This window comes from Rahnella perminowiae (assembly GCF_019049695.1).
GTDB classification, from domain to species: Bacteria; Pseudomonadota; Gammaproteobacteria; order Enterobacterales; family Enterobacteriaceae; genus Rahnella; species Rahnella perminowiae.
Genome location: NZ_JAFMOT010000156.1, coordinates 1 through 56697, shown reverse-complemented (window position 1 = coordinate 56697; position 56697 = coordinate 1). Strand labels below are relative to the sequence as shown.

The following is a 56697-nucleotide window of genomic DNA, read 5'->3' as shown; positions in this document are numbered from 1 at the left end:
CGCAACCGGCGGAAAGGTCTGCCCCATGGCCACCAGCGTTTCCACCAGAGAGCGGAATTCTTTGCCTGCCGGACGCGTCACACCGACGCCCGCCGCCACGCCAATCACCACCGCGATCAGACTGGAAATCCCCACCAGTAACAGATGCGCCTGTACCAGCGCGGCGAAACTTTCCTGCTGATACACCGGCCTGCTGAGTGCCGGGAACATCCAGTGGAACAGGCCGCCGAGCGACGTCATGCCGAAAATCAGCGCCAGTAACAGCGCGAAAAGCCAGAGTAAAGGATCGGTGATAATCCGCACTACTGTCTGTTTCATGCGCCGCTCCTGGGTGCCGTCAGATCTGCAAAATGCAGCACGCCCAGCGGCTGCCCCTGCTCATCAACCACCGGCAATTGCTGAACCTGCTGTGCGACAAAGGCTGACAGCGCCTGACTCAGGTTCATATTTTCGGTCAGCGGAGGCTGGCTGCCGGAATACGGCTCGCCGCGTCGCGTCAGTGAGCCAACTTCGCACAGCGACAACAAACGGATCCCCATGTCGCTGCCACCGAAGAAATCGCGCACAAATGACGTCGCCGGTTGCGTCAGCAGTTCCAGCGGCGTGCCCTGCTGCACCACCTGCCCGTCATTGAGCAGTACGATGCGGTCACCCAGCGCCAGCGCTTCATCGATATCGTGTGTCACCAGCACGATGGTGCGGTGAGTGATTTTATGGATACGAGCCACTTCTTCCTGCAACGTAGCACGGGTCACCGGATCGAGCGCGCCGAAGGGTTCATCCATCAGCAACACTTCCGGGTCAGACGCCAGCGCCCGCGCCACACCAACGCGCTGCTGCTGGCCGCCGGAAAGCTGGTGCGGATACCGCTGACGGAACTGTTTCGGGTCAAGACTGAGCAGTTCGAGCAGTTCGGTCACACGGTCACGGATTTTCGCTTTCGGCCATTTCAGCAACTGCGGCACAGTGGCGATGTTTTCTTCCACCGTCCAGTGCGGAAACAGCCCGATGGACTGGATGGCGTACCCCATCCGGCGGCGTAAATCCTGCGCCCGGAATTTTTCTATCGGTTCTCCGGCAAACAAAATCTCCCCGCGATCATGCTCCACCAGCCGGTTGATCATTTTGAGTGTGGTGGATTTCCCGGAACCGGAGGTGCCGATCAGCACGGTGAATTCGCCTTTGGCCATTTCCAGCGTGAGATCGCGCACGACCGCTTTTCCGGCAAAGTGTTTGCTAACCTGCTTGAAATGGATCATCTGCGTGTGGTTTCCAGAATTGAAACTGCGAATTTAAATATGCTGTCGACGACCACGGCCATCAGTACCGCCGGGATCACCCCGAGTAATACCAGATCCAGTGCGCTGCTGAGCAACCCCTGGAACATGATGGCACCCAGTCCGCCCGCGCCGATCAGCGCCGCAACCATTGCCATACCCACGGTTTGCACTGCCACAATGCGGATACCGGTCAGGATCACCGGCAAGGCGATCGGCATCTGCACACGAAGAAAGACCTGTGCGCGGTTCATGCCCATGCCGCGCGCGGATTCAGTCACCGCTTCCGGCACTGACTCAAGACCGGCAATCACACCACGTACCAGCGGCAACAACGAATACAGCACCAGCGCGATAATCGCCGGTGCCAGCCCGATACCGCTGATACCGTGCTCCGCCAGCCACGGCAGCGCTTTTGCCAGCCCCGCCAGCGGCGCGAGCAGCAAACCAAACAGTGCAATCGATGGCACGGTCTGAATAATGTTCAGTACCGACAATACCGGCCCGCGCCAGCGGGGCTGGCGGTGACAGAGCAAACCGACCGGCAATCCAATCAACACAGCAGGCACCAGCGTGCCAGTCAAAATGCCCAGATGCTGCCACAGTGCGTCGTTAAACACATCGGAGCGGTTATCGTATTCTTTGAGCAACGAAAGCTCAGCAAGCTGGCCGTACGCCAGCAGCAAAATCACGGGCACAATCATCTGCACATTGAGCAAAATGCGCAGGCTGTGATTACGGGTAAAACGGGAAATAGCATCGGACGCGATCAGCAGACAAAGCGCTGCGCCGGCCCAGAAACCGCCGCCCAGCGAAGTGCGTGCGATACTGTCTTCATTGCCGCCAGACAGTTGTAATGCGCTGTGCCCTGCCAGCCAGACCAGGGCGGTCAGCAGAATTTCTGCCAGCATCATCACCAGTAAATGATGACGGCCATACAGTGTGAGAAAGGCACAAATCAGCAGCAACGCGGCAGGCAGCAGAAGTAACGCAGAATAGCCCTGCAACAGGCTCGCCAGCGAAATGCCTTTACCGGACACCAGCCGGTTAGGTGCATGGCTGACGAAAGCCAGGCCGAAACCGGCCAGCAACAGCAGCAAAACCAACGTCAGCAGGACGCGGTTTTTGACGGGTGAGTGATAAGTCAAAGCATTACCTGATATCAAAGAGCACGATCCGAAGATCGTGCTCAGGGCGTCACTGCCCGGTTATTTTTTAACGAAACCTTTTTCCTGCAAATACTTCGCAGCCACTTTTTTCGCATCCTGTCCGTCAACGGCGATTTTCGCGTTCAGGCCCTGCAACGTTTTAGTATCAAGGGAGGCAAAAACGGGTTTGAGCAAATCAGGAATATTCGGATGCGCTTTCAGCGCCGCCTCGCGGATGACAGGCGCTGGTGCGTAAATCGGTTGCACACCTTTTGGATCTTCCAGCGTTTGCAGGCCAAGTGCCGCCACCGGGCCATCCGTACCATAGGCCATCGCCGCATTCACACCGGAGGTTTGTTCCGCCGCCGCTTTGATGGTCACCGCCGTATCGCCACCCGCCAGGGAGAGCAACTGTGCCTGACTGAGTTTGAAACCGTAGGCATTTTCAAAGGCCGGTAAGGCATCCGGACGCTCAATAAATTCTGCCGAGGCCGCCAGTTTAAAATCGCCGCCGCTGCTGATGTATTTGCCTAAATCACCGAGAGATTTCAGGTTGTGCGCACTCGCCACATCCTGACGCACAGCGATAGTCCAGGTGTTATTGGCCGGAGACGGGCTCAGCCAGACAATTTTGTTTTGATCGTAATCCAGCTTTTTAACCTTATCGAAACCAGCCTGCGCATTTTTCCACGCGGGGTCTTTATCATCAGAGAAGAAGAACGCGCCGTTACCGGTGTATTCAGGATAGATATCGATTTCACCGGCGGTGATAGCGCCGCGCACCACTTTCGTCGTTCCCAGTTGCAATTTGTTGGTGGTGTGGATGCCGTTCGCTTCCAGCACCTGGATAATTATGTTACCGAGCAGCGAACCTTCGGTATCAATTTTTGAACCGACACGCACGGCATCATCAGCGGCCTGTGCGCTGAAACTTAATGCAGATACCAGCGCCAGTGCTGCCACTGAAAATCCCCGTACTCGCCCAGTTGTTACAGTCATGTTCTATCCTCTTATCGGGTTATGTTGGTTTTGTCGCCCGGCGACTGCTCCGTCATTCAATCTGCTTTCATCGGTGAAAACTTTCGTTCGTGAAAACAAGCTGCTAACAAGAATAGTCCAATTTTGCGCAGGGGAATGGATGGTGATCTATAAAAGCAGGCGGTGATAGCCGGGTAAAATGCCGAAATGTACGAAGCTTATCCGTGAAATCGCTGAGGCGACGTGCCGGCGGGTCTGACCGGTGGCGGTAACGTGACCAGCACGATTTTATACTGGCTGACATACGCTTAGATCATTGGGTTTTAAGTTATAGCCATTTGTTTTCATGCAATGCTTAATCAGGACTTGTGACCGGTATCACCTCGCCTCTATGCTGGCTTTTTTGTCAAAAAGCGTAAACACAACAATGTCTGACTTAATTGCGGCCTCACAGACCGCCTCTTCAGGGGATTACAGCGCAGCCGACACGGCGACTGACCAGCCGGTGGTGATTCGTTCCGCTGCCGATATTACTCAGTTAGTGAACCGCGGCGCAGCGAAAATCAGCGACGCGCGCATCGTGATTGCTATCGCACTGGGCGGCGTTTTCCTCGACGCTTACGACCTCGGTGCGCTGGCCTTCGGGATGAAAGATATCACCCGCCAGTTCGGCCTGACACCTTCCGGCGCAGGCTTTGTGGCCTCGGCGATTACTTTCGGGGCGATTGTGGGCGCACTCTTCGGCGGCTATCTGACCGACAAAATTGGCCGTTACCGCGTCTTTATGGCCGATATGTTCTTCTTCGTCATTGCCGCTCTGGCCTGTGCCTTTGCACCCAATGAGTGGGTTCTCGGCGGATCACGCTTTGTGATGGGTCTCGGGGTCGGCATCGATTTACCGGTGGCGATGGCATTTCTGGCGGAGTTTTCAAAACTGCAGGGCCGCGGCAATAAAGCCTCGCGCGTGGCAATGTGGTGTCCGACGTGGTACGCGGCGATCAGCGTCTCCTATCTGCTGGTGCTGCTGCTTTACGCGGTGCTGCCCGCGACGCACACCGACTGGTTGTGGCGTCTGATCCTCGGTTTCGGCGCGGTGCCTGCGATTCTGATTATCGCTATCCGTCACCGCTATATGAATGAATCGCCGGTCTGGGCTGCCAATCAGGGTGACCTGCAAAGCGCTGCGGCAATCCTGCGTAAGTCTTACAACATTCACGCAGTCGTGGCTGAAGATGCGGACAAAACACCGCAGGTGAAAGTGCGCAAAGCCGCATGGCGTAACTACGGTACGCTGTTGCAGGGTATTTATCTGCGCCGCACTGTGCTGGCGACCGTGACGGCAGTGGCTTCATCCTTTGCCTATAATGCGGTGGCTTTCGGGCTACCGGTTATCTTATCCAGCTTCCTGCAACAATCGATGATCAGCACTATCCTGTTCTCGCTCGGCCTGAACCTCTGCTTCGCCTTCGTCGGCGGCCTGATTGCGGTGCGGTATGTCTCGAAATTTGGTGCATGGAAAATGACCTATGCCGGTTACGCCTGTCAGTTGGTCGCGATGATCGGCCTGGCACTGGTCGGTCGCCCGGCAGATGGCGGTGAAGCAGCAATTTCCATCGCCATGCTGGCACTGTTCCTGTTCGGTCAGGGCTTCGGCCCGGGATCGCACACCATGACCTTTGCGTCACTGAGCTACCCGACATCACTGCGCGGCATGGGTGTCGGCTTCAACCAGACGCTGATGCGCGGCAGCTCGACGGTCTCGCTGTTCCTGTTCCCGGTACTTTCCGCAGCACTCGGCACCGGCGTGTTCTGGGTGATCGCGTTAGCGCCACTGGCGGGCTTAATCGTGCTGACAGCGGTACGCTGGGAACCGTCGGGATATGATGTGGATGCTGAGGATTTTCAGCAGGAAGTTAAACCAGTTTAGGTTTTTGCCTTGTTCCTCCCCCCGCGAAGGAAAGGATTTTCTTGCTTCTCCCCCTGCGAAGGGGGAGGGCGCAGATCGGTATTCTTACTCCTCTCGGTTAGAAAACTGAGAGAGTGTCATCAAACCACCGCGCTTCTCGGCGCAAACACATACCCGATATCGTTTTCGATCATCGCGGACACCAGCTCAAAACCGCCATTCGGTTTGGCCTGTGCAAACGCCAGTTCACTGGTGAACACCGGGCTGACCCAAAACTGATTCACCGGATCACCATAAATTTCCGGCAGGCGCATTTTGTCTGCCGGACCGCATAACGCCGAGGAAATGACGTGTCCTTCAAAACCGAGCGGTGCCATCGGTGACATCAGGGTGTGACCTTCACCCAGCCAGCTGAGCGTCGTCCAGGGGATCTGCGCATAACCGGATAAGGCACTGGCCATCTGCACGGCATTTTCTTCTGTCACATATTCTTTGCCGACCGAAAAAGCCAGCTCAATACGGCGGTGTTTTTCAGCCTCATCATTGAAAATAATATCGACTTGCGGCATCGGACGGATACTCATGCCAACCGTGAAGAAGTAATAATTTTCTTCATCTTCATGCTGGGAAATCGCCATCGGTGGCCAGTGCCCCTGGTTAATCAGATAATATTTCAGTGAAGGGCCAAAGCGGGCTTCGTAGGATTCCAGCAGCTTGCGCTGGATTTTCGGCCACGGATTGCTGAATTCATTTTGCCAGTCGCGCCAGAACAGACGGGTTTTTTCCGCCAGCTCACATTGCGTATTGGTCGAGGCTGAACCCAGCGGGAAGGTCAGCGGATTCTGTTTAATGCAACCGGCGGAATAACACACCGAATGATCGATATACAAACTCCAGCCGGGGATCACTGCCAGCAACAATCCCTGATACCACAATGCCGCGCCGTCATCGCTTTCATTCCACAGGATCTGGATTTGGGCCGGATCCAGCGGTGCTTCGCCTTCCAGATTGCGGCAATATTGCGCCGCCAGCATCGGGGCAATCCCCTGCTCCATCGCGTCGGTATCATCGTTCGCCGGTGCGGGCACCAGATTGCGAACCCAGCAGGCGCGCATTTTCGGAAAGCGGTCACGCAAATCTTCGCGGGCGAAAATATAGAAATACACCACGCGGTTGTCCTGCTCGACCAGCGCGGTCAGGGTTTGTTTGTCGTTACTGACTTCAGCAACAATGTCGGACTGGCGCATATGACCTCAACAATATAGGAAGTTTATTATTTCCTGTGAGGGTCAGTGTAAAGCGGATAAGCCAGCCCGATAACGGGCAATATTCCCAAAAAAGCCCGATAAATCATTAAAACAGGTGCTTTATTGTCAAAATACCGACATCAGCGGCAATACATCCGAAACAGATGCGCCAGGTGCGCGGCCATCGGTGTGAGTGTGGTATCACGTCGCTGAATAAGATAGAACGTGGCTTTCGGCAGTGACAGATCGAGATCCAGCGCGATCAGGCTCTGACCGATCACCGGATCATTAATCGCATCAACGGACAATATGCTGAGAAAATCGGTTTTGGCGATCAGGCTGGTGCACGACATAAAGGTTTCACAAATCACGCTGATATTGGGTTCGGTATCCATTTCGCTGAACATTTCGCTGAGCAATTTATAATAACTTCCGCGTGGCGTCGGCATCGTCCAGTCGCAATGTAAAAGCGCCTGCATCGAGCGGGCGTTCTGCATCGGATGGCCGCGTCTTGCGACCACCCGATACTCTTTATCCATAAGTTTTTCATATAACAGTTCGTTATCAAAAGGGCCGTGATAATAGGTATTCACGGTAAAATCCAGCTCGCCCTGTCGCAGCTCCGGGATCATCGACACCAGTTGTCCCTCGGCTATCCGTACCTTCACATCGGGAAATTCGCGGTGAAAACGCTCAATCACTTCCGGCATGATGGTGCGGGCAATACTGGCACCCACGCCGATATTTACCCTGCCGCTGGTGCCGCCGAGACGCTGCGTGATGTCTTCCTGCGCCACCCTCAGCTCTTCCAGAATCAGGCTGGCGTGTTTAAAAAACGCGTCACCACAATCAGTTAGCGTCACACCCTGACGGCGGCGGACAAATAATTTCGTCCCCAGATTTTCTTCCAGCTCTTTAATCGATTTAGTCAGCGCGGGCTGCGAAAGATTCAGCACCCGGCTGGCGGCACGAATGCTGCCCTGACGCGCGACCGCAACAAACGCCCGCAACTGATGCATTTTTATTTGTGATGGCATGAGACTCTTTGATAACCACTGATTATCACTAAAAAGATTTTGGCATCTTATATGCCCTGAACGCTTTATGTACATTAAAAATCTTATAAGGCCGCCTTTCGCCGCTTTCTGCGTGCGGGTCTGCACTTCCCAACGCTTTGATTTCCTCCTTTCTGCCGCTGCGCGGAAAGCCTGCATGTCTGTGTCAACAAGAGAGTCCGTGATGGTTAATGAGATTTCTGAACGTGTAGAAAAGCTGTTTCCTTCCCTGCAAAAGCAACGCCGTGACCTGCATAAATACGCCGAATCCGGCTGGCTGGAATTTCGTACCTCCACGCTGGTGGCCGATCGGCTGGAGAAACTGGGTTATTCACTGCAACTGGGCAAAGAAGTCATTGACGCGGATTCGCGTATGGGGCTGCCTTCCGCCGCTGTGCTGGCCGAACAAGAGCGGCGTGCTCTGGAACAAGGGGCGATTGCCCGCTGGATGCCACATTTCTCCGGCGGTTTCACCGGTATTGTCGCGACGCTGGAAACCGGTCGTCCCGGCCCGGTGATGGGTTTTCGTGTGGATATGGACGCGCTGGATTTATGCGAAGTCCTGGACGAGGCACACCGCCCGTTCCGGGAAGGATTTGCTTCGGCCAATAACGGCATGATGCACGCCTGCGGTCACGATGGCCACACTACCATTGGCCTCGGGCTGGCAGAAGTGCTGATGCAGGTGCGCGATCAGTTATGCGGCACCATCAAGCTGATTTTCCAGCCTGCCGAAGAAGGCACGCGCGGCGCAAAATCCATGGTTGAGGCGGGGGTGGTGGACGATGTGCAATATTTTACCGCTGTACATATCGGCACCGGCGTACCGGCTAATCACATTGTGTGCGGTAACGATACTTTCATGGCGACAACCAAGCTCGATGTGCACTTTACCGGCGTGGCTTCGCATGCAGGCGGCAAACCGGAAGACGGGCGCAACGCCCTGCTGGCGGCGGCACAGGCCACGCTGGGGTTGCATGCTATCCCACGCCACAGCGGCGGCAGCTCGCGGGTGAATGTCGGCGTGTTGCAGGCGGGCACCGGGCGCAATGTGGTGCCGTCCACCGCCATGATGAAAGTCGAGACACGCGGTTCCACCAATGAAGTAAATGATTTTATTTATCAGCAGGCGCTGAAAGTTATCTCCGGCGCAGCCGAAATGCATCAGGTGAAATTCGACATCAAACTGATGGGTGCGGCGCAAAGCAGCACACCAACGCCTGCCTGGGTAAATTACATTCACCGTCAGGCAGAAAAACTCGGCGAGTTCGAACAGATTATTGACCATCAGGAAGGGGCTGCCGGTTCAGAAGATGCCACTTACATGATGGAGCGCGTCAAAGCCCGTGGCGGTGAAGCCTCTTATGTCATTTTTGGCACGGATCTGAGCGCTGGTCATCACAATGAGCTGTTTGATTTCGATGAGAAAGTGATATCTCAGGGCATCAAAACGCTGGCGGCCCTGGCACTGAATATCGCTGAATTCAAAGGGGATATTTAATGGCGACACAACAAAATATCGTCAATTTTATCAACGACTTTATTGATAACCAGCAACCTGCCCTGGCAGAAATCAGTGATGCAATCTGGGACCATCCGGAGACCCGTTTCGCGGAATCGTTCTCCTCAGCATTGCTGGCCGACAAACTGGAAGCCAGCGGCTTTAGCGTGGAACGCGGTGCCGGCGGCATGGAAACCGCATTCATCGCCAGTTCCGGCCAGGGCAAACCCGTGATCGCCCTGCTTGGCGAATTCGACGCACTGGCCGGTTTAAGCCAGAAAGCCGGTTGCGATGTGGCGCAGCCACAGGTGGAAAACGGTAACGGCCACGGCTGTGGTCATAACCTGCTCGGCACGGCGGCACTCGGTGGTGTGCTGGCAGTGAAAGCCTGGATGGAACGTGAAAAAATTCCGGGTACGGTACGTTTTTACGGTTGTCCGGGCGAAGAAGGCGGCTCCGGTAAAACGTTTATGGCCCGCGAAGGGCTGTTTGATGATGTCGATGCCGCACTGACCTGGCATCCGGAAACCTACAGCGGCATGTTCAGCAATCAGACGCTGGCCAATATTCAGGCGTCGTTCAGCTTTAAAGGCGTGTCCTCACACGCCGCTGCCGCGCCACACCTTGGCCGCAGCGCGCTGGATGCCCTGACGCTGATGAACACCGGTTCGAATTTCCTGCGCGAGCACATTATTCAGGAAGCACGCCTGCATTACGCCATCACCAACGCGGGGGGAATTTCGCCAAACGTGGTGCAGGCCGATGCCGAAGTGTTGTATCTGGTGCGCGCACCGCAAATGGATCAGGCGCAGGCAATTTTTGACCGCGTAGTGGATATCGCCAAAGGCGCAGCGCTGATGACCGGCACGCAGATGTCGATGCGCTTTGATAAAGCCTGTTCCAACTACGTGCCCAACCGCACACTGGAAAGCGCGATGTATCAGTACGTGCAGGCGTTTGGCACACCGCATTACACCGCCGGAGAGCGGGCGTTTGCGGCGTCAATTCATGCCACGCTGAGCGAACAGGATATCGATAACAATTTGCTGAATATCTCCCGCACCAGCGGCGCGGAAGGCGTGGAATTCGCCGACACCCTGCGCCATTCCCCGCTGACTGACCGCGTTGCCCCGTATGCCCCGAACGACAATATCCTCTACGGCTCAACGGATGTCGGCGATGTCAGCTGGCTGGTGCCGACGGCGCAATGCTTCAGCCCGTGTTTTGCTGTGGGATCGCCGCTGCACACCTGGCAAATCGTGTCACAGGGGCGAACATCCATTGCCCATAAAGGCATGTGTCTGGCGGCAAAAGTCATGTCATCAACTGCGATAGACCTGTTCTCCCGGCCGGATTTACTGGCGGCCTGTCAGAAAGAGCGTGATGCACAACGTGCACGACGTCCCTATCAGTGCCCGATCCCGGCTGGCGTGAAACCGTCGCCGTTGAAATAAATCCCGAATGAGTACACCGCGTATTCGCGCCCCGTTCCGGCGCAAATACGCGGCATAAATATAAAAAAGACAAACATGACAGAGGGTTAACAGATGAGTATTCAGGCGCAAGATTCCGGCCGGAGTCCGGGAGGATTTCTTCATTGGGTGGAACGTGTCGGGAATAAAATTCCCAACCCGTTTTTGTTATTTGTTTATCTGATCGCCGTGCTGATGGTCGCCAGTGCGGTAATTTCATGGCTGAATATTACGGCGGTGAACCCGACTAACGGTGATGTCATCCACGTAAAAAACCTGCTGAGTGTGACAGGCATTCAGTGGATTTTGCCGAACGTCATTAAAAACTTCAGCGGATTTACCCCGCTCGGCTCGATTCTGGCGCTGGTTATTGGTGCCGGACTGGCGGAGCGCGTCGGGCTGCTGCAAAGCCTGATGTACAAAATGGCGTCCAAAGTCAATGCCCGTTACGCCAGTTATATGGTGATTTTTATCGCCTTCTTCAGCCATATTTCGTCTGATGCCGCACTGGTGGTGATGCCGCCGCTGGGCGCGTTAATTTTCCTCGCGGTCGGGCGTCATCCGGTGGCCGGTTTACTGGCGGCTATCGCCGGCGTCGGCTGCGGTTTCACGGCTAATCTGCTGATTGTGACTACCGATGTGTTGCTGTCGGGGCTCAGTACCGAGGCCGCGAAGGCGATTAATCCGGCGGTTCAGGTGAGCGTCATCGATAACTGGTACTTTATGGCTGCCTCCGTCATTGTGCTGACAATTGTGGGTGCCATTCTCACCGATAAATTCGTTGAACCGCGCCTGCCGGTGTATCACGGCGAGCGTAACGAAGAGATGAAAAAACTGACACCGGAACAGAATCGCGGCCTGATGGCGAGCGGTATTGCAGCATTGGTGTTTATCGCACTGGTGGCATTGCTGGTGATGCCGGAAGCCGCACCGCTGCGCGGTCCTAAAACCGGCGGTATCATCCCTTCGCCGTTTATTCAGGGCATCGTACCGCTGATTATTTTGTTCTTCTTCGTGATTTCTGTGCCTTACGGCATGGTAACAAAACAGATCCGCAGTGCCAGTGATGTGCCGGATTTGCTGGTGGATCCGATGAAATCCATGGCAGGTTTTATCGTGATGGTGTTCCCGCTCTCCCAGTTTGTGGCATTTTTCAACTGGAGCAATATGGGGAAATTTATGGCGATCGGGCTGACCGATGTGCTGGAAAACTTAGGCATGACCGGTATCCCGGCGTTCCTCGGCCTGATTTTCCTGTCGGCGTTGCTGTGTATGTTTATCGCCAGCGGCTCAGCAATCTGGTCGATTCTCGCACCGATTTTCGTGCCGATGTTTATGCTGCTCGGTTTTCATCCGGCGTTTGCGCAAATCGTATTCCGCGTTGCGGATTCGTCGGTGATCCCGCTCGCGCCCATGTCACCGTTTGTACCGCTGTTCCTCGGGTTTCTCCAGCGGTACAACAAAGAGGCGAAACTGGGTACCTATTATTCACTGGTGCTGCCGTATCCGGTTGTGTTTTTCGTCGTGTGGCTGCTGATGCTGGTGGGGTGGTATTTGCTGGGTCTGCCCATTGGTCCGGGCGTTTATCCGCATCTTTAACGGTCAGGTCAGACGTCCCATACGGCGCATGGCCCGGTGCCATGAGCCGTTTCTCACCGCCCAGCGCAGTACACCGGCAATACGGCGGGTGGCGAAACGAATCCTTCGGCGCTTTGGCGGGGAAAGGGAAATCCCCAGTTGCGTCGCCGCCCATTCGGGCAATAACTCAATGCCAGCCTGGATCATCAGGCTGCCCACCGGTTTCGCCAGACGGCTCGGAGCCGGTGCATTCTGCAATAATTTCACCACTTCAAGCGTGCGTTCATCGCAGCGTAATTGCGGACGCATCGCCTGCAGATAATGTTCTACCGCATCGACACTCTGCGGCACATCTGCCGCACCCAGGCTTTTCGCCACACGGGAAAACTCCCGATAATAAAGGTTCTGCCCGGCCAGACTGAGCGAAGGGTTGCGATACCGCAAATGTGATTGCAGAAAGCTGTACGCTTCAGCCACGTGCACCCAGACCAGTAATTCCGGATCGCTGGCCGCATAAGGCGTGCCGTAAGCATCAGTACCCGTGACCCGCAAATGAATGGATTTTACTTTTTCGATTAATGCATTGGCATCATCCAGAGGCGCAAAAGTCGTACCCGAGATAAACTGACTGGTGCGACGAAGCCGCCCAAGCATATCTTCACGAAATGAGGAATGATCCCAGACACCGGCAAGCGCCAGCGGATGAAGCATCTGCAGCAGCAAGGCACTGACGCCGCCGCAAAGCATGGACGAGAAATCTCCGTGAATTCGCCAGGTGATGCTTTCAGGGCCAAACAGCCCCGGGTCACCCGGCGGATCCTCAAAGTCTATGCCGCCTAACGCCAGGCCCGAAATACTCAGTACCTGACGTTCTATTCTCTTTCTCAACAATTATCTTAACTCAGTGGTTAATGTTCGGCCTGACTGACTGCCGTCGCTTTGGTCAGTTCCGGCCACAGGTTCATAACCACATCAATCAGGCGGTTCAGTTCATCCGCACTCGCGCCATCACGGGCCTGTACAGAGAAGCCCTGAATGGTGCAGGCCAGGTATTTCGCCAGCAGGGCGCTGTCGCTTGCTGCTGTCAGATCACCACTGTGTTTTTTCTTCTCGAAATATTCAAACAGAGTGCGTTCCTGCGAAAGATGGCGCGCACGCAGCATTTCGGCAATATCCGCCGATGACGAAGACATGCCGGATGATGCGCTGATCATAAAGCAGCCACTTGGCGTGTCACAATCGGTAAACAGTTCAACGATGGCACGCAAATAGCGCCCGACCGTATCCTCAACGGACAAATCTGTTCTGCTCAGTAAACACGAGCTCTTTTCGTAAAAGTTTTTCAGATAATGTTCAACGGCTGCGCGGAAAAGCCCTTCTTTGTTACCAAATTCAGCATACAAAGTTGGCGCTTTTGCACCGGTTGCTTCGACCAAATCGGCTAATGAAGTGGCCTCGTAACCATGGCGCCAGAATAAATTCAGGGCCTTGCTCAGAGCAGTTCCACGATCGAACTGTTTTGGGCGCCCGCGACTTTTCCGGACCAAAGCCGTCTGTTCAGTGCTCATACACCCTCCTTCCATCACCATTGTGATTATGGTTATTAAATTTTTATAGAAATAACTTAACGATCATTATTAAAAATAGTTGCGCACAAGTCCAGCGGAGTTTATTATTTAATTATCGAGCGATAAGAAAATCGCTCAAACCCGCAAAACTGCGCAGCTAAAAACGCTTTTTAAGCATACTATCCAGGACGTAACATCATGAGTAACTTCAAAATCCTTCTTGCAGTTCTGGCATTAACCGCTGTGCCGGTTGCCAATGTTGCCGCACAGCAGGTTATCATGATGCCTTTACAGAGTCAGGAAGTGAGGATGGTCAATGTGACCGGTGACAGTAACTTCTGTAACCCGGGAACCTGTACGAATAAAAACATCGAACAGGGCCGTATTCCTACTTCTCCTACTCAGCCACCTGCACCCTCGATCCCAAGCCATCGGCCCGCTTCTATTTACTACTAACGAACGCGGTGCCTGACGACAAAGAGTCAGGGCAGGAATAATGATAAGGCGGCTAATGTCGCCTTATCTTTTTATCAGCCGCCCCTGTTTTATCACCCTATCCGGTCAGAACCAACCATTAACTTAGCGATCATTAAAGATTCATTCAGCAAAATTATGCATAAAGGATTTCCCATCCTTCGCATCAATCATTTTAAAAACAATAAATTAACAAAATAAAAACAATGCAGGCATTTAATGTGATATTCATCACAGCACGATTAGTTAACGATCATTAAAAAAACATCTTGCACAAACTCCCAACACTCCCTATCATTTACTTATCGAACGTTAACTAATAAATAACGTTGACCCAAAACTGAGGTTCCTGAAGAAGGCACCCCAAATAAAAACTGAAGAACAGGAATTAACACCATGAAAAATATCGCTATGACAATCGCTGCACTGACACTGGCTACTGCTTCTTTCTCTACCTTAGCGGCAACTGAAGTTCAGTCTGCACCTGCAGGTGAGCAAACTATCGGTACTGTCAGCGCCTCTTCAAACGGTAACCTGAGTACATTGCAGTCCAAACTGAATGCAAAAGCTACTGAAGCTGGCGCAACCTCATACCGTATCATCGGGGCTTCTGGTGAAAACCATCTGTACGGTACTGCTGAGCTGTACAAATAAGTTCTGAAGGTGCTGTTAGCAGATTGTTCCGCACAATAAGTTAACGATTAATAAATAAATGAGTTGCACAGAATGTGATCCCGGTCTAACATTTACTTATCAACTGTTAATAAATAACAGTCGGACCGAATAATCACCTGCTGATAAACAGATAAAAAGGAAAACTACCATGAAAAATATCGCCATGACTTTAGCCGCAATCGCACTTGCTACTGCTTCTTTCTCGACTCTGGCTGCGTCTGAAGTTCAGTCTGCACCAGAAGGTCAGCAAGCAATTGGTGTGGTAAGTGCTTCTTCAAGCAATGATTTATCAAGCCTGCAGAATAAACTGAATGCCAAAGCCAATGAAGCGGGTGCAAGCTCATACCGCATCATCGGGGCTTCAGGTGATAACCACCTGTACGGTACTGCTGAACTGTATAAATAAGCATAAAGTACCTGCCATTTTAGGGTAAAACGGCATTTAGTTAACGATTAATAAGCTAGATGTTGTATCGGACAGACGAGAGCTTTGCACATTAAATGAACGTTGATGACAACGCCTGGCAAAGCTTAAAAATACGAAATGAGGAAAATATCATGAAAAACTTAACAATGACCCTTGCAGCTATCGCACTGGCAACCGCTTCATTCTCCACTCTGGCTGCAACAGAAGTTCAGTCAGCGCCGGCAGGTCAGCAACCGATTGGTGTTGTCAGTGCAACATCCGGTAACAGCCTGAGCAGCCTGCAAAACAAACTGAATGCTAAAGCCAGCGAAGCCGGTGCAAGCTCTTACCGTATCATCGGTGCTTCAGGCGATAACCACCTGTACGGCACAGCTGAACTGTATAAATAAGCTGTGATAAGCAATAAAAAGCAGTAAGCAGAAGAGGCGGCGTTTGCCGCCTTTTTCGTGTCTGTGTTACTGAAAATTTCCCGGAAGCTTCCCCGCCCGCCTGACCTTGTGCTACATTTTCCTCTTCTTTTGCCTTCAGGTTCTGCTTCCCAATGTAACGAATTCTCATCACTAACATTTTTTCTTCTCCCGTTGCCTGCGTGCAAGGCGGGGTTTGTGTTATTTCTGATGAGAATCTTTCAAATGAATTCGTTATTGATTGCGCTCGTACGCGCACTTCGCAGCCATTGCTGGCTGCGGTTGCTGGGTTGTGCCTTTATTTTATCCTCTCTGGGCAATGGCCTGACGCAGGTCATGGTATTTGGCCAATTGCTGCGCTGGAATGCCTCCCCCGGCACGCTGACTTTCGCTTATATGCTGGCAACCTTGCCCGGCTTTATCGGAAGTGTTTGGGGCGAACGTTTGTGCAGAAAGATGTCGCCGCTGCGAATTTTGATCCTGACTGAAGTATTTGGCATGGTGGCACTGGTATTTCCACTGTACGGTCTGCTGTCACATCATATTCCCGCACTGCTGGTCATTCAGTCTGCTGAAGCGTTATTCAGCGGGATGAGTTATCCGGCGCTCACCTTGCTATTCAAACGCGGGCTAAGCGCTGAGGAGTTACCGGCGGCGACGGCAATGGAAACGCTGATTTTTTCTGCGCAGGTTTTGCTTGGCACCGGCGCCGGGGTTTTGCTGTTCAATGTTGTTTCGCCGCTGTGCATTTTACTGCTCGATGCGCTGAGTTTTGCCGCATCTGCTATTTTGCTTCTGACCACCCGGAAAAAATTTCGGGTCAGGGACGCTCAAACAATGGCGGCTGATTTTCCTGCACACCTGCCATTGCATTGGAAACATTACTCTCCGCTGCAAAAACGAAGCATCTTGCTGTTACCGGCGCTCGCTGCTGTCGGTTCTCCCGCGATGGCATTATTACCCGCACTCGTGCAGCAAATTCGCCCTGAGGAAACCACCGGTCTGGCACTCCCTTTGCTGTTTGCCCGCAGCCTCGGGCAACTATTCGGCCCGCTGCTGCTCAGTGCTGACAAACTCCGGCAGTTCAGCACCAGTAACAGACGAATATTGTTATGCCTGGTGTTATTTCTGGGGGGATACTTTCTGCTTTCCCCCCTGTCAGCCTGGCCGGCAGTCAGTCTGGCGTTAATTTTTAGTGCTCACCTGGCCTCAAATGTGGTGTTCGCATTAGGCACTTTCGGCGTGCTGCAAAATTTTACGGGCAGACAAGTCGCCACAGCCAGCGCGCTGGCCTGGCGCGGACAAGTTATGGTGGCGGGTTTAGCCACCGGCGCCGCCGGTTTACTGGCAGAAAGTATCGGCGCAACCGGCGCGCTTTATAGCATTTCTCTTGCCAGTCTGACCGGCGTTGTTATCTTACTCTGGCGCTACAGGACGTAATCAGAAAACACAAAAGGCAGGGATTTCCTCCCTGCCTTCTTCGTATTGCCTTAAACCAGCCGGTCAGTTAGCCGAGCTTTTCAACTGATTATTCTGCTGATGTTGCTCCATCGCCAGCGCGATCAGGCGCGTGATCAGATCACGGTAACCTAAACCACTGGCGGCCCAGAGTTTGGGATACATACTGATATTGGTGAAGCCCGGCAAGGTATTAATTTCATTGATGACGACTTCATCCTGTTCTGTCAGGAAAACGTCCACACGTGCCATGCCGCGACACTCCAGCACCTGAAATGCCTGCAAGGCGATGGCGCGGATACGATCATGGGTTTCCTGCGGTAAATCAGCCGGAACAGCGATGGACGCGCCAGTTTCGTTGATGTATTTGGTATCGTAGGAATAAAATCCGTCATGCAGGATCACTTCGCCGCACACGCTGGCCTGCGGGTGATCATTACCTAATACAGCGCATTCAATTTCACGACCTTTGATAGCCGACTCCACCAGCACTTTGTGGTCGAAGCTGAATGCTTCATCCAGAGCACGCTGATAGCTCTCTTCATCGCTGACTTTACTGACGCCCACCGATGAGCCCTGATTTGCCGGTTTGATAAACAGCGGCAGGCCGAGTTGTTGCGAAACACTGGCAAAGGTATTTTTCTGACGATTCACTCGCGTGAGGCACACGAAAGGAGCAACGGCCAGACCGGCATCACGCAGCAAACGCTTGGTGACATCTTTATCCATACTGACGGCGGAGCCCAGTACGCCGGAGCCGACGAAGGCTATATTTGCCATACGCAGCAGCCCCTGCAGGGAACCATCTTCCCCCAGCGTTCCATGCACAATCGGGAAGATGACATCCACCTGCGACAATGCGCTGGCGCTGTGGGTTTCGATTAGCTGATTCTCGGTCTGGCCCGGGATCAGCGCAACCTGGTTATTCGAGCGATTCAGGGCAATCAGCGACGGATTTTCAGCATTGATCAGGTAATTACTGGCGTCATTAATGTGCCACTCCCCTTTCTTATCAATACCCAGTAATGTCACATCAAAGCGTTCTTTATCAATCGCATCCACGATATTTTTTGCCGACTGCAGTGACACTTCATGCTCTGCCGATTTACCACCAAAAATAATACCAACCCGTAATTTACTCACCTGCTGCTCCTTGCCGTCTGCCTCAGCAGACGGCGAATGTTTCTATAAACAACCACGCAATAAACCAACACGACTAATCAACAACAAACAGTTTCGCGCCAACCGGTGTAGATGAACGGTGTGCTTCGGCATTGTCCGCTACCTGATAACTCATGCCCGGCGATAAGGTGAACGTACGTCCATCTTCAAGGCGTGTATGAAGCTCCCCTTCAAGGCAGAACAAAACATGGCCTTTACTACACCAGTGATCAGCCACATAGCCTGCTGAATATTCAACGATACGCACACGGATATCGCCAAATTTTTGCGTACGCCACAGCGCCATGCCGGTTTCACCAGGATGTTGCGTTGGCGTGACATCACTCCAGTCAGTCGTGCAAAACGGAATCGCATCAAGCTTCATGAATTTCTCAGTGTCGGGAAAGGGAAGGAAAGTCAGCATAAAAGTGAGCGGTAAATTTATCAATCGCTTGCTGAAAACAATTCATTTACTGCCAGTCGCAAAGTTACGTAAAGGCGATTGTTCTTAGAGACAGTCGACAGCAGGCGTATGGCAAGGCCAGTGAGAAAAAGGACAGAACGCGTCATACCGTTGTGTTGCATGAGATGTCTGTGGGACAGGGGTCACATTTTTTCGACTATGCTTAATGTTCTGTTGAGAACGCAAAAGGCGTACGCACCTCAATTCCAACGTGCCGTTGTTTTCGACGACACGCCACAAAACAAGGAGCAACACATGCCATATCAGACAATAAATCCGTTCAACAATAAGCTCATCAAAGAATATCCAACACATAACGATCAGCAGGTTGAAGAGGCGCTCTCTGCAGCCCATGCTTTATATAAATCTGACTGGGGTCAGGGCGATATTAAGCAACGCGTTAAAGTACTGCATAAATTATCCGAACTGATGGCTTCCCGCGTTGATGAACTGGCGGAAGTGATCAGTGTAGAAATGGGCAAACTTATCGGTCAGAGTCGTGGCGAAGTGCAGATTTGCGCGGATATTGCGAAATTCTATGCCGAAAATGCACAAGAGTTCCTCAAACCTGTGCCGTATAAATCCGATCTCGGCGAAGCCTGGGTCGAGCATCACCCGATTGGGGTGATCCTGGCCGTCGAGCCGTGGAATTTTCCGTTCTACCAGTTAATGCGCGTACTGGCACCGAATCTGGCCTCCGGTAACAGCGTGGTGGTCAAACACGCCAGCATCGTTCCCCATTGTGCGGAAACCTTTGAGAAACTGGTTACCGAAGCGGGTGCGCCAAAAGGCGCTTATACCAACCTGTTTATTTCTCAGGATCAGGTCAGTGCCATCATTGATGATGACCGCGTTCAGGGTGTCGCGCTGACCGGTTCGGAAAAAGCCGGTGCGGTCGTGGCTTCACGGGCGGCCTCTAAGCTGAAGAAATCAACGCTGGAACTCGGCGGTAATGACGTGTTTGCCGTACTCGATGATGCCGATATCGATAAAGCCGCCAAAGCCGGTGCGCAGGCTCGTGTTTCCAACGCCGGGCAGGTGTGTACGGCGGCCAAACGTTTCATTATTCATGAAAAAGTTGCCGATGAATTCCTTCAAAAATTCACCGGACACTTTAAGGCACTGAAGACCGGCGACCCGCTGGATACATCCACCACGCTGGGGCCGCTGTCCTCTGCAGAAGCGGTGAAAACGCTGAGTGAACAAGTGGATAATGCTGTGAAACACGGGGCGAAACTGCACTTTGGCGGCAAAAAAGTGGCAGACAATCCGGGCAACTTCTTTGAGCCAACGATTCTGACGCACATTACCCGCGATAATCCGGCCTATTTTGAGGAATTCTTTGGCCCGGTCGCACAGGTGTATGTAGTGAAAAATGATGAGGAACTGGTGAAACTGGCCAACGACTCACATTACGGCCTTGGCGGTTCACTGTTCACCTCCGATTTGTCTCGCGCCCGTAAGCTGGCCAGCCAGATTGAAACCGGTATGGTATACGTCAACTCACCTACAGATACCGCAGCGGAACTGCCGTTCGGCGGCGTGAAACGCTCCGGATTCGGCCGCGAACTCTCCGATCTTGGTATCAAAGAATTTGTGAACCAGAAACTGGTCGTGCTGGCCGCGAAGTCATAAATATTTCAACCAGAGTTCTATACCCAAAATAATTCGGGCTGCAGGACAAAAACTTCAGCTTTTGCGCAGCGCTTGTGCTGGCCCTAATAGGGCAAGGCTTGCCGGGTAACGCGGCAAGTGAAGGGATCCCGATGAGCTTATTCAGGTAAGTGATTCGGGTCACTGAACGTAGCCAACGCATCTGCGGTTCGAATTATGATGGGTAGCCTTGACCCACAACAAAGCGCGGTAACTTGTACCCTCTCTATAATCAGGCCCGTTTGTCTTCCCACTGGTAAATCACATGGCTTATGAACTCAATCTGAACTGGCCGGAATTTCTCGAAAAATACTGGCAAAAAAAACCTGTTGTTATTAAAAAAGCCTTCCCGAATTTTGTCGATCCGATAAGTCCGGATGAACTTGCTGGCCTGGCGATGGAACCGGAAGTGGACAGCCGCCTGGTGAGCCATAAGAACGGTGAATGGCAGGCAAGCAATGGTCCTTTTGAAGATTTCGACGGTCTGGGCGAAACCGGCTGGTCATTGCTGGCACAGGCCGTAAACCACTGGCATTTGCCTGCGGCTGAACTGGTAAAACCTTTTCGCGTATTGCCGGACTGGCGTTTAGACGATCTGATGATTTCATATTCTGTGCCCGGCGGCGGCGTCGGCCCGCACATCGATCAGTATGACGTCTTTATCATTCAGGGCATGGGCAGCCGTCGGTGGCGTGTGGGTGATGCCTTGCCGATGCGTCAGTTCTGCCCGCATCCGGCGTTACTGCATGTAGATCCGTTCACGCCAATCATTGATGAAGATCTTGAGCCGGGCGATATTCTGTATATCCCGCCGGGCTTTCCGCACGACGGCTTTACCCATGAAACCGCCCTCAACTATTCCGTCGGTTTCCGTGGCCCTAACAGCCGTGATTTCATCAGCAGCTTTGCTGACTACGCGCTGGAAAACGATCTGGGCGGCAGTCATTACAGCGATCCGGATTTAACGCTGCGTGACCACGTCGGTAAAGTGGAAGAGTATGAGCTGGAACGCGTACGCCAGATGATGGTTGAGCTGTTAAACCAGCCGGAAGATTTCAAACAATGGTTTGGCCGTTTTGCCACCACGCCGCGCCATGAACTGGATATCGCGCCAGCCGAACCGCCATACGAATCACATGAAATTGTCGATGCACTGATGCAGGGTGAAAACCTGGTGCGCCTGAGTGGCCTGCGAGTCCTCAACGTCGGCGAACGTTTCTTTGTCAACGGCGAACCGCTGGAAACGTCCCGGTATGCCGCCGCTGATGCGCTGTGCCGCTATACGCTGATCGGTAAAGCAGAACTGGGGGCTGCCCTGCAGGATCCTGAATTTGTCGCTCTGTTAACAGATCTGGTGAATCAGGGCTACTGGTACTTCGACGCGTAACCTGCCCGGAGTTCAGTCACGATAAAAGGCGGCGTCCCTGAAGACGCCGCCTGTTTAGTGCCCTTAACCTACGGGCGGTAAAGTTCGACCGGCGGCTTCATTTTTCGCTCTTCCGGTGCGAACAAATCAATTTCTTCACCCAGAATGTATTTGGCGCGCAGCATGGCGGAAATTTTGTCCATGATCATCACGATCACTACCAGTATCAGGGTGATAAACATCACCACATCCCAGTTCCACAGACGCATATTTTCCGCATACACCAGACCGATCCCACCCGCGCCGACAAAGCCCAGAACGGCGGCTGAGCGGGTATTAGATTCAATCTGATACAGCGACAACGCAAGGAATGTCGGGAAGGATTGGGTGAAAATCCCGAAGCGGTGTGTTTGTAACGGGGAAGCTCCCAGCGCCCGCAAACCGCGGCTCGGCGAACGATCAACGGCTTCATGCCCTTCGGCATAAAGTTTACCGAGCAAGCCTAAATCCTGCATCACAATCGCCAGCACACCTGCCAGCGGTCCCATGCCGACAGCACGAACGAAAATCAGCCCCCAGATCGCCATATCCAGCCCGCGTAAAACATCCAGAAGACGGCGGATAATCATGGAAACAGGTCTGAGAACCGGCGTAGACATCACATTACGCGCCGCGAGGAATGAAAGCGGTAACGCGAGGAAAGATGCGGTGATGGTGCCGGAAAATACAATCGCCAGTGTGATAGCTATTTGCGAAAAATAATACATAAACGGCCATTCGGAAACGTCATGCCAGACAAACATTCGCAGGAAATAACGCCCGATTTCACGGCTGCCGCGCACCACTTCACTCCAGGGAATGCCGAAGTAACTGAAGAAATAGACATAGTACAGCGTAATAACAACAGCCAGTATCGCAAGGTAACGCAGATAGCGGCGTTGCGCGGCAAACAAATGCCCGTGCTGCTGCTTCATGCTGCTGACGACATGAGGTTCGAGCGCATCAGTTAACATCAGAAAGTGCCCTCCACAACGCGTTTGCGTAATTTACCTGAAAGAAAATCCATCACCGACACAACCAGAATAATCAGCAGTAAGGTCATGCTGACCTGATCATAACGATCAAGTTTGATTGACGTCATCAGCTCCTGCCCGATACCGCCCGCCCCGACCAGCCCGAGGATGGTCGACTGGCGGAAATTAATTTCGAGGCGCATAAAGCTGTAGGATAAAAAGATGGGTTTCACCTGCGGCCACATGGCGAAACGCATACGCTGCAAACGGCCCGCGCCGCATGCTCTGAGACCACGCACCGGTTTGTCCGATGCGGTTTCAATGGATTCGTAGAACAATTTGGTCAGGCTGCCGACGGTATGTAACGTCAGTGCGATAAAGCCAGGAATGGCACCCACCCCAAATGCCATCACACACATCACCGCCCAGGCCAGTTCCGGCATTGTGCGCAGAAAAGCGACAAAGGTACGGATGCTGAATTTCACCCATTTAGGCGAATCTGTATTACCGGCGGCGAGAAAAGCCAACACAATAGCCAGCGCCGTCGACAATATCGTCGAGGACAACGCCAGCTGGATAGTTTCCCAAATCAGCGGCAGCTGAATATTGAGACGATATCCCCAATACGCCAGTGACCCTTCAGTATGGCCGTCAGCAAACAATAATGACCAGTGTAATACCGGTACAGTCTGTCCAATATAATCAAAGAAGCTGGGTGCGGAGAAAAAAATAGTTTTTAAATTAAGCTCGGAAACATTGCCTGACCACAGATATAACAACAGCATCAACCCTGACCAGATCAGTGCCTCCCGCTTTTGTTTACCGCGTATCTGCTGGTAATAACGATTGAAATCTTTGTTCAAAATAATATTTCCGGTTTGCAGATAATCTTAAAATCTAAACCCTAAATATTTCATGGTGCAGCAAGGCGGCAACCGAAAGAATCCCCGGGAGCTTACTTAAGTAAGTGACCGGGGTGATTGAGGGAAGCCAACGCCGCTGCAACGTGAAAGATGACGGGTTAGCGACCGCCTTTAGTCAGCTCACGCTTCATATCAATAATCTGCTGATATTCTGCCAGAGACGTCTCGCCGATATGCTGTTTGCCTCCCACTGCTTTCACGAAACAAGCGTGGTCATCTTTATCCAGTTTCTTAATGGCGGAAACCAGCTTAGCTTTAAATGCCGGTGGCAAATCACTACGCACTAAAATCGGGCCATTTGGGATCAGCGGAGATTCCCAAATAATACGAATTTTCTTCATCAGATCCGGATGGTCCATGCGGATCATTCGGTTGAACGCACCGGAGGTATAACCGGTTTCACGGTCGCCGATCATTGAAGCCCAGGTGACGGCACCTTCAAACTGACCGTTCAGCACACCAAGAATATCCTGCTCATGGCCACCGGAGAAGGTGACACTGGAGAAGAAATTGTTATATTTATTATCCGTGGTGCCGCCAAATTCTTTCTTAAATGTCTGGTTCGGGATCAGGTAACCGGAAGTGGAATCCGGGTCAGCGAAACCGAATGATTTGCCTTTCAGGTCAGATAATTTCTGATACGGGCTGTCGGCTTTAACAATAACAACGGAGTGATAACCACGAGATTTGTCGGTATCGTCAATCACGATGCCCACCAGATCCACCGCTTTCGGATTATTAATATAAACCGAAGCAAAAGATGAAGGTGACATGCTTAATACCATGTCGACTTTCTTACCTAACAACCCCTGAATAACACCTGAATAATCGGATGAATTACGCAGTTTGGTATCCACATTTAATTCTTTATCGAAGAAATCTTTTACACACTGATTATCACCGATTTGCTGAGTGGCATTCTGCCCGCCCAAAATACCTAAGTTTAATTCTTTAGGAGCATCTTCTGCCATGCTGTGCATCGCGGTAAAAGAACCTGCTACGAAGACTGCCAGACGTAATAACTTCTTCATGAAATAATGACCTTGTGTAGATTGAGTGAAAGTAGAAATAAGCACTGCAAAAAAATAAATAACATTATTATTTAACTGTTTATAGCGTCGTGCTCTTCACCGTATAACTGATGCAAAATATCATCAGTTAACTGATCCGGATGTCCGTCGAAAATAATCTGCCCTTTCGCGATGCCGATAACGCGGGTGCAATAATCTTTCACCAGTTCAACCGAATGCAGATTGACCATCACGGCAATATTCTCTTCGCTGACTTTTTTCAGCGCATTCATGATGCGCAGGGTATTTTTCGGATCCAGTGACGCCACCGGTTCATCAGCCAGCAGAATTTTTGGGTTCTGCATCAGCGCACGACAAATCGCTACCCGCTGCATCTGGCCACCGGAAAGGTTTTCGGCACGCTGCAACGCATGCGGCAACATGTGCAGCCATTCAAGCAAAGAGATGGCACGGGCACGGTCTTCGTCGTCGAACTGATTAAAAAATGATTTGAACGTTGAGGTGTGACTGAGACGCCCCAGTAACACATTTGTCAGAACATCAAGACGAGGTACCAGACAGAAATCCTGGAAAATCATGCCACAACACGAGCGCCAGCGACGCAACGCTTTGCCGGTCAGCCCTGCCAGTTCCTGCTGTTCGCCATTTTCGTAATGGCATACCACACTGCCTTCTGTGAGCGGGATAGTCCCGTTGAGAACATGCAGCAGAGTGGATTTACCTGCGCCGGAACGGCCAATTACCGCCACGAATTCACCGGCATGGAGATCAAAATTGATGTCATTCAGGACACGCTGACCTGATTTGTAGGATTTCACGAGACCCTTGACGTCCAGAACCTTGTTCAGATGCTGTGGCCCGGTCTGAGGATATTCAGCCTGTGCCAGCTTAAGTTGAGCTTGAGCCATGATGCTGTCTCTCGGTTGCTTTCGTTATCTGGCGTTCATTAAGCGCGAGTTTTATGACACATCAATGACGATTTAATGGACAGCGCATGACAAAAATGCAACAGATTAAGTGAAATTACCTAACCCATATCCCGAATGACGTTTAACTTAATAAGTATCATTTAAACCTATGATTAGATGGCATCACATTAAAAAAGGAAGATGAAATGGATAATCAGTCACTCATCGCCGCGCTGAAAGAGATTGCAGGCAGCCGCCACGTGTTGACCGGCGACAGCAATACCGAACGCTATCGTAAAGGGTTCCGCTCCGGTGGCGGCAAAGCGCTGGCGGTGGTTTTTCCGCAAACGCTGCTGCAACAGTGGCAACTGCTCAAGGCCTGTATCGCCGCCGATAAGATTGTCATTATGCAGGCCGCCAATACCGGCCTGACCGAAGGCTCGACGCCCAGCGGCGACGACTATGACCGCGACATTGTTATTTTCAGCACACTGAAACTGGACCAGATCCAGTTACTCGACGGTGGCCATCAGGTGATCGGTTTTCCCGGCAGCACGCTCTACAAACTGGAAAAGATCCTCAAACCCTACAACCGCGAACCGCACTCGGTGATTGGCTCGTCCTGCATTGGCGCGTCGGTGGTCGGCGGGATTTGTAATAATTCCGGCGGATCGCTGGTGAAACGCGGACCGGCATATACCGAAATGGCGTTGTATGCGCAGATCGATGTGCAGGGTGAATTGCAACTGATTAACCATCTGGGAATTAACCTTGGCGAAACGCCGGAAGAAATCCTCACACGTCTCGAAAGAGGCGATTACCGTGAAACCGATATCACGCATGATCAGCGCCTGGCCTCGGATCATGATTATGCTTCTCGTGTCCGCGAAGTTGATGCGGATACACCATCGCGTTTCAACGCGGATGAACGACGTTTATTTGAAGCATCCGGTTGTGCGGGTAAACTGGCCGTTTTCGCCGTACGGCTGGATACCTTTCCGGCAGAAACACAACAGCAGGTTTTTTACATCGGCACCAATGACACTGCGGTGTTGACAGAATTACGTCGTCAGATCCTGCGTGATTTCGTTAATCTTCCGGTGGCCGGGGAATATATGCATCGGGATATTTTCGATATCACCGAAGTCTACGGTAAAGATACATTTATGATGATCGACAAGCTTGGCACCGACAAAATGCCGGACATGTTTACTGCCAAAGGGAAGTTCGATGCGCACGCCAGTAAGGTTCCATTCCTGCCCAAAAATTTCAGTGACCGTGTGATGCAATGCCTGAGCAAAGCTTTACCTAATCACCTTCCCCCCCGCATGAAACAGTACCGTGACCGGTTTGAACATCACTTACTGCTGAAAATGTCCGGCCCCGGCATTGACGAGGCCCGAACCTTTCTGACACGTTTCTTTACTGAGGGTCAGGGGGATTTCTTTATCTGTTCTGCCGACGAAGGCAAAAAAGCTTTCCTGCACCGCTTCGCCGCCGCTGGTGCCGCCGTGCGCTATCACGCAGTACATGAAAAAGAAGTGGAAGATATTCTGGCGCTGGACATCGCGCTGCGTCGTAACGACCGCGACTGGTTTGAAACACTGCCGGAAGATATCAACAGTCAACTGGTGGCAAAATTGTATTATGGCCATTTCATGTGCCATGTGTTCCATCAGGATTACATCGTCAAAAAAGGCGCAAACAGCAAGGCGCTGAAACACAAAATGTTAGCGCTGCTCGACGCTAAAGGTGCGGAATATCCCGCTGAACATAACGTCGGCCATTTGTATATTGCGAAACCCCATCTGAAAGAATTCTACCGACAGGCCGACCCGACCAACAGTTTTAACCCGGGCATCGGGAAAACCAGTAAGCTAAAAAACTGGCAGGATTGATACTTTCATCTCTTCCCCTGCGAAAGGGGTTAATACCTCCCTCCCCTTCGCAGGGGAGGGAGCAATGCAACCTCATCTCATCAATACTCAGAATAGTTGCGTTCCATAGCCCCACATGATCACCGTCAGAGCCAAAAGTAGTTCTAAAACCAGAACACCCATTGCCAGCGTTGAACTGGAGAACAGAAAACCTTCGCGCCGGTCGATATTGAGAAAGTTAGGGATGCCGAGATATAACAGATATCCGCTGTAACACAGGCCAATGAGTCCGACAAACAGACATAACCAGACCATCGGGTAAAGGGCTACGATCCCGCTGAGGAACATCGGGGTAGCAACATAGCCGGCGAAGACGATACAGCTGTTGAGTGTCGGCCGGCTATCATAACGACGCGCCATTCCATAGATAATCCGTCCCATAAGGGCAACGGCAGCAAGCATCAGAACATAGAAAACGACTGCGATATAAGACGCCGTGAACAGGGAAACCCTCAGCGTCTCGCCGTCACCGAAGTTCCAGCCCAGTTGTGTTGTTCCGATGAAAGAGCAGACTACCGGGATCAGCGCCATTAACAGAACATGATGTGAATACACATGTGAAACGGTTTCCCGCTCACGCTGGATTTGTTGCAGTTCGGGACCTGGATTGGATATCAGCCCCCAGACATGATTAGCCATGAAACACCCCCTTGTACGCCGAAAGCCGCCAGCAGCGTGCTGTGATAAACCTTCGGCAATGCCGTTCAGACAAGGGCATAAGGAAGGTGGCGGCCTGTCTATATTATAGTCGTTATTGCCAGTTTTGCTGGCACGGCCAATACAGTGTAATGGGTGATTAACCGCATCAGATCGCCTTTAGTGGATATAGCGTGCCGCCGTAAACGTCACGCCAACCAGTACAAGCATCATGCCAATAATCCATCGGGTCTGTGTAATCATGAGTTCATAAAACATTGTCTGCATTGCACTCATTGAAGCTTCAATCTTCACAAAACGTTGATCTATTTTGTCAAAGCGCTCATCCACTCGTTCAAACTGTTTATCCACTCGTTCAAACTGTTTATCCACTCGCTCAAACTGTTTATCCACCTGTTCAAACTGTTTATCTATCCGCACCAGATGGTCGTCAATTCTCAGCAGGTGCCCGTCGATACGTGCGATGCTCTGTTCGGTTTTTCCGACACGCTCACCGATATCGGTCACGACATCGGTGAGCGTGACCATCTGGTATTCCAGTTTTCCGACACGGAGATTCGTTTCTGTAACCACTACGGTCAGCTGGCTGACCTGCTGTTCCACCTTCCCCACACGCAGATTCAGCCCGGCGATTTCCTCACCATTTTTGATTCCCTGTTTTTCAATATTGTTGATCTGGTTTTGCATGAGCTTTTCCATGAATGATTTTCCTTTGTATTCTTCCGGCCACACAGGGGCGCCAGGAAAATAGAGCGTCGGATTGACGGGCGATAGCGTCCGTGTGCTGAGCTGATACATCGTTGTTGTCCCTTACATGAGCGTTCCCTGTTTAGAAATCCTTAATCTGCGTGAAGTGTGCACTGGATAAATAACCACCTCAAATCAATTTCCTTCTCGATAAATACGTCATTACTTATGTATCTATATATGGCTGAGTTGCATTGCCTGGCTGAATAAATACCAATTAAAATAGCCAGTTATGCTTTCCGTTAACAGGCCAAACTTAAAGGGACAACAGGCGGGTGCGGATGACGAAAATCATCACCCGTCCAGAGGGAACCCGGCATTTCCTGCCCGCATTAACGGATGAATATTTACTGGCAAAAACATCTGCGGCGCGGCTAAAAAATCATTAACGTAGAGGCAGACACTCATCAGGAGAAGGGTATGCGCATTACCTGCTTACACACAGCGGACAGCAATATTGCGGTATTTGAAAATACAGCGCGGGCGCTGGGGTTGGATCAGCATCAGTTCCGGCATGTTTCGCGGCCCGATTTACTGGCCGCAGCCGAAAAGGCGGGCGGGCTGACGGCGGAAATTCTTCAGCAGACGGCGGATGTACTGCTGGCATTGAGTGAAAATACCGATCGCGTTTTACTGACCTGTTCAACGCTGGGGCCTGCTGCGACACTTGCCAGTAAAAGCGCCGCCGTGCCGGTTTTACGTGTTGATCGGGCGCTGGCGGAACAGGCCATGAAAACGGCAGGCAATGTGGTCGCACTGTGCGCGGTCGAAACGACCCTGGAGCCAACGCGGCAGTTATTCGCGCAGGTAGAAAGACATCCGCAGGCACGGCTTAAAACCCGTCTGGTGGCAGGCGCATGGGAAAAGTTTAAACAGGGCGATCTGGCCGGATATTTACAGGCCATCGCGGTGGCGGCAGATGCAGAATATAGGCAAGGCGCGGCCTGCGTGGTGCTGGCTCAGGCTTCAATGACCGGTGCAGCGCAACTGACCCAAACCGGCAAACCACTCACCAGCCCGGAATGTGGTTTACGCGCGGCGCTGATCTGAAAACGGCATACAGAAAGCAAAAATACCGCCAGACGCTATACTGATAAGGAATATCATTGGCTTAGCAGGATAGCCGATGACGACTGAAGATTATGTTAAGGAAAAAATATGAAAATTATTCTTTGGATCATCGCCATCATCTTTATCGTCGGCTTACTGACCCTGACAGGGGTGTTTAAACTGATTTTCTGATCATCACATTCCGTTCCTGCAAACCAAAAGTCCGGCACATGACCGGACTTTTTCAGTTTCATTAATAGCCTAAATAATTCGAGTCGCAGAAAGGCGGCAAGTCAGGGAGTCCCGATGAGCTGACATCAAGTCAGTAATTCGGGCGCCTGAGCGCAGCCAACGTATCTGCGGCTTGAAGTATGACGGGTATTTCAATCATCTGCCTCTTCGACCGAAGGCTGGGTTTTTTGCTGCTCTTTCTGCTTACGGTAGTTCCTGGCAATCTGCGGAACAGGCACTGCTTTGCCGGTTTCCATCCAGGTGCGCAGACGGTTAGCATCCGCAAAAGCCGTAAATTTACCGAAGGCATCCATCACGACCAGCGTCACGGGCTTGCCGTTAATGGTGGTACGCATCGCCAGACAATGCCCCGCTTCATCGGTATAACCGGTTTTGGTCAGCTGGATATTCCACGACGGATTCGTGATCAGATGGTTAGTATTACGAAACGGCAATGCATACGCCGGATGGCTGAAAACAGCCGTTTTTTCAGCAGTGGTACTCAGCTGACCGATCAGCGGATAGCGCTGGGAAGCCAGCAGCAGTCGCGTTAAATCACGCGCCGTGGAAACATTGCGTGGTGACAAACCTGTCGGTTCAACGTAATGCGTATGGGTCATGCCCAGCGATTTCGCTTTCGCATTCATGGCATTAATGAATGCAGAATAACCCCCGGGATAATGCGCTGCGAGGCTGGCTGCAGCACGGTTTTCCGAGGACATCAGCGCCAGCTGAATCATCTGACGACGGGTAATTTCACTGTTCAGTTTCACGCGGGAGAACACACCGCGCATTTCCGGCGTATTGCTGATATCGATATTGATCACTTCATCAAGTGGCAGATTCGCATCCAGCGTAACCATCGCGGTCATCAGTTTGGTCAGGGAGGCAATCGGCCTCACCTCATCCGGATTTCGGGAATAAATCACTTCGTGGCTTTTCAGATCCACCACCATGGCACTGCCGGAAGCGATTTGAACAATCGGGGCGACGGCCGGTTCATGCTTTGCAGCAATGGCGGCCGGGGCAGACAACATGCCTGTATTTAAGGCTAATAAGCTCAGAACCAAAAGACGGATTTTCACATGCATTGCTCTGTATTTAGAAAGTTGTCATTAAGATATGTCGTAACAGCGGGCGGAATTATAAGTGAGGCGAATAGTCTTAGCACCCGCAATTTTCAATTCTATTTGTCACAAAGTCTGTCACCAGCACCCGCAGACTCTGTAATGGCGAGTAAGTGAACACTTGCGTAAGGCGGCACTGAAAAAAATAAAGGGACACTCAGAAAGCGTCCCTTCGGGATACACAGGGGGATATTATTGATTGTCGATCAGATAACTTATTTCCTGCCCGTATGAAAGTTCAAGCGTATTGCCATCCGGATCATCCAGAAAAGCCCAGTATCCCACCGGCGCGCCGGAATCTGTGGGCTCCTTACGTAAAACGCCTGCGGCACGGGCTTCTGCAAGTTTGGCGTCCATGGCTTCTTTCGTCGCGCAGGCGACGCCGAGATGGCCGAAAGGGCCAAGTCTGGTGTCGGTATTGTCCGGGTCTTCAGCCAGTACGATAGCAAAATGGCGGGTCATGTCGCTCAGCCATGCGACGGGTCTGGCGTTGCTGCCCTTTTCCCCGCGCCGGTGGATCACTTTCATGTCAGCAAACTGCTGGTAGAACGCGATGCTGGCATCCAGGTCTTTGACGGCAAAAGCGATGTGGGTCAGGCCAATGTCTTTATTTTCCATGATACTTCTCCCTTTATAAGCGTTGCCGCGTGGAGAAGTCATGGCAGGGATCACCGGTTAATGCGTCCGGCAATTTCCTTTGACGTCTTCAGCACGCGCACTTCAGTAAATAACTCTGTCGCCTCTTCGTACTCTTTACGTAAATAACTCAGCCACTGTTTGATGCGCGCAACGTGATACAAACCGGTATCGCCCTGCTTTTCCAGACGGGTATATTTCTGTAACAGCGTCATGACGTCCGGCCACGGCATGCGCGGTTCGTTGTACTTCACCACACGACTGAGGTTAGGAATATTCAGCGCACCGCGTCCGAGCATCACCGCATCACACCCCGTGGTTTGCAGGCAGGCCTGAGCGCTTTCGTAATCCCAGATTTCACCGTTAGCGATCACAGGAATACTCAGACGCTGACGGATTTCGCCAATCGCAGCCCAGTTAATACGCTCCGGTTTGTAGCCGTCTTCCTTGGTACGTCCGTGCACCGTCAGTTCCGTTGCACCGGCCTGCTGCACGGCATCCGCAATTTCAACGCTGCGCTCCAGCGAATCCCAGCCGAGACGCACTTTCACAGTGACCGGCAGATGTGCGGGAACGGCTGCACGCATGGCTTTGGCACCCTGGTAAATCAGCTCAGGATCTTTGAGTAATGTCGCACCGCCGCCGCTGCCGTTAACCAGTTTGGACGGGCAACCGCAGTTGAGATCGACACCATAAGAGCCCAGTTCCACCGCACGGGCAGCGTTTTCGGCCAGCCATTGCGGATATTGGCCCAGTAACTGTACGCGCACTAATGTGCCCGAAGGCGTGCGGCTGGCGTGATGTAGTTCAGGGCACAGGCGATAGAAGGATTTGGCGGGAAGCAGCTGATCTACCACGCGCAAAAACTCGGTGATGCACAAATCGTAGTCGTTCACTTCAGTAAGAAGTTCACGGACCAGAGGATCAAGCACACCTTCCATCGGAGCCAGTAATACGCGCATCGCAGTTCACCCCTTAAAAATGACGCGCAAGATTACCGCAAGGCCCGTCGCCGGGCAATTACCCCTGAGATAAATCGCTGCTTAATGACGGTTTTGCCCCGCCCTGCAAGCGTCTGACCCTGACGGAGCGCCAGGCAATCCACACCGCCACAAGCGCAGGCACCGCAAACAGCAGGAACATCCAGAATGCCGCGCTGGCTGCACCATTATCCCCCTTATCAACACCTGCAAAGTTAGCCACCGTTCCGGCTAACGCCGCACCGAGCGCCGCCGCGAAAGATTGCACGACGGTTATCGACGCCCCGGCTTTTTCGCGATCATCTTCCGGTGCCTGTTGCAGTACGCGGGTCAGCAGATGCGGCCAGCCGAGGCCAATCCCAAAACCGGCCAGCGTCAGCCCGAGCACCACGCCACTGATATTCAACCACGGCAGCCCAAACGCGACCGGCACGGTGAACAGCAGTAAAAGCAGACCGGCAGCCAGAATCAATGGCCCGCAGATAATCGCGCCGTCCGCACGTCGTCCGGTCCAGCCGGAACTCGCCACTTCACTTAATGTCCAGCCTGCGGCTGCGGCGGCAGTAATGTATCCGGCTGCCAGCGGGGTCTGACCGTGTAAATGTTGCAACAGATACGGCACAAACAGTTCGCAGCCGAGGCCGATAATCAGCAATGTCATCACCAGATACAGACCATAGAGCGGTGAGGAACGACGTAAAGCGTTACGCGGCAGCAGCCTGACATCCGCCGTAAATTCGCGGTGGCGTAAGACGAGAATCATCACCACGGCAACCACAAAACCGAGCAGGTTAATCAGGCCGGAGGACGACAAACTGCCCGCCGACACCACTAACACGGCACCGGTCAGTAATGCCAGTTGCATCAATGGCAACGGCTCTTCCGGCTGCCTGTCGCGCTGGGATTTCGGTAAAATCCGCCATACCCACAGCCCGAACAGTGACGTGACTGGCAACAGCAAACCAAATGCCCAGCGCCAGGCGTGCAGTTCAGCAAAAATACCGCCTACTGCCGGACCGACCAGCGTCGCAATGCCCCACATCGCCGAAATCAGTGCCATCGCACGCGGCCAGAGAGATTCTTTAAACAAAAGATTGATCATCGCGTAGGACAGTGCGAATAAGAATCCGCCACCGAGGCCCTGCAGTGCCCGTCCAAGCAGTAATACCGGCATATTCGGCGCGGCCGTGCAAATAGCAGCACCGGCAATAAAAATACCTGTCGCCATCAGATAGCTGCCCCGGGGTCCGGCGGTCCGCATCAGCCGTGCTGACAGCGCCGAGCCCAAAATGGAACACACAACATACAATGTGGTATTCCATGCATACCACGCCAGCCCGCCGATATCCTGCACGACTGAAGGGAGGATCGTGATAACGATGTAACTGTTAGTCGCATAAAGCGCGACGCCTGCGCTCAGGGTGATGGCGCTGCCCCGGTTTTCTGCACTAAATAAATCCGCCCATCCGTTCTGACTTCCCGACATTTTCTCTGCATCCCTTTAGTTTGTGCTTTCCACGCATTGAAGCATGTGGTGGTTATGATATGATTAAACCAAGAAAATACTTGGAATATGTTTTACGTAATCTAGAACCCGTCGAGGCTATATGTCAAGCAATGGCTTGGAAAATAAAAATGACGTCCGGCAAAGCGTCGCAGAGCGATTACTGACGCTGCTGAAAACCCGCGGAGAACTTCAGGCCAGCGATGCCGGATATCTGCTCGGCACTACCGGCGAAGCCATGCGCCAACAGTTTGTGAAGCTGGCAAAGGAAGGACTGGTGGAAGCCAGAGCCGTTTCGCAAGGTGTCGGCCGCCCGGCACAGTTCTGGCAACTGACCGCCGCCGGCCATGCGCGATTCCCCGATGCCCACGCGGATCTTACCGTACAACTTTTGCAACTGATCCGCACTTCACTGGGCGATTCAGCATTGGATCAGTTGATCACGTCGCGCGAAAACCAGACGCTGGAAAATTACCGGCAGGCAATGAATGGCGCGAATTCTTTGGAAGAAAAGCTACAACGGCTGACGGCTATCCGCACGCGGGAAGGTTACATGGCGGACTGGAAAATGCAGGAGGACGGCAGTTATCTGTTTGTCGAAAATCACTGCCCGATTTGTGCTGCCGCAACCACCTGTCAGGGATTTTGCCGGGCGGAACGTGATGTCTTCAGCGATGTGCTGAACGCCAGCGTCGAGCGTACCGAACATATTTTGCAAGGTGCGCGGCGTTGTGCTTATGTCATCAGGTAGATTACAGACGAAAAAAAACCGCCGGTGAAGGCGGTTTGATTGCAGGGCAGCCGGAAACTTATTTGTTGCCGCTGCCCGCATTGCCGGTGCGACGCTGGCCTGCATGCGCAGGACGCGAACGTGCCGGACGGTTTTCAGCAGAACCACGGTTTTCTGAACTACGATTTTCAGAGGTGCCGCTGCGCTGGCCGTTGCCGCCCTGACGCGGAGCGCCTGAACGGGGTGCACCGGAACGTGGTGCGCCCGGACGCTGCCCCTGACGAGGCGCGCCACGACCGCCGCCACCGTTGCCCTGACGGCCATTGATGATCGGCTCAGCTTTAATGCTCGGATCTGGCTCGTAGCCTTCCAGCGCAATGCGCGGAATTTCACGTTTCAGCAGGCGTTCGATATCACGCAGCAATTTGTGTTCGTCTACGCATACCAGAGAAATCGCCTCACCGGTGGCTTCCGCACGGCCGGTACGGCCAATACGGTGAACGTAATCTTCCGGTACGTTTGGCAGTTCATAGTTGACCACGTGCGGCAGCATATCAATATCCAGACCCCGCGCAGCGATGTCTGTTGCCACCAGAACACGAATAGAACCGGCTTTAAAATCAGCCAGTGCACGGGTACGTGCGCCCTGACTTTTATTACCATGAATAGCCGCAGCCGTGATGCCATCTTTATTGAGTTGCTCAGCCAAATGGTTTGCACCATGTTTGGTACGGTTGAATACCAGCACCTGTTTCCAGTCGCCTTCACCGATCATCTGAGACAGCAATTCTCTTTTACGTTTCTTATCAACAAAATGAACGCTTTGTTCAATTTGCGCAGAAGCGGTGTTGCGACGTGCAACTTCGACAGAAGCCGGGTTGGTCAGCAACTTGCTCGCCAGACCTTTAATCTCATCAGAGAAGGTAGCCGAGAACAGCAGGTTCTGGCGCCTGGCAGGCAGTTTCGCCAGCACGCGACGGATGTCGTGAATAAAGCCCATGTCCAGCATGCGGTCGGCTTCGTCCAGCACCAGAATTTCAACCTGAGATAAATCAACAGCACGCTGATGTTCCAGATCCAGCAAACGACCCGGCGTTGCAATCAGCACATCTACACCACCGCGCAGTTTCATCATCTGCGGGTTGATGCTCACCCCCCCAAATACCACCAGCGAACGCAGGGTCAGGTATTTGCTGTAAGCCTGAACGTTTTCACCAATCTGCGCCGCAAGCTCACGGGTTGGGGTCAGGATCAGCGCACGAACCGGGCGACGTCCTTTGAATTGCGCGTTGGTATGGCTGAGCATATTAAGCAGCGGCAAAGTAAAACCAGCGGTTTTACCGGTACCGGTCTGCGCACTCGCCATCAGGTCACGACCTTCCAGCACGACAGGAATAGCCTGACGCTGGATAGGTGTAGGTTCGCGATAGCCCTGTTCTTCAACAGCACGCAAGATTTCGGCACTTAAGCCGAGGGAATCAAATGACATATAAGGAAAAGCTCCAGTCCACTCTAACCCGAACGGGGTTCGGTGCAGTTTCAAGAGTGGATGATCAGACGAGGCAAATGAGGCATTACCACGAGGATTCGGCACAAACTGCAGTGCGCCAGTTGCGTCGATACTAGCACAAAACGCCGCGCTGCGTGAAGTTATCTCCGTTGCGGCTGTAACTGACGGTTACAGCCGCAGACTCTGGTAACAAATTCAGGCCATATAATCTGCCGCGATAATCCGAAACTTTGATACAGGATAATCAATTATAAAGCTGATGAATGGGTTCCCACTTTTTGCGCTCCACTTCACAGATTTGATTGCTATGCTTCTTTTCTCTCACTCCTCTGTCCATAAGGCCACATCGCTGCAACATGGAAACCTGGAAAGTAAATTTAATCTCCGTCTGGCTGGGCTGTTTTTTCACCGGCATGGCGATGAGTCAGATCCTGCCTTTTTTACCGCTTTACATCGAACAGCTTGGCGTCACGTCTCATGAGTCCCTGAGCCTGTGGTCAGGGCTGGTATTCAGTGGCACGTTCCTGGTTTCCGCCGTCGTTGCGCCCTTGTGGGGCAGCCTGGCAGACCGCAAAGGTCGTAAACTGATGTTGCTGCGTGCCGCGCTGGGTATGGCAATTGTCATGATGTTGCAGGGGTTCGCCACCAACGTCTGGCAGCTTTTCATTTTGCGCACACTGATGGGGCTGACATCCGGGTATATTCCGAACGCAATGGCGCTGGTCGCCTCACAGGTGCCGCGTGATAAAAGTGGCTGGGCGCTGGGTACGCTGTCTACAGGCCAGGTATCCGGCGTGATTATCGGCCCGCTGCTCGGCGGTTTTATGGCCGACCATCTCGGCCTGCGCACGGTGTTTTTCGTCACCAGCGGCATGCTGTTTATCAGCTTCCTCATCACATTATTTTTAATTAAAGAACGCGTGGTGCCGGTTACCAAAGCCAACCGCCTGAGCGGTAAAGCAGTCTTCACCACGCTGCCTTATCCATGGCTGATTATCAGCCTGTTCGTCACTACCATGATGATCCAACTGGCGAACGGCTCCATCAGCCCGATTCTGACGCTGTTTATCCGCGAACTGTCATCGGATACCAGCAATATCGCCTTTATCAGTGGTGTGATCGCCGCTGTACCGGGCGTTTCCGCGCTGATGGCCGCACCGAAACTCGGCAAGCTCGGCGACCGCATTGGCGCGCACCGCATTTTGATTGCTGCGCTGGTTTTTTGCTTCATTCTGTTCTGCCTGATGTCACTGATTAATACGCCTACTCAACTGGGGATCCTGCGTTTCATGCTCGGTTTCGGCGACGGTGCACTGATGCCCGCAGTGCAGGCATTGCTGGTGAAATACAGCAGTGATCAGGTTACCGGCCGGATATTCGGTTACAACCAGTCGTTTATGTATCTCGGGAATGTGGTGGGCCCCTTGATTGGCTCAAGTGCTTCTGCCCTGCTCGGCTTCCGGTGGGTGTTTATCGTGACGGCAATTCTGGTGTTATTCAACACAGTGCAGGTGTGGTGGAGTTTCCGGCAGGTGCCGACGGGAAGGATCAGGGTTTGATTTGCTCCTCCCCTTCGCAGGGGAGGGAGTAAAAAGCCTCACCAGCAGGCATAAAAAAAGGGACACTTCTCAGTGTCCCTCTCAATCGTTTGAAATCAAAAACCTTAACGACGGTTGCCGAAAATCCGCAACAACATCAGGAACAGGTTGATGAAATCAAGGTACAGCGTCAGCGCGCCAACAATCGAGTATTTACGGAAGTTATCACGGTCATCCTCTGACAACTGCGCACCCATGTTTTTCAGCTTCTGCGTGTCATACGCGGTCAGGCCGACGAAAATCAGCACACCGGCGTACGAAATGATATTCGCAAGGCCGGAGCTTTTCAGCCACATGTTTACCAGTGAGGCCAGCACCAGACCAATCAGCGCCATGAATAACATGCTGCCGATACCGGTCAGGTCACGTTTGGTCACATAACCGTAGACACTCATCGCGCCAAACATACCGGCGGCCACGATAAACGTTCCGAAAATTGAATCACCGGTGTAGACCAGAAAAATGCTGGAAAGCGTCAGACCGGTCAGTGCGGAATATAGCATGAACAAACCGGTGGCCACGGTGCCGCTAAGACGGTTCACCATACCGGAAATCACAAAGACCAGCGCCAGCTGCGCGATAATTAAACCGAAGAAAGTAATCTGGCTTGAGAAAACAAAGCTCATGATTTTTTCAGAGCCGGAAGCATACCAGGCCACAAATGCCGTCAGCAGCAAACCACAGAACATCCAGCCATACACTTGCGCCATGTACGCCTGAATGCCGGTGTTCGCGCGTTCAACAATTGAACCGTTACTGCGTGGATATCGATCCATGATGATTACCCTTTTGCATGGAGGATGAAAAATGAGGCCAAAACAGCCTCCCGATTTTTAAAGCGTATCACAGATAGGAAGAAAAGCATGGAAGGTCTGCGTGCGGTTGAGATGCTATTTACCAGCGGGCCGCCGCCTGTTTATCGCTGTCACGGGCATCGACCCAGCGGTCCCCCTCTTGCGTGGCTTCTCGCTTCCAGAATGGCGCGCGGGTTTTCAGGTGATCCATAATGAATTCATTGGCTTCGAATGCCATGCCGCGATGTGTACTGGTCACACCGACAAACACAATTTCATCGCCCGGATACATCGGCCCGATGCGGTGATAAACCGACACGCGTTGCAGCGGCCAGCGGTTACGGGCTTCGGCAATAATCTCGGCCAGCGCTTTTTCGGTCATGCCCGGATAATGCTCCAGCGTTAAGGCACTGACATGACTGCCCAGATTGTGGTTACGCACTTTGCCGGTAAACGTGACAACAGCACCGTCGGCGTCGGATTGCGCCAGCCAGTTGTATTCATCACCCACGCTGAACGGCGCAGCATCAACAACAATTTTCGTCTGATCCATCTCAGCCTCCGGTCACCGGCGGGAAGAACGCCACTTCATCACCCGCGCGCAACGGATGCGCCATCGTGGTTAGCGTCTGGTTAACCGCCACCAGTAATTTTCCTGATTCCAGCGCCAGTGCCCAGCGTTCTCCCCGTCCGGTAAGCGCAGCCCGTAACGCTTCCACCGTGGCAAAATCTGCAGGAAGTTGCAGGCTGGAGGTGCCGGTCAGTTCGCGCACCTGTGCGAAGAATAAAATATCAATCATAGTACCGCCTTAAAGTCGCCTGATTTACCGCCACTTTTTTCCAGCAAACGGATCGGGCCGATCACCATATCTTTCTGAACCGCTTTACACATGTCATAGATAGTCAGCGCCGCGACGGAAGCCGCCGTCAGCGCTTCCATTTCCACCCCGGTTTTCCCGCTCAGACGGCAGCGTGACTCGATACGCACGCGGTTATGCTCCGGTTGTGCTTCCAGAGTCACTTCTACTTTGGTCAGCAACAGCGGATGACACAACGGGATCAGATCCCAGGTCTTTTTCGCGGCCTGAATACCTGCAATACGCGCCGTGGCAAATACATCACCTTTGTGATGATTGCCGTTAATGATCATCGCCAGCGTGTCGGCAGCCATTTCAACAAAGGCTTCCGCACGGGCTTCACGAACAGTTTCCGCCTTGCCGGAGACATCCACCATGTGAGCATCGCCGGATGCATTAATATGAGTCAGTTCAGACATACTTATTTCTTCAAATGTGGAGTGAAATTACACGGCCCCTGACGGGCATCAAGCTGCGCTTCAATGATGTTATCCCAGGCGGTCTGGCAGGCGCGGGTTGAACCGGGCATGGCGAAAATCACCGTCTGGTTGGCAATGCCACCTATGGCGCGCGACTGAATGGTCGAGGTACCGATATCTTCAAACGACACCATGCGGAACAGCTCCCCGAAGCCTTCGATTTCACGGTCAAACAAGGGCTTCAGTGCTTCCGGCGTATTGTTGCCTGCACTAAAACCCGTGCCTCCGTTGATCAGAATCGCCTGGATTTTTTCATCTGCAATCCATGCGGAAACCACGGCACGGATACTGTAAATGTTTTCTTTGACGATTTGCTGTGCGACGACATGGTGGCCGCCTTCGGTGACGGCTTCTTTCAGGTAATGCCCGGACGTGTCTTCCGCGTCAGTACGACGGTCAGACACCGTCATGATCGCCACAGATAACGGCAAAAACGCTTTACTGGCTTTGCTCATCAGTTTGCTCCTTAAACGATTACTACCGGATTCAGCCGCCGATAAACGACAGATTCTGGGTGATCCCGGTATTGCCTTCATGCAGGAAGTGGGTCTGTTTTTTACGACTGAGGCCCCCCTGAATGCGATCCATCAGATCGTCCTGCTGCATGTCGTCGGCTAATAAATCACGCAGCGGAATACCCTGCTCGCCGAAAAGACATAAATGCAGATTGCCGATGGCCGATACCCGCAGCCGGTTGCAACTGACGCAGAAATCTTTTTCGTACGGCATGATCAGACCAATTTCACCCAGATAATCCGGATGGCTAAATACCTGCGCGGGGCCGTCGCTGCGTGAGCGAAGCTGCAACTGCCAGCCCTGATGCACCAGCTGTTCGCGCAGCACTTCACCGGAGATATGGTGTTTGCGGAACAGGTCACCCCCGTCGCCGGTTTCCATCAGTTCGATAAAACGTAACTGGATCGGGCGGGTTTTAATCCACGCGAGGAAGGTATTCAGACTGGCGTGATTCACATCGCGCATTAGCACGGTATTGACTTTTACTTTGCTAAAACCGGCGTCAAAAGCAGCATCAATGCCAGCCATAACCTCGCGGAATTTATCCTGCCCGGTGATGGCATGAAACTGGCGGGCATCGAGACTGTCAACGCTGACGTTGATATTGGTGAGACCCGCGTCGCGCCATTTCGCAATATCACGCGCCATACGGTAACCATTGGTGGTCACTGCCAGAGTTTTAATGGAGGGGTTTTCGCGCACTGCGGCAATGATTTCGCAGAAATCGCGGCGCAGCGAAGGTTCTCCACCGGTCAGACGCACTTTTTCTGTTCCCAGATTGGCGAACGCACGGCTGACCCGACGGATTTCATCGAGCGAGAGAAAACTTTTATTGCTGTGTCCGAGCGGCTTATAGCCATCCGGCAGACAATAGGTGCAACGGAAATTGCACACATCAGTGATCGACAGCCGCAAGTAATAAAACTTGCGGGCAAAAGCATCAGTAAGTTGAAGCACCTTAACACCTTTCCAAATACGGGAGATGCGGGCATTTCTGCCGTGCACCCTGGTGACATAGTGTCACGGCCAGGGCTCCATATTGTTTCTGCGGGAACGACGTCAGAAAAACAACTTAGGAACCAGGGCTAGGAGTTGATTCATCCGGTCCGTAGCGGAGCGATAATGAATACGGGGTAACGGAGCATATTCTAACGCCGCAAAGTCCCGTTCGCCAAGGTGGTTTTTCGTTATGTATTTTGATATATAACGATATTTCACGACAAAAGGCAGCATTTTCAATGCCAAAAGCACCGGGTTTTTAATGTTCTCAGAGTGGCGAGAAGGGGTAACATCTTGTTGCAATATTAGGTAAAATCCGCCGCTGGAAAACGAGGTAAACCCGCCGCTCCCCATTTGAAAGGAAAACCATGCGCAATCGAACATTAGCTGACCTCGACCGGGTGGTGGCGTTAGGCGGAGGGCACGGGCTGGGCCGGGTGATGTCTTCACTTTCGCTGCTAGGCCCGCGTCTGACTGGCATTGTCACCACCACCGATAACGGCGGTTCAACCGGCCGTATCCGCCGTTCCGTTGGCGGCATCGCCTGGGGCGATATGCGCAATTGCCTGAATCAGTTGATCACCGAACCGAGCCTGGCATCGGCGATGTTCGAATACCGTTTCAGCGGCCAGGGCGAACTGGATGGCCATAATCTTGGCAATCTGATGCTGCGTGCGCTGGATCACCTCACCGTACGCCCGCTTGAGGCGATCAATCTGGTGCGCAGCCTGCTGAAAGTTGACGCAGAATTGATCCCGATGTCCGAACAACCCGCCGATCTGGCCGCGATTGATGCCAATGGTGAACATGTCCACGGCGAAGTGAACGTCGATAAACTGGCACAAATACCGCGTGAATTGCTGCTGGAACCCCAGGTGCCCGCTACCCGGGAAGCGTTACAGGCAATCGCCGAAGCCAATCTGATCCTGATCGGGCCGGGCAGTTTCTTTACCAGCCTGATGCCATTATTACTGATGAATGATATGACAGCCGCGCTGCGCCGCAGCCGGGCGCATATCGTGTATATCGGAAATCTGGGGAAAGAACTGAGTGTCGCCGCCGCCTCGCTGACGCTGGATGACAAACTGGATATGATCGAGAAGCGTATCGGCCGCCGCGCCGATGCCGCCATTGTCGGGCCTAAAGTCAACATCGGCAGCAGCGCCGCTGAACATCTGATTATTCAAAGCCCGCTCGAAGCCAGTGATGTGCCCTATCGTCATGACCGCGACATGTTGCGGATGGCGATTGAAGAGACGCTGCAAAAAATGATCTGATTCCGGAAATCACAAACACGAAAGGCCGCTTTAGCGGCCTTTTTTGGGTTCAGAAAACGGAGTTTATGACCAGTCGGCCAGAATTTCCGCCGTCGTTTTTACCGTTACCGGATTGCCCGGCACGGATAATTCACGCCAGACTTCATTATGTTGCCCGATCAGTTGCTGCGCTGAAACATATGTACGATCGCCGGTGGTATGCGCATCCGACGCGACCGTCACGGCATAACCTTTGCTGGCAGCAACCTTGATGGTGGTATCTACACAATAGTCCGTCGCACAACCGCAGATAGTAAAACCGGTTACGTTCAGTTCTTCCTGCAGAACATGATCGAGGGAAGTGCGGTAGAAAGAATCGCAGGCGGTTTTAGTCACGGAAAGTGCGTCTTCCGGCAGATGTAGCTCCGGCAATACCTGCCAGTATTCACTCCCTTCCGTCATTTCGCCTTCCGCGTGTTGAATGAAGATGACGCGCCCTGCCCGGGCTATCAGTTGATTAATCTGTTCGACCCGTCCGCTGCGGTCATAACGCGGCGAAGCAAATACCCCGTTTTGCATATCTACCACAATAAGAACACGTTGCTCTGACACGAGTTTTCTCCTCACAAGAACACGTTGAATTACTTTTTCACCAGCGGATGATTATTCCAGGGGCTGTCGGCTGCAGGTGCGGCGGTACTGACTTTGGTTTTTTGCGGCGCCTGTGCAGACAAGGGGGTGCGGCGTTTGCTGCGGGTCAAATCCGGGCGCAGATGGCCTTCGATAAAATCCAGATATAAGGTTTCCACTTCCTTACGCGCCCAGGGTGTGCGGCGCAGGAACTTCAGGCTGGATTTCACACTCGGGTCACTTTTGAAGCAATTGATATTGACCTGTGAGGCCAGCGCAGGCCAGCCAAAGTTATCCACCAGTGTTGTCAGCAGTTTTTCCAGCGTGACGCCGTGCAGCGGATCTTTCGCTGCGCCAGGGTTTTGTGGTGTATCCGTCATTGGCTCGCTCGTCATTTTAAAATGTCAGGGTGATGATTTACAGGCCGCGCAGTCTATCACTTTTATCCCCGACATACTTCACATTGCCTGTGGGTTGGCTGCGTTCAATCACCCGACTTATTTGGGGACAGCTTTACGAAATCGCAATAAACTGCTCGCGCAATGCATGCAGCTCGTCACGGGTGTTAGCCGCTTCTTCAAACTCCAGATTTTGCGCGTGCGCATACATTTTGCTTTCCAGCTCTTTAATGCGCTGCTCCAGCGCTTTTGGCGTAAGCGATTTGAAGGTCTGCGCCGCTTCGGCATCGCGTTTGTCTTTGTTCTTTTTGGTCTTCGGTTGACCGAGTTGCAGGATGTCGGAGATCTTCTTATTCAGCCCCATCGGCGTGATGCCGTTTTCGAGGTTATACGCTTCCTGTTTGGCGCGACGACGTTCGGTTTCTTCAATGGCACGGGCCATCGAGTGGGTAATTTTATCACCGTAGAGAATCGCTTTACCGTTGAGGTTACGCGCTGCACGGCCGATGGTCTGGATGAGTGAACGTTCAGAACGCAGGAAGCCTTCTTTATCCGCATCCAGAATGGCCACCAGCGACACTTCCGGCATATCCAGCCCTTCGCGCAGCAAGTTGATCCCCACCAGCACGTCAAATTCCCCCAGACGCAAATCGCGGATAATTTCCACACGCTCAACGGTATCGATGTCAGAGTGCAGGTAACGCACCTTCTCGCCGTGTTCTTCCAGATACTCCGTCAAATCCTCGGCCATACGTTTGGTCAGCGTGGTGACCAGCACACGCTCGTTAATCGCGACACGTTTACGGATCTCCGATAACAGGTCATCCACCTGTGTGGTCACCGGCCGTACTTCAATGATCGGATCCAGCAGACCGGTCGGACGCACCACCTGATCGACCACATCGTCACCGGACTTCTCCAGCTCGTATTTCCCCGGCGTGGCTGAGACATAAATACTTTGGGGTGCCAGCGCTTCGAATTCCTCAAAACGCATCGGGCGGTTATCCAGCGCGGAAGGCAGACGGAAACCATATTCCACCAGCGTTTCTTTACGAGAGCGGTCGCCTTTGTACATACCGCCGATTTGCGGAATGGTGACGTGCGATTCATCGACAATCAGCAGGCCGTCAGCCGGAAGATAATCAAACAACGTCGGTGGCGGCTCGCCCGGCCCGCGGCCGGACAGATAACGTGAGTAGTTTTCAATACCGGAGCAATAACCCAACTCATTCATCATTTCGAGATCAAACTGCGTACGCTGGCTGATACGTTGCTCTTCCAGCAGTTTGTTATTGGCAAGCAGCACCTTGCGGCGATCCGCCAGTTCGACCTTGATTTCTTCCATCGCCTGTACAATACGTTCGCGCGGCGTTACGTAGTGCGTTTTAGGGTAAATGGTAAAACGCGGCACTTCATGTTGCACCTGGCCGGTCAGCGGATCAAACAGCGAAAGACGTTCAACTTCCTGATCAAACAGCTCAATGCGCAACGCCAGATCATCCGATTCAGCCGGGAACACATCAATCACTTCGCCACGCACGCGGAAAGTACTGCGCTGGAAAGCCTGATCATTGCGCGCATATTGCAGCTCTGCCAGACGACGCAGGATCGAACGCTGATCGATAATCATCCCTTTGGTCAGATGAAGCATCATTTTCAGGTACAAATCCGGATCGCCCAGACCGTATATCGCTGAAACAGAAGCCACCACAATGACATCACGTCGTTCGAGCAGAGCTTTGGTGGCAGAAAGGCGCATCTGCTCGATGTGTTCGTTCACCGAGGCGTCTTTTTCGATAAAAGTATCTGAACTTGGGACATACGCCTCTGGCTGATAATAGTCATAGTAAGAGACGAAATATTCGACGGCGTTTTCCGGGAAGAATTCTTTCATCTCACCGTATAACTGCGCGGCCAGCGTTTTGTTGGGCGCCAGTACCATCGTCGGACGGTTCAGATCCGCAATCACATTCGCCACGGTAAAGGTTTTGCCCGAACCGGTGACCCCGAGCAATGTCTGGTGCGCCAGCCCGTTCTCCAGCCCTTCTTCCAGACGGCGTATCGCCTCTGGCTGATCGCCGGACGGTTTAAATTCGGAATGCAGTTTGAACACTTTACTCATGACGGGCTACCTGACTGAAATGGGAACGCATAGGGCCGTGCGCGCTGTACGGGTGAACAGTTTGCGGAAAAATAGTATGAAAGACTTCGCGATTTTTGCCAGCCCTGATTTTACCTTCGCTATAATACTGTATATAAAACCAGCTTCCAACCGATAAAGAATGTTTGCGTTTAACCTGCTGGCGCTGCTGCACTTTTTTAGGATATGAAAGATGAGATCTCTCACCATCAGGTGACATTTTTTCCCAAAATTCTTTCCCCTTCCGCTTTCTGACCACAGGCTGACGAAGATTGACACAACTATGACGAACGAATTACGACTGTATTGCTTTTAGGTAACTCATTGATTAAAAAGATTATCACTAAAAAGCTGCGAATACGGGCAAACTGAGCGGAACCCGCATGCTGACTCGTCTGTAGCAACTTTTCTTACTCTCATGCACAAGGTTATCCACAGGAATAGTGGATAAGTCTCAGCACGCCCCGCGCTGCGGGAGTTGGTAAAAAACAGGATTTTGCCTCCTGCCGGTCTGAGAGGTCTTTTTTAGTTATTTTTTATCTTTTTTATCTCCTTATTTATGCCTATTTTGCCTAGAGAGTCAGGCTGATGTTTCTTGCAAAAACCAAAAGTGCATCCCGACAGGATTTTTTGCTCATGTTTGTCCATGAGGTTGCACCAAAAGCAGTAAGGGCAGCACTGGCAAAGTGCAGTTCCCTTGATGCCGCACCCTGCGGGGGAAAACTCAAAACCTCAGAAACGCTAATGAATAATCCTAAATTGTAAGGGGCTTGGCTGGTAACACCCATGCAACGCCCCTTTTCCCTGCCGTTTTTACAAACTTGGCCTGAGAGTTGCAACGTCTGTGCATGAAAAGGTTAAGGCAGCCAGAACTGCTTTTTTCACCCCGGCGTAAAAAATGAAGATCTCCCTGTTTTCTGGGGTACAGAATCATTTTTAACGTAGGGAAACCTCTCTTAGCCCCATTTATGACTGGTTAAGGGATATTTATCTGTCATTGATGCTGTCAGATTGTCCGTCAACAAACGGGATTAAATTCTGTCAGGGGCATCAATAGCGGAACATAAATGTCAGAAATATGACAGTGGCCGTCAAAGTGAAGTTCAGCGGAAGGCTCCGTGCGGGAGGGAGATCTGATGTTAAGTGTAAAATCAGTTAATCAGTATTATGGGCAAAAACATATTCTGTGGGATATCAATCTCGAACTGTACCGCGGTCAATGTACCTGCCTGATCGGGCGAAATGGCGTAGGAAAAACCACGCTGGTGAACTGCATCATGGGGCATCTTCCGGTGAAAAGCGGTGCAATTTCCTGGCAATCACGTGATGAAGAACCGCAAAGTCTGCTGAATTTGCCGGTCGAAAGCCGTGCGCAAATGGGTATCGGTTACGTGCCACAAGGACGGCAGATTTTCTCCCAGATGAGCGTCGATGAAAACCTGCAAATTGCTATGATGGCCAGCCGGAATAAGACCCGTCGTGTGCCGGTAGAAGTGTATGACCTTTTTCCGACACTAAAGGAAATGGGAGCGCGCAAAGCCGGTGAACTTGATGAAAGCCAGCAGCAGCAACTGGCAATCAGCCGTGCACTGGTTCAGGAGCCTGAATTACTGATTCTGGATGAACCCACCGAGCATACCAGCGCATCGATGGCGGCGAATATGGGTAATATTATTCACCGCCTGAACCGTGATCTTGGTCTGACATTGTTGCTGGTCGGCCATAAATTGCCGTTCATCCGCAGCGTCGCGGACCGTTTCTGTCTGGTCGATGACGGACGAAACATCGCGCAAGGCACGCTGGCGCAGCTTGACGATACGTTAGTCAAAAATTATCTGACCGTCTGATGTCTCAGCGGGTGAGGCGGTCCAGATCCAGATATTGGCCTAAATTCACGTCCAAACCCTGAGTCAGGTACGGGATCTCGCCCAACAGGGGCGCAGGCAGCATACGCGTGAGCGTCTCTCTGTAAGCCTGATGATGCTTCCCCGTTTCCTGAATGTCATTGGCTATCCAGCCTGCCAGAGGCAAGCCGCTTTGTACAATGGCCTGCGCCGTCAGCACGGCATGGTTAATACAACCGAGCCGCATGCCTACCACTAACACTACCGGCAATTGTTCGGCCACCGCCCAGTCGGCAAACGTGTAATCTGCCGTCAGCGGCGTGTACCAGCCGCCCGCGCCTTCCACCACCACCCAGTCCGCCAGCGGTTCGAGATGACGCAACCCGTCTGATAACACCTGTGGATCAATCGGCCGGTTTTCCAGTTCGCTGACGATATGAGGTGACGTCGGTTCGATAAACGTGCACGGGTTCACTTCGTCATAACGCAGCCCGACAGTGCTGTAAGCCTGCAAGGCCAGCGCATCACTGTTGCGAGGCCCTTCCCCGGTCATTTCACTGCCTGATGCCACCGGTTTATAACCGGCGGTTGTGTGTCCGGCGCATGCAGCAGCCTGTAAAAAAGCAGTGGTCGCCACGGTTTTACCGACTTCAGTGTCGGTGCCGGTAATAAAGTATTTTTTCATGATTTATTTTAATAAAAGTCTGGTGTTGGTTGGCTCCCTCCCCTGCGAAGGGGAGGAGTCGATCAGCGAGGGATCAGTTCTTCGACCTGCAAAATGCCGTAGACCAGCCGGTAGTTGAGCGGCAGGATGCCGTCGCGGCGGGCATAGTGTTTGTCCAGTAATTGCAGACGTTCCCTGCCACCCAGGCCGCCGAGCCGGCCGTTCTTGATGTGCGTCGCGCCGATGCCTTTCAGCGAACGAAGCAGTGACATGACATCAGGAAATCGGGCAACGTGATCGCTGAACGTCACTTCATGACGATACGGCGCACAGGCTTCAGCGATTTTGTCCGGTGTCAGGAACTGGTTCACGTGACGCCGGCCATCGACCTTCATCCACGCCGCAGCCAGTTCATTGAGCGAACCTTCTGCCAGGGTAGAAAACAGTACCAGCCCGCCGTTGCGGGTGACCCGGTGCATTTCTTCCAGCGCGCGCGGCAGTGCGTTGCACCACTGCACGGCCAGATTGCTAAAGCAGATGTCGACAGAATTGTCGGCAAACGGCAGACGTTCGATGTCCCCAGGGATATATTCATCGGCTGAATCCAGTTCACGCGCACGGTTCAGCATGCCTTCGGAGAGATCCAGCGCAATGACATTTTTGCCCTGCGCGCGCCAGTACCGGCTGAAGTGGCCGGTGCCGCAACCGGCATCGACGACAATCTTGCCGGAATCTTTCAGATACGGCGCTGCCAGCGCCAGCAATTCCTCACCCACATCACGCTGCAACTGCGCGGCGTTTTCATAGCTGATGGCGGCGCGACTGAACGCATCGGCCACCGCTTGTTTGTTCACTAATTCAGTGACTGCACCCATAAAGGGACTCCAGCAAAAAATCGATATCTTCCGGCTCATGCGCCGCCGTCAGGGTAATGCGCAGCCGCGCACTGCCCGGTGGCACCGTCGGTGGACGGATGGCACTGACCCATAAACCGCGCCCGCGAAGCGCCGAAGCCAGATCCAGCGCGGGCTGATTTTCACCCACAATCACCGGCTGGATCGCCGTTTGCGAACCGGTGAGCTGATAGGGCAAACCGGCGGCACCCGCGCGAAAACGCGCAATATTGGCCGCCAGTTTATCACGCAAGCCGTCATCCTGCCGGACTCGTGCCAGTGACGCCTGTAACGCACACACCTGCGCTGCCGGCATCGATGTGCTGTAAATCAGATGGCGGGCGAACTGCAATAAATAATCGGCAGTAGCATTATCACACAGCACCGCCGCGCCGCAGCAACCGAAAGCTTTTCCGAAGGTGACCACCAGCAGTTCCGGCCTGATGCCCTGCTGCCAGCAACTGCCCCGCCCTTGTTCACCGGTAACACCCACGCCGTGTGCGTCATCGACCATCAGCCAGCTGCCGTGTGCCTGGCATAAATGCTGCAGATCAGCCAGCGGTGCCATGTCGCCGTCCATGCTGAATACGCCTTCGGTCACCACCAGCGTTTCACCGGTTACCGGTTTTTCTAACAGGCGTTGCAGGGAATCCGGCTGATTGTGATGAAAACGGCGCAACAGCGAAGGCGCATGCGCTGCGGCTTCCAGCAAAGACGCATGGCTGAGTTTGTCAGCCAGCACGCGATCATCGCTTTGCATCAGCGCCGCGAGAACCGCCTGATTTGCCGCAAAACCGGAGATAAACAGCAACGCACGCGGATATCCCTGCCAGCCGGCCAGCTGTTGCTCAAACTCTGCATGCGCATCGCTGTAACCAGTGACGTGGCCGGAACCGCCGCTGCCGACACCATATCTCTGCGCGCCCTGCTGCCACGCGGCAATCACGTCTGCGTCCTGACTCAGACCCAGGTAATCGTTACCTGAAAAGTTCAGATAACGCCGTTCGCCCTGCGTCAGGAAGCGTGCGCTGCCGCCCAGGTTTGGCTGCCGTACGCGAAATGCCGCTGCCTGTTTACGCGCGGCTACCGCTTCGTTAATCCGCGTTTGCCAGCTCATCGGTTATACGGCGGCGTTGTAAAACTGGTCGGTATCCGCATGAACCAGCTGTTCAGCCAGCGCGGCCTGCTGCTGGTTATCGCCCATTTCTGTTTCGAATGCCTGCGGGTTAAGCCCCAGTTTGCCGAACAGAATTAAGTCTTTGTCTTCCGCCGGGTTGGGCGTGGTCAGCAGTTTACAGCCGTAGAAGATGGAGTTGGCACCGGCCATAAAGCACATTGCCTGGGTCTGCTCGCTCATCTGCTCACGACCGGCGGACAAACGCACATAAGACTGCGGCATCATGATGCGCGCCACCGCGATGGTGCGGATGAAATCAAACGGATCCACATCGTCGTTATCAGCCAGCGGCGTGCCTTTCACTTTCACCAGCATATTGATCGGCACGCTTTCCGGTGGCACCGGCAGGTTCGCCAGCTGCATCAGTAAACCGGCGCGATCTTTCACGGTTTCGCCCAAACCGACAATCCCGCCGGAGCACACTTTAATGCCCGCGCCGCGCACTTCCGCCAGTGTGTCCAGACGTTCCTGATAGCTGCGGGTGGTAATGATGCTGCCGTAAAATTCCGGCGAGGTATCAAGGTTATGGTTGTAGAAATCCAGCCCGGCGTGCGCCAGACGCTGTGCCTGCGTGGTGTTCAGCGTGCCGAGGGTCATGCAGGTTTCCATGCCCATCTCTTTCACACCCTGCACCATTTGTTCAAGGTAGGGCATGTCGCGGTCATGCGGGTTTTTCCACGCCGCGCCCATGCAGAACCGGGTCGAACCGGCGGCTTTCGCCTGACGGGCAGATTCGAGCACCTGCTCGACTTGCATCAGACGTTCAGACTCCAGCCCGGTTTTGTAACGGGAACTCTGCGGGCAATATTTACAGTCTTCCGGACAGGCACCGGTTTTGATCGACAGCAAGGTACTGACCTGAACCTGACGCGGATCGAAATGCTGACGGTGGATTTGCTGCGCCTCGAACATCAGCTCAAGGAATGGCTTATCGAACAGGGCCTGGGTTTTGTCCAGCGTCCAGTGGGTGCGGGTAGTCATTGATGACTTCTCCAAATAATAATCTGTTACCCCTTCATCCTTCAGGCTGCCTAGATGCAATCAGAATGATTTTGGGCTTGATGTTTTCATAATCCGTAAACCATTTTTAATTTGTTTTGGTTTACCGTCAACGTTAAAATTATTTTTTGGTTTACAACTTACCCCCAGCAGGACTCGTTTATGACACCCGCCGATATTGAATTCGACCAGCGCCACATCTGGCACCCGTATACGTCTATGACCAAACCGCTGCCCGCGTATCCGGTCGAATCCGCATCCGGCGTGATGTTACAACTGGCTGATGGCCGCCAGCTGGTGGACGGTATGTCGTCATGGTGGGCAGCGATCCACGGCTACAACCATCCGCAGCTCAATCAGGCGGCCATCGCACAAATCGGAAAAATGTCACATGTCATGTTTGGCGGGATGACTCACCCGCCGGCGATTGCGTTATCCCGTCGTCTGGTAGAGATGACGCCTGCGGGTCTTGAATGTGTATTTCTGGCAGATTCCGGTTCGGTGGCCGTTGAAGTGGCGCTGAAAATGGCGATGCAATACTGGCAGGCGCGCGGCGAAAAACGGCAGACCTTGCTGACCCTGCGCAATGGTTATCACGGCGACACCTTTGGCGCGATGTCGGTCTGTGATCCGCAAAATTCGATGCACAGTTTGTATCAGGGTTATCTGCCACAGCATCTTTTTGCCGATGCGCCGCAGAGCCGTTTTGACGGTGAATGGAATGAGGCGGATATCGCGCCGTTTGCCAACATGCTGGACGAGAATCACCCCAAAATTGCGGCAGTCATTTTAGAACCGGTGGTTCAGGGCGCGGGCGGAATGCGGATTTATCACCCGCTGTATCTCAAACGCGTACGTAAGTTATGCGATGAATACGGCGTGTTGCTGATTGCTGATGAAATTGCCACCGGTTTTGGCCGTACCGGCAAGCTGTTTGCCTGCGATCACGCCGGGATTTCACCGGATATTCTCTGCCTCGGTAAAGCGCTGACCGGCGGCTATATGACACTCTCCGCCACGCTTACCACCCGCCATGTGGCGCAGGTGATCAGCGACGGCGAGGCCGGATGTTTCATGCATGGCCCGACCTTTATGGGCAATCCGCTGGCCTGCGCGGTCGCCAACGCCAGTCTGCATTTACTGGCGGAAAACCGCTGGCAGGCACAGGTACTGAACATTGAAAAGCAGCTGAATGCCGGGTTGCGGCCACTGGCAGAGCATCCGGCCGTTGCTGACGTACGGGTGCTCGGAGCAATAGGTGTGGTGGAAATGCGCCAGCCGGTAGACATGGCGCGGTTGCAGAAGCATTTCGTCGGGCAGGGAGTGTGGATACGTCCGTTCGGTAAACTGATTTATCTGATGCCACCGTACATCATTTCACCTGAAGAACTGAGCAAACTGACCGGTGCCATCGCCAGCGCCCTGACCACACTGTACTGATTAACCTGTACTGACTAACCGGTGCGAGGTGGACAACAGCGCGCTCAGTTTTTCCCGGCTGAGCCGCGCTTCTTCATTAAGAAAATCAATGGCAACTTTCAGCGCGGGTGTCGGGTTTTCCGGATACAACAGCGTATACGATGCCCCGCTTGCCACACACAGCGGGAACGGCGCGATCACCCTTCCCGCCTGCAAATCATCTTCAATTAATGTCAGATCACCTATCGCAACACCATAGCCCTGTAATGCCGAGTTGATCGCCAGATCCAGCGTATCAAAATGCTGCGATTTCGCCGAAGGCAGCCCCTGCACGCCTTCCTCACGCAGCCACAACAACCAGTCGCGACGATCCCGCGTCGGGTGAAGCAACGTTTTATCGGCCAGATCCGCCACTTCCGTTTTCCCTTCATGACGCGGCAGGAAATCCGGGGTACACACCGGCGTCAGCACTTCGTCAAACAGATGATGCGCGCGGCGCTGTGATTCCGGCTGACGCCCGAACACCACGGCGGCATCAAAATGCTCGTTGCTGAAATCCACGCCGTGGGCAATGGAAGCCGTCAGCTCGATCTGCATATCGGGCCTGTCGTTTTGCAACTGAATCACCCGCGGCAGCAACCAGCGCATGGAACAGGTCGGGCATTTAATGCGTAACGTATCCGGGTGCGAACCGACACGTTTCAGGGCTTCGCCCATCAGCGCCAGCGCCTGTTGTACCGGCGGCAACAGCTGTGCCCCGCGCGGAGTCAGCGTCAGCCCGCGGGCCTGACGTAAAAACAACGGATAACCCAGCGTGGCCTCAAGCCCGGTAATCTGGCGGCTGACCGCGCCTTGTGTAATATGCAACAACGACGCCGCATGCGTCAGATTGAGCGTCTGCGCCACCACAGCAAAGGTTTTCAACACGTTGAGCGAAGGTAAATTCAGATACGGCAATTCAGGAGAAAAACTCACAGTTACCCCGTTAGGCACATCGCATAGCCATGACTTCAGATCATGACGAGTATGACAAACTTTCCATTGTCGGCACAGGGGAACTGTTGCTTAATCATTCAACACCTTTTTTTACCTTGTCATGGCCACACGGCCTGTTTTTTGGGGAAATGCTATGAAAAGCGCCATGTCGCCCCGGTCAAAATTACCTGACGTCGGCACCACTATTTTTACCGTTATCGGCCAGCTCAGCGCCGAACATAACGCACTGAACCTGTCGCAGGGTGCACCGAATTTCTCATGCCAGCCCGCATTAATCGACAGCGTCGCTAAAGCCATGCGCGAAGGTCATAACCAGTACGCGCCTATGAGCGGCGTGGCGGCATTACGCCATGCGCTGTCCGCCAAAGCCGAAGCGCTTTACGGCTGCAAATATGACGCCGACAGCGAAGTGACGGTCATTGCCAGCGCCAGCGAAGGACTGTATTCAGCCATCAGCGCTCTGGTACATCCGGGCGATGAAGTGATTTATTTCGAACCGTCGTTTGACAGCTACGCACCAATCGTCCGTTTACAGGGGGCGAAGCCGGTGGCTATCGGCCTGTCGATGGACGATTTCAGCATCGACTGGGATCAGGTCGCAAACGCGATCAACAGCCGCACCCGGATGATCATCATTAACAGCCCGCACAACCCGACCGGTGCTATTTTTACGGATGTCGATATCGAACGCCTGACAGCGCTGACTAAAAATACCGATATCGTGATTTTGTCCGATGAAGTGTATGAGCATGTGGTGTTTGACGGCGAGCGCCACGAAAGCATGGCCTGTCATCCGCAACTGGCTGAACGCAGCGTGATTGTGTCGTCTTTTGGCAAAACCTATCACGTCACGGGCTGGCGGGTGGGGTATTGTCTGGCACCGGCAGAGCTGATGGATGAAATCCGTAAAGTCCATCAGTTTATGGTGTTCTCCGCCGACACACCGATGCAGGTGGCCTTTGCCGACGCGCTGGCTGACCCGCAAAGTTATCTGGAACTGGCCGGTTTTTATCAGCAAAAGCGCGACCTGCTGGCCGAAGCCCTCAGCGAATCCCGCTTTGAATTACTGCCAAGCCGTGGCAGTTTCTTTATGCTGGCGCGCTTTAGTCATTTCAGTCCGCTGACGGACGACGAATTTGTGCTGAGCCTGATACGTGATCATCAGATTGCGACCATTCCGCTGTCAGCGTTTTACAGCAATAACAAACCTACCGGGCTTATCCGCCTGAGTTTCGCCAAAGATAACGACACGTTGTACGAAGGCGCACGCCGCCTGTGTCGCGTCTGAGACCGGGTATTTATCTGAATAACGCAGGGGAATTGTGAATAATGAAAAAATTGAAAATCGCATTGCTGTTAGGTTGCGCCGTGGCGTCTTTCTCCGCACTGGCTGACGGTTCCACACTGAAGTTCGGCCTGGAAGCACAATATCCACCGTTTGAATCGAAAAGCGCAACCGGTGAATTACAGGGTTTTGATATTGATCTGGGCAACGCCGTTTGCGCAGCGGCCCGCGTAAAGTGCGACTGGTACGACACCTCGTTCGACGGCCTGATTGCAGCATTGCAGGCCCGTAAATTTGATGCGATTAACTCGGCGATGAACGTCACGGAAAAACGTCGTCAGGCGATTGATTTCACACAAGTCATTTACCGCGTACCGACAAAACTGATCGCCAAAAAAGATTCCGGCCTGCTGCCGACAACTGAGTCACTGAAAGGCAAGCATATCGGCGTATTGCAGGGTTCGATTCAGGAAAGTTATGCGCAGGCGCACTGGGCACCGAAAGGCGTGGATATCGTTTCTTATCAGGATCAGAACCAGGTGTATCTGGATCTGTCATCCGGCCGCCTTGATGGCACGTTAGTACTGGCGCCGGCCGGTCAGAGCGGTTTCCTGTCGCGTCCGGACGGTAAAGATTATGGCTTTGTCGGCGACACCGTACGTGATGACAAGATCCTCGGCAGCGGCATCGCGTTCGGCCTGCGTAAAGGCGATACCGCGCTGAAAGATAAACTTGATGCAGCCATCGCTAAGGTGCAGGCAGACGGCGTGGTTAAAGCGCTTTCGAAGAAATACTTTGGTGATATTGATGTGAGCGTAAAATAAAGAAGCTTGTGCTAATGAGCTTTGCTCCTCCCCCTGCGAAAGGGGAAATCGGGTGGAGGTTTTAAGGGCTGACACCCGGCCAAAGCATACTTCAACATTTTGATTTTGATAGTAATACCCCACCCCAACCC

The 56697-nt window shown here is 53.0% G+C and carries 58 protein-coding genes and 1 riboswitch (1 of these 59 only partly in view); of the genes, 21 read left to right on the top strand and 37 right to left on the bottom strand.

Going from position 1 to position 56697, the window contains the following annotated elements; all coding sequences use genetic code 11:
• The 4 genes in view from J1781_RS04390 to osmF are tightly spaced (at most 60 nt apart) and all read right to left on the bottom strand, a layout consistent with a single transcriptional unit that may run on beyond the window.
• Window positions 1–318: the 5' portion of an ABC transporter permease gene (locus J1781_RS04390; protein WP_129951904.1), read on the bottom strand. It extends 453 nt beyond the left edge of the window; only the first 318 of its 771 coding nucleotides appear in the window; it begins with the start codon at window positions 316–318; its stop codon lies beyond the left edge, outside the window.
• Window positions 315–1259: an ABC transporter ATP-binding protein gene (locus J1781_RS04385; RefSeq protein ID WP_129951905.1), complete on the bottom strand. Its 945-nt coding sequence runs from the start codon at window positions 1257–1259 to the stop codon at window positions 315–317. Before J1781_RS04385 ends, J1781_RS04390 begins: the two co-directional genes overlap by 4 nt.
• Entirely contained in the window at window positions 1256–2425 is a 1170-nt protein-coding gene (locus J1781_RS04380; protein WP_129990539.1) for an ABC transporter permease, read from the bottom strand. Before J1781_RS04380 ends, J1781_RS04385 begins: the two co-directional genes overlap by 4 nt.
• A gap of 60 nt (window positions 2426–2485) precedes the next feature.
• Window positions 2486–3424, bottom strand: a complete 939-nt coding sequence (osmF, locus tag J1781_RS04375; RefSeq protein WP_129951907.1) for a glycine betaine ABC transporter substrate-binding protein OsmF — start codon at window positions 3422–3424, stop codon at window positions 2486–2488.
• A 406-nt stretch (window positions 3425–3830) separates the two neighbouring features.
• Between osmF and J1781_RS04370 the strand changes: the two genes are divergently transcribed.
• Window positions 3831–5330, top strand: a complete 1500-nt coding sequence (locus J1781_RS04370; RefSeq protein ID WP_217233252.1) for an MFS transporter — start codon at window positions 3831–3833, stop codon at window positions 5328–5330.
• A 119-nt stretch (window positions 5331–5449) separates the two neighbouring features.
• On the opposite strand, the gene J1781_RS04365 is transcribed toward J1781_RS04370, so the two are convergent.
• Both J1781_RS04365 and J1781_RS04360 read right to left on the bottom strand, forming a co-directional pair.
• On the bottom strand, window positions 5450–6556 hold the full coding sequence (locus J1781_RS04365) for a suppressor of fused domain protein (RefSeq protein WP_129951909.1): 1107 nt from the start codon (window positions 6554–6556) through the stop codon (window positions 5450–5452).
• Window positions 6557–6696: 140 nt separating this feature from the next.
• The gene (locus J1781_RS04360) at window positions 6697–7593 is read right to left on the bottom strand and encodes a LysR family transcriptional regulator (protein WP_129951910.1); all 897 of its coding nucleotides are present in this window, start codon (window positions 7591–7593) and stop codon (window positions 6697–6699) included.
• Between the two features lie 202 nt (window positions 7594–7795).
• On the opposite strand from J1781_RS04360, the gene J1781_RS04355 reads away from it, so the two are divergent.
• The 3 genes from J1781_RS04355 (at window position 7796) to abgT (ending at window position 12183) form a co-directional block, all read left to right on the top strand.
• A complete protein-coding gene (locus J1781_RS04355) occupies window positions 7796–9112 on the top strand; it encodes a M20 family metallo-hydrolase (RefSeq protein WP_129952146.1) in 1317 nt (438 codons plus the stop codon).
• Entirely contained in the window at window positions 9112–10566 is a 1455-nt protein-coding gene (locus J1781_RS04350; protein WP_129990540.1) for a M20 family metallopeptidase, read from the top strand. The genes J1781_RS04355 and J1781_RS04350 overlap by 1 nt, the downstream gene beginning before the upstream one ends.
• Before the next feature lie 93 nt (window positions 10567–10659).
• Window positions 10660–12183, top strand: coding sequence for a p-aminobenzoyl-glutamate transporter (abgT, locus tag J1781_RS04345; RefSeq protein ID WP_217233251.1), 1524 nt, complete (start codon window positions 10660–10662; stop codon window positions 12181–12183).
• A gap of 3 nt (window positions 12184–12186) precedes the next feature.
• Here abgT and J1781_RS04340 read toward each other — a convergent pair whose 3' ends face one another.
• Window positions 12187–13053 (bottom strand): oxygenase MpaB family protein, encoded by an 867-nt coding sequence (locus J1781_RS04340; protein ID WP_129951913.1) that lies wholly within the window; start codon window positions 13051–13053, stop codon window positions 12187–12189.
• A 17-nt stretch (window positions 13054–13070) separates the two neighbouring features.
• Window positions 13071–13730: a TetR/AcrR family transcriptional regulator gene (locus J1781_RS04335; protein WP_129951914.1), complete on the bottom strand. Its 660-nt coding sequence runs from the start codon at window positions 13728–13730 to the stop codon at window positions 13071–13073.
• Window positions 13731–13928: 198 nt separating this feature from the next.
• On the opposite strand from J1781_RS04335, the gene J1781_RS04330 reads away from it, so the two are divergent.
• The 5 genes from J1781_RS04330 (at window position 13929) to J1781_RS04310 (ending at window position 17153) form a co-directional block, all read left to right on the top strand.
• The gene (locus J1781_RS04330; protein WP_217220045.1) at window positions 13929–14186 is read left to right on the top strand and encodes a hypothetical protein; all 258 of its coding nucleotides are present in this window, start codon (window positions 13929–13931) and stop codon (window positions 14184–14186) included.
• Between the two features lie 414 nt (window positions 14187–14600).
• Window positions 14601–14858, top strand: a complete 258-nt coding sequence (gene bhsA, locus J1781_RS04325) for a multiple stress resistance protein BhsA (RefSeq protein WP_129951918.1) — start codon at window positions 14601–14603, stop codon at window positions 14856–14858.
• Between the two features lie 169 nt (window positions 14859–15027).
• Window positions 15028–15285 (top strand): multiple stress resistance protein BhsA, encoded by a 258-nt coding sequence (gene bhsA / locus J1781_RS04320; protein ID WP_129951920.1) that lies wholly within the window; start codon window positions 15028–15030, stop codon window positions 15283–15285.
• Window positions 15286–15437: 152 nt separating this feature from the next.
• Window positions 15438–15695, top strand: a complete 258-nt coding sequence (gene bhsA / locus J1781_RS04315; RefSeq protein ID WP_129951921.1) for a multiple stress resistance protein BhsA — start codon at window positions 15438–15440, stop codon at window positions 15693–15695.
• Window positions 15696–15938: 243 nt separating this feature from the next.
• On the top strand, window positions 15939–17153 hold the full coding sequence (locus J1781_RS04310; RefSeq protein ID WP_217159355.1) for an MFS transporter: 1215 nt from the start codon (window positions 15939–15941) through the stop codon (window positions 17151–17153).
• A gap of 63 nt (window positions 17154–17216) precedes the next feature.
• Here J1781_RS04310 and ddlA read toward each other — a convergent pair whose 3' ends face one another.
• Both ddlA and J1781_RS04300 read right to left on the bottom strand, forming a co-directional pair.
• Entirely contained in the window at window positions 17217–18314 is a 1098-nt protein-coding gene (ddlA, locus tag J1781_RS04305; protein ID WP_129990544.1) for a D-alanine--D-alanine ligase, read from the bottom strand.
• 73 nt (window positions 18315–18387) lie between these two features.
• Complete coding sequence (locus tag J1781_RS04300; protein WP_217139285.1) at window positions 18388–18717, bottom strand: DHCW motif cupin fold protein; 330 nt, start codon at window positions 18715–18717, stop codon at window positions 18388–18390.
• Window positions 18718–19050: 333 nt separating this feature from the next.
• Between J1781_RS04300 and J1781_RS04295 the strand changes: the two genes are divergently transcribed.
• Window positions 19051–20430, top strand: coding sequence for an NAD-dependent succinate-semialdehyde dehydrogenase (locus J1781_RS04295; RefSeq protein WP_217233250.1), 1380 nt, complete (start codon window positions 19051–19053; stop codon window positions 20428–20430).
• Between the two features lie 283 nt (window positions 20431–20713).
• Window positions 20714–21835: a ribosomal protein uL16 3-hydroxylase gene (locus tag J1781_RS04290; protein WP_129951931.1), complete on the top strand. Its 1122-nt coding sequence runs from the start codon at window positions 20714–20716 to the stop codon at window positions 21833–21835.
• A 68-nt stretch (window positions 21836–21903) separates the two neighbouring features.
• Here J1781_RS04290 and phnE (J1781_RS04285) read toward each other — a convergent pair whose 3' ends face one another.
• From phnE (J1781_RS04285) to phnC, 4 genes are all read right to left on the bottom strand, one after another.
• On the bottom strand, window positions 21904–22827 hold the full coding sequence (gene phnE / locus J1781_RS04285; RefSeq protein WP_129951933.1) for a phosphonate ABC transporter, permease protein PhnE: 924 nt from the start codon (window positions 22825–22827) through the stop codon (window positions 21904–21906).
• Window positions 22827–23690, bottom strand: coding sequence for a phosphonate ABC transporter, permease protein PhnE (gene phnE, locus J1781_RS04280; protein ID WP_129951935.1), 864 nt, complete (start codon window positions 23688–23690; stop codon window positions 22827–22829). Before phnE (J1781_RS04280) ends, phnE (J1781_RS04285) begins: the two co-directional genes overlap by 1 nt.
• Before the next feature lie 158 nt (window positions 23691–23848).
• Window positions 23849–24781: a phosphonate ABC transporter substrate-binding protein gene (gene phnD, locus J1781_RS04275; protein WP_217139287.1), complete on the bottom strand. Its 933-nt coding sequence runs from the start codon at window positions 24779–24781 to the stop codon at window positions 23849–23851.
• A gap of 71 nt (window positions 24782–24852) precedes the next feature.
• The gene (phnC, locus tag J1781_RS04270; RefSeq protein ID WP_129990548.1) at window positions 24853–25689 is read right to left on the bottom strand and encodes a phosphonate ABC transporter ATP-binding protein; all 837 of its coding nucleotides are present in this window, start codon (window positions 25687–25689) and stop codon (window positions 24853–24855) included.
• A gap of 206 nt (window positions 25690–25895) precedes the next feature.
• Between phnC and dld the strand changes: the two genes are divergently transcribed.
• On the top strand, window positions 25896–27587 hold the full coding sequence (dld, locus tag J1781_RS04265) for a D-lactate dehydrogenase (protein WP_129990549.1): 1692 nt from the start codon (window positions 25896–25898) through the stop codon (window positions 27585–27587).
• Window positions 27588–27674: 87 nt separating this feature from the next.
• On the opposite strand, the gene J1781_RS04260 is transcribed toward dld, so the two are convergent.
• Together J1781_RS04260 and J1781_RS04255 are read right to left on the bottom strand one after the other, a co-directional pair.
• On the bottom strand, window positions 27675–28265 hold the full coding sequence (locus J1781_RS04260) for a Yip1 family protein (RefSeq protein ID WP_129951942.1): 591 nt from the start codon (window positions 28263–28265) through the stop codon (window positions 27675–27677).
• Window positions 28266–28442: 177 nt separating this feature from the next.
• Complete coding sequence (locus J1781_RS04255) at window positions 28443–28982, bottom strand: hypothetical protein (RefSeq protein ID WP_238483463.1); 540 nt, start codon at window positions 28980–28982, stop codon at window positions 28443–28445.
• Between the two features lie 468 nt (window positions 28983–29450).
• Between J1781_RS04255 and J1781_RS04250 the strand changes: the two genes are divergently transcribed.
• Window positions 29451–30080 carry an aspartate/glutamate racemase family protein gene (locus J1781_RS04250; RefSeq protein ID WP_217233249.1) on the top strand — a complete coding sequence of 210 codons (630 nt, stop codon included), beginning with the start codon at window positions 29451–29453 and terminating at the stop codon, window positions 30078–30080.
• A 108-nt stretch (window positions 30081–30188) separates the two neighbouring features.
• On the top strand, window positions 30189–30272 hold the full coding sequence (locus J1781_RS26560; protein ID WP_019105993.1) for a small membrane protein YohP: 84 nt from the start codon (window positions 30189–30191) through the stop codon (window positions 30270–30272).
• 191 nt (window positions 30273–30463) lie between these two features.
• On the opposite strand, the gene pbpG is transcribed toward J1781_RS26560, so the two are convergent.
• The 4 genes from pbpG to J1781_RS04230 all read right to left on the bottom strand — a co-directional run bounded on the left by pbpG (window position 30464) and on the right by J1781_RS04230 (window position 34540).
• Window positions 30464–31402: a D-alanyl-D-alanine endopeptidase gene (gene pbpG, locus J1781_RS04245; RefSeq protein ID WP_217233248.1), complete on the bottom strand. Its 939-nt coding sequence runs from the start codon at window positions 31400–31402 to the stop codon at window positions 30464–30466.
• Window positions 31403–31630: 228 nt separating this feature from the next.
• Window positions 31631–32056: a VOC family protein gene (locus tag J1781_RS04240; RefSeq protein WP_129951949.1), complete on the bottom strand. Its 426-nt coding sequence runs from the start codon at window positions 32054–32056 to the stop codon at window positions 31631–31633.
• Window positions 32057–32106: 50 nt separating this feature from the next.
• The gene (gene dusC / locus J1781_RS04235) at window positions 32107–33036 is read right to left on the bottom strand and encodes a tRNA dihydrouridine(16) synthase DusC (protein ID WP_217159345.1); all 930 of its coding nucleotides are present in this window, start codon (window positions 33034–33036) and stop codon (window positions 32107–32109) included.
• A gap of 58 nt (window positions 33037–33094) precedes the next feature.
• On the bottom strand, window positions 33095–34540 hold the full coding sequence (locus tag J1781_RS04230) for an MFS transporter (RefSeq protein WP_129990553.1): 1446 nt from the start codon (window positions 34538–34540) through the stop codon (window positions 33095–33097).
• Window positions 34541–34661: 121 nt separating this feature from the next.
• Between J1781_RS04230 and J1781_RS04225 the strand changes: the two genes are divergently transcribed.
• On the top strand, window positions 34662–35309 hold the full coding sequence (locus J1781_RS04225; protein WP_129951955.1) for a helix-turn-helix transcriptional regulator: 648 nt from the start codon (window positions 34662–34664) through the stop codon (window positions 35307–35309).
• 58 nt (window positions 35310–35367) lie between these two features.
• On the opposite strand, the gene rhlE is transcribed toward J1781_RS04225, so the two are convergent.
• A complete protein-coding gene (gene rhlE, locus J1781_RS04220; protein WP_217233247.1) occupies window positions 35368–36777 on the bottom strand; it encodes an ATP-dependent RNA helicase RhlE in 1410 nt (469 codons plus the stop codon).
• A 377-nt stretch (window positions 36778–37154) separates the two neighbouring features.
• Between rhlE and mdtG the strand changes: the two genes are divergently transcribed.
• Window positions 37155–38357, top strand: coding sequence for a multidrug efflux MFS transporter MdtG (gene mdtG, locus J1781_RS04215; RefSeq protein WP_129951958.1), 1203 nt, complete (start codon window positions 37155–37157; stop codon window positions 38355–38357).
• Between the two features lie 104 nt (window positions 38358–38461).
• Here mdtG and J1781_RS04210 read toward each other — a convergent pair whose 3' ends face one another.
• The 7 genes from J1781_RS04210 to J1781_RS04180 form a co-directional block, all read right to left on the bottom strand.
• Complete coding sequence (locus J1781_RS04210) at window positions 38462–39172, bottom strand: Bax inhibitor-1/YccA family protein (protein WP_129951959.1); 711 nt, start codon at window positions 39170–39172, stop codon at window positions 38462–38464.
• A gap of 118 nt (window positions 39173–39290) precedes the next feature.
• The gene (moaE, locus tag J1781_RS04205) at window positions 39291–39743 is read right to left on the bottom strand and encodes a molybdopterin synthase catalytic subunit MoaE (RefSeq protein WP_217233246.1); all 453 of its coding nucleotides are present in this window, start codon (window positions 39741–39743) and stop codon (window positions 39291–39293) included.
• A 1-nt stretch (window position 39744) separates the two neighbouring features.
• Window positions 39745–39990 carry a molybdopterin synthase sulfur carrier subunit gene (gene moaD, locus J1781_RS04200; RefSeq protein WP_129951961.1) on the bottom strand — a complete coding sequence of 82 codons (246 nt, stop codon included), beginning with the start codon at window positions 39988–39990 and terminating at the stop codon, window positions 39745–39747.
• Entirely contained in the window at window positions 39987–40466 is a 480-nt protein-coding gene (gene moaC / locus J1781_RS04195) for a cyclic pyranopterin monophosphate synthase MoaC (RefSeq protein WP_129951962.1), read from the bottom strand. The genes moaD and moaC overlap by 4 nt, the downstream gene beginning before the upstream one ends.
• A gap of 2 nt (window positions 40467–40468) precedes the next feature.
• Complete coding sequence (gene moaB, locus J1781_RS04190; RefSeq protein WP_129951963.1) at window positions 40469–40981, bottom strand: molybdenum cofactor biosynthesis protein B; 513 nt, start codon at window positions 40979–40981, stop codon at window positions 40469–40471.
• 31 nt (window positions 40982–41012) lie between these two features.
• Complete coding sequence (moaA, locus tag J1781_RS04185) at window positions 41013–41999, bottom strand: GTP 3',8-cyclase MoaA (RefSeq protein WP_217233245.1); 987 nt, start codon at window positions 41997–41999, stop codon at window positions 41013–41015.
• A riboswitch (molybdenum cofactor riboswitch) is annotated at window positions 41989–42146 on the bottom strand. (Overlaps the previous gene by 11 nt.)
• Window positions 42102–42425, bottom strand: a complete 324-nt coding sequence (locus J1781_RS04180; protein ID WP_165385158.1) for a hypothetical protein — start codon at window positions 42423–42425, stop codon at window positions 42102–42104. It overlaps the preceding riboswitch by 45 nt.
• Between J1781_RS04180 and J1781_RS04175 the strand changes: the two genes are divergently transcribed.
• Window positions 42410–43318, top strand: a complete 909-nt coding sequence (locus J1781_RS04175) for a gluconeogenesis factor YvcK family protein (protein ID WP_129951965.1) — start codon at window positions 42410–42412, stop codon at window positions 43316–43318. The genes J1781_RS04180 and J1781_RS04175 overlap by 16 nt on opposite strands.
• 63 nt (window positions 43319–43381) lie before the next feature.
• Here J1781_RS04175 and J1781_RS04170 read toward each other — a convergent pair whose 3' ends face one another.
• From J1781_RS04170 to J1781_RS04155, 4 genes are all read right to left on the bottom strand, one after another.
• Window positions 43382–43909, bottom strand: a complete 528-nt coding sequence (locus J1781_RS04170) for an isochorismatase family protein (protein WP_129951966.1) — start codon at window positions 43907–43909, stop codon at window positions 43382–43384.
• A 29-nt stretch (window positions 43910–43938) separates the two neighbouring features.
• A complete protein-coding gene (locus J1781_RS04165; RefSeq protein ID WP_129990616.1) occupies window positions 43939–44307 on the bottom strand; it encodes a VF530 family protein in 369 nt (122 codons plus the stop codon).
• Window positions 44308–44440: 133 nt separating this feature from the next.
• On the bottom strand, window positions 44441–46447 hold the full coding sequence (gene uvrB, locus J1781_RS04160) for an excinuclease ABC subunit UvrB (RefSeq protein WP_129951967.1): 2007 nt from the start codon (window positions 46445–46447) through the stop codon (window positions 44441–44443).
• 590 nt (window positions 46448–47037) lie between these two features.
• On the bottom strand, window positions 47038–47253 hold the full coding sequence (locus J1781_RS04155; protein WP_129951968.1) for a hypothetical protein: 216 nt from the start codon (window positions 47251–47253) through the stop codon (window positions 47038–47040).
• 348 nt (window positions 47254–47601) lie between these two features.
• Between J1781_RS04155 and J1781_RS04150 the strand changes: the two genes are divergently transcribed.
• The gene (locus tag J1781_RS04150; RefSeq protein WP_217233244.1) at window positions 47602–48312 is read left to right on the top strand and encodes an ABC transporter ATP-binding protein; all 711 of its coding nucleotides are present in this window, start codon (window positions 47602–47604) and stop codon (window positions 48310–48312) included.
• A 4-nt stretch (window positions 48313–48316) separates the two neighbouring features.
• Here the strand turns inward: J1781_RS04150 and bioD are convergent, their stop codons facing one another.
• The 4 genes from bioD to bioB all read right to left on the bottom strand — a co-directional run bounded on the left by bioD (window position 48317) and on the right by bioB (window position 52024).
• Entirely contained in the window at window positions 48317–48994 is a 678-nt protein-coding gene (gene bioD, locus J1781_RS04145; RefSeq protein WP_238483462.1) for a dethiobiotin synthase, read from the bottom strand.
• Between the two features lie 62 nt (window positions 48995–49056).
• Window positions 49057–49848, bottom strand: coding sequence for a malonyl-ACP O-methyltransferase BioC (gene bioC, locus J1781_RS04140; protein ID WP_129951971.1), 792 nt, complete (start codon window positions 49846–49848; stop codon window positions 49057–49059).
• A complete protein-coding gene (gene bioF / locus J1781_RS04135; RefSeq protein ID WP_217233243.1) occupies window positions 49832–50983 on the bottom strand; it encodes an 8-amino-7-oxononanoate synthase in 1152 nt (383 codons plus the stop codon). The genes bioC and bioF overlap by 17 nt, the downstream gene beginning before the upstream one ends.
• Window positions 50984–50986: 3 nt before the next feature.
• Window positions 50987–52024 (bottom strand): biotin synthase BioB, encoded by a 1038-nt coding sequence (bioB, locus tag J1781_RS04130; RefSeq protein ID WP_217159333.1) that lies wholly within the window; start codon window positions 52022–52024, stop codon window positions 50987–50989.
• A 180-nt stretch (window positions 52025–52204) separates the two neighbouring features.
• Here bioB and bioA point away from each other — a divergent pair, with 180 nt between their 5' ends.
• Window positions 52205–53482 carry an adenosylmethionine--8-amino-7-oxononanoate transaminase gene (bioA, locus tag J1781_RS04125; RefSeq protein ID WP_217139295.1) on the top strand — a complete coding sequence of 426 codons (1278 nt, stop codon included), beginning with the start codon at window positions 52205–52207 and terminating at the stop codon, window positions 53480–53482.
• Here the strand turns inward: bioA and J1781_RS04120 are convergent, their stop codons facing one another.
• Window positions 53483–54436: a LysR substrate-binding domain-containing protein gene (locus tag J1781_RS04120; RefSeq protein ID WP_217139296.1), complete on the bottom strand. Its 954-nt coding sequence runs from the start codon at window positions 54434–54436 to the stop codon at window positions 53483–53485.
• Between the two features lie 154 nt (window positions 54437–54590).
• On the opposite strand from J1781_RS04120, the gene J1781_RS04115 reads away from it, so the two are divergent.
• Complete coding sequence (locus J1781_RS04115) at window positions 54591–55745, top strand: methionine aminotransferase (RefSeq protein ID WP_217139297.1); 1155 nt, start codon at window positions 54591–54593, stop codon at window positions 55743–55745.
• A gap of 41 nt (window positions 55746–55786) precedes the next feature.
• The gene (locus tag J1781_RS04110; RefSeq protein WP_217233242.1) at window positions 55787–56566 is read left to right on the top strand and encodes an ABC transporter substrate-binding protein; all 780 of its coding nucleotides are present in this window, start codon (window positions 55787–55789) and stop codon (window positions 56564–56566) included.
• The last annotated feature ends 131 nt before the right edge of the window (window positions 56567–56697 follow it).

Bases quoted from the DNA above. Each gene is read 5' to 3' on its own strand.
- J1781_RS04385 (WP_129951905.1), bottom strand. From the start codon at position 1,259: ATGATCCATTTCAAGCAGGTTAGCAAACACTTTGCCGGAAAAGCGGTC.
- osmF (WP_129951907.1), bottom strand. From the start codon at position 3,424: ATGACTGTAACAACTGGGCGAGTACGGGGATTTTCAGTGGCAGCACTG.
- J1781_RS04370 (WP_217233252.1), top strand. From the start codon at position 3,831: ATGTCTGACTTAATTGCGGCCTCACAGACCGCCTCTTCAGGGGATTAC.
- J1781_RS04365 (WP_129951909.1), bottom strand. From the start codon at position 6,556: ATGCGCCAGTCCGACATTGTTGCTGAAGTCAGTAACGACAAACAAACC.
- J1781_RS04360 (WP_129951910.1), bottom strand. From the start codon at position 7,593: ATGCCATCACAAATAAAAATGCATCAGTTGCGGGCGTTTGTTGCGGTC.
- J1781_RS04355 (WP_129952146.1), top strand. From the start codon at position 7,796: ATGGTTAATGAGATTTCTGAACGTGTAGAAAAGCTGTTTCCTTCCCTG.
- J1781_RS04350 (WP_129990540.1), top strand. From the start codon at position 9,112: ATGGCGACACAACAAAATATCGTCAATTTTATCAACGACTTTATTGAT.
- abgT (WP_217233251.1), top strand. From the start codon at position 10,660: ATGAGTATTCAGGCGCAAGATTCCGGCCGGAGTCCGGGAGGATTTCTT.
- J1781_RS04335 (WP_129951914.1), bottom strand. From the start codon at position 13,730: ATGAGCACTGAACAGACGGCTTTGGTCCGGAAAAGTCGCGGGCGCCCA.
- J1781_RS04330 (WP_217220045.1), top strand. From the start codon at position 13,929: ATGAGTAACTTCAAAATCCTTCTTGCAGTTCTGGCATTAACCGCTGTG.
- bhsA (WP_129951918.1), top strand. From the start codon at position 14,601: ATGAAAAATATCGCTATGACAATCGCTGCACTGACACTGGCTACTGCT.
- bhsA (WP_129951920.1), top strand. From the start codon at position 15,028: ATGAAAAATATCGCCATGACTTTAGCCGCAATCGCACTTGCTACTGCT.
- bhsA (WP_129951921.1), top strand. From the start codon at position 15,438: ATGAAAAACTTAACAATGACCCTTGCAGCTATCGCACTGGCAACCGCT.
- J1781_RS04310 (WP_217159355.1), top strand. From the start codon at position 15,939: ATGAATTCGTTATTGATTGCGCTCGTACGCGCACTTCGCAGCCATTGC.
- J1781_RS04300 (WP_217139285.1), bottom strand. From the start codon at position 18,717: ATGAAGCTTGATGCGATTCCGTTTTGCACGACTGACTGGAGTGATGTC.
- J1781_RS04295 (WP_217233250.1), top strand. From the start codon at position 19,051: ATGCCATATCAGACAATAAATCCGTTCAACAATAAGCTCATCAAAGAA.
- J1781_RS04290 (WP_129951931.1), top strand. From the start codon at position 20,714: ATGGCTTATGAACTCAATCTGAACTGGCCGGAATTTCTCGAAAAATAC.
- phnE (WP_129951933.1), bottom strand. From the start codon at position 22,827: ATGTTAACTGATGCGCTCGAACCTCATGTCGTCAGCAGCATGAAGCAG.
- phnD (WP_217139287.1), bottom strand. From the start codon at position 24,781: ATGAAGAAGTTATTACGTCTGGCAGTCTTCGTAGCAGGTTCTTTTACC.
- phnC (WP_129990548.1), bottom strand. From the start codon at position 25,689: ATGGCTCAAGCTCAACTTAAGCTGGCACAGGCTGAATATCCTCAGACC.
- dld (WP_129990549.1), top strand. From the start codon at position 25,896: ATGGATAATCAGTCACTCATCGCCGCGCTGAAAGAGATTGCAGGCAGC.
- J1781_RS04260 (WP_129951942.1), bottom strand. From the start codon at position 28,265: ATGGCTAATCATGTCTGGGGGCTGATATCCAATCCAGGTCCCGAACTG.
- J1781_RS04255 (WP_238483463.1), bottom strand. From the start codon at position 28,982: ATGGAAAAGCTCATGCAAAACCAGATCAACAATATTGAAAAACAGGGA.
- J1781_RS04250 (WP_217233249.1), top strand. From the start codon at position 29,451: ATGCGCATTACCTGCTTACACACAGCGGACAGCAATATTGCGGTATTT.
- J1781_RS26560 (WP_019105993.1), top strand. From the start codon at position 30,189: ATGAAAATTATTCTTTGGATCATCGCCATCATCTTTATCGTCGGCTTA.
- pbpG (WP_217233248.1), bottom strand. From the start codon at position 31,402: ATGCATGTGAAAATCCGTCTTTTGGTTCTGAGCTTATTAGCCTTAAAT.
- J1781_RS04240 (WP_129951949.1), bottom strand. From the start codon at position 32,056: ATGGAAAATAAAGACATTGGCCTGACCCACATCGCTTTTGCCGTCAAA.
- dusC (WP_217159345.1), bottom strand. From the start codon at position 33,036: ATGCGCGTATTACTGGCTCCGATGGAAGGTGTGCTTGATCCTCTGGTC.
- J1781_RS04230 (WP_129990553.1), bottom strand. From the start codon at position 34,540: ATGTCGGGAAGTCAGAACGGATGGGCGGATTTATTTAGTGCAGAAAAC.
- J1781_RS04225 (WP_129951955.1), top strand. From the start codon at position 34,662: ATGTCAAGCAATGGCTTGGAAAATAAAAATGACGTCCGGCAAAGCGTC.
- rhlE (WP_217233247.1), bottom strand. From the start codon at position 36,777: ATGTCATTTGATTCCCTCGGCTTAAGTGCCGAAATCTTGCGTGCTGTT.
- mdtG (WP_129951958.1), top strand. From the start codon at position 37,155: ATGGAAACCTGGAAAGTAAATTTAATCTCCGTCTGGCTGGGCTGTTTT.
- J1781_RS04210 (WP_129951959.1), bottom strand. From the start codon at position 39,172: ATGGATCGATATCCACGCAGTAACGGTTCAATTGTTGAACGCGCGAAC.
- moaE (WP_217233246.1), bottom strand. From the start codon at position 39,743: ATGGATCAGACGAAAATTGTTGTTGATGCTGCGCCGTTCAGCGTGGGT.
- moaD (WP_129951961.1), bottom strand. From the start codon at position 39,990: ATGATTGATATTTTATTCTTCGCACAGGTGCGCGAACTGACCGGCACC.
- moaC (WP_129951962.1), bottom strand. From the start codon at position 40,466: ATGTCTGAACTGACTCATATTAATGCATCCGGCGATGCTCACATGGTG.
- moaB (WP_129951963.1), bottom strand. From the start codon at position 40,981: ATGAGCAAAGCCAGTAAAGCGTTTTTGCCGTTATCTGTGGCGATCATG.
- J1781_RS04175 (WP_129951965.1), top strand. From the start codon at position 42,410: ATGCGCAATCGAACATTAGCTGACCTCGACCGGGTGGTGGCGTTAGGC.
- J1781_RS04180 (WP_165385158.1), bottom strand. From the start codon at position 42,425: ATGTTCGATTGCGCATGGTTTTCCTTTCAAATGGGGAGCGGCGGGTTT.
- J1781_RS04165 (WP_129990616.1), bottom strand. From the start codon at position 44,307: ATGACGGATACACCACAAAACCCTGGCGCAGCGAAAGATCCGCTGCAC.
- uvrB (WP_129951967.1), bottom strand. From the start codon at position 46,447: ATGAGTAAAGTGTTCAAACTGCATTCCGAATTTAAACCGTCCGGCGAT.
- J1781_RS04155 (WP_129951968.1), bottom strand. From the start codon at position 47,253: ATGGGTGTTACCAGCCAAGCCCCTTACAATTTAGGATTATTCATTAGC.
- J1781_RS04150 (WP_217233244.1), top strand. From the start codon at position 47,602: ATGTTAAGTGTAAAATCAGTTAATCAGTATTATGGGCAAAAACATATT.
- bioD (WP_238483462.1), bottom strand. From the start codon at position 48,994: ATGAAAAAATACTTTATTACCGGCACCGACACTGAAGTCGGTAAAACC.
- bioC (WP_129951971.1), bottom strand. From the start codon at position 49,848: ATGGGTGCAGTCACTGAATTAGTGAACAAACAAGCGGTGGCCGATGCG.
- bioF (WP_217233243.1), bottom strand. From the start codon at position 50,983: ATGAGCTGGCAAACGCGGATTAACGAAGCGGTAGCCGCGCGTAAACAG.
- bioB (WP_217159333.1), bottom strand. From the start codon at position 52,024: ATGACTACCCGCACCCACTGGACGCTGGACAAAACCCAGGCCCTGTTC.
- bioA (WP_217139295.1), top strand. From the start codon at position 52,205: ATGACACCCGCCGATATTGAATTCGACCAGCGCCACATCTGGCACCCG.
- J1781_RS04115 (WP_217139297.1), top strand. From the start codon at position 54,591: ATGAAAAGCGCCATGTCGCCCCGGTCAAAATTACCTGACGTCGGCACC.
- J1781_RS04110 (WP_217233242.1), top strand. From the start codon at position 55,787: ATGAAAAAATTGAAAATCGCATTGCTGTTAGGTTGCGCCGTGGCGTCT.